This window comes from Streptomyces sp. NBC_01723, from assembly GCF_036246005.1.
In the GTDB taxonomy this organism is placed as follows: domain Bacteria; phylum Actinomycetota; class Actinomycetes; order Streptomycetales; family Streptomycetaceae; genus Streptomyces.
Genome location: NZ_CP109171.1, coordinates 4,764,821 through 4,820,174, shown reverse-complemented (window position 1 = coordinate 4,820,174; position 55,354 = coordinate 4,764,821). Strand labels below are relative to the sequence as shown.

The following is a 55,354-nucleotide window of genomic DNA, read 5'->3' as shown; positions in this document are numbered from 1 at the left end:
TTCACGGACCCGGAACTGGCGGAACTGGCACGCCAGTCGGTGCGGGGGTCGGCGGCGCCGGAGGGCGTGAAGGAGAAACTGCTGGCCGGGGTGGACGACTGGCTGGCCGGGTAGCCGGGCCCAGGCGGCCGCGCCAGGTCGCCGGGCGGGGCCCGACGGGGCCTGGAGACCTAGAGCCGCACGCCCACCGTCACCGGCTCGTTGACCAGCGTGACGCCGAACGCGTCGTGGACCCCGGCGACGACCTCGCGGGCCAGCGCCAGCAGGTCCTCCGTGGTGGCCTCGCCGCGGTTGGTCAGCGCCAGCGTGTGCTTGGTGGAGATGCGGGCGGGGCCGGTGCCGTAGCCCTTGGTGAAGCCGGCCTTGTCGATCAGCCAGGCCGCCGAGGTCTTGATGAGGCCGTCCCCCGCCGGGAAGGCGGGCGGTTCCGCCGAGTCCCCGAGCCGCTCCGCCACGCGCGAGCGGAACCGGGTGAACTCCTCGTCCGTGAGGATCGGGTTGGTGAAGAAGGACCCGGCCGACCAGGTGTCGTGGTCGTCGGGGTTCAGCACCATGCCCTTCCCCGCGCGCAGCTTCAGCACGGTGTCGCGGGCGGCGGTCAGCCGGACCCGGTCACCCGCCTCGACGCCGAGCGCGCGGGCCGTCTCGGCGTAGCGGATGGGCGCGGAGAATCCGCGCGCGTCCTCCAGCAGGAAACGGACGCGCAGCACGACGTACCGCTCGGGTTCGGCCTTGAAGCGGCTGTTGCGGTACGAGAAGTCGCAGGCCGCGTTGGAGAGGGTGACCGTCTCCCGGTTCCTGCGGTCGTACGCCGTCACCTCGGTGATCGTGGAGCTGACCTCCTGGCCGTACGCGCCGACGTTCTGGATGGGCGTCGCGCCCGCCGAGCCGGGGATGCCGGCCAGGCACTCGACGCCGGCCAGTCCGGCCTCGACGGTGCGGGCGACGGCGTCGGACCAGATCTCGCCGGCCGCCAGCTCCAGCGTCGTGCCGTCGAGGGTGAGGCCGCGGGTGGCGATGTGCAGGGCGGTGCCGTCGAAGCCCTTGTCGCCGATGACCAGGTTGGATCCGCCGCCGATGACCAGCAGGGGCGTGCCGGTGTCGTCGGCGGCGCGGACGGCGGCGATCACCTCGGCGTCGGTCGTGGCCGTGATCAGCCGGGTCGCCGGTCCTCCGAGTCGGAAGGTGGTCAGCGGGGCGAGGGGGGCGTCCTGGATTTCCTGCACGCGCCCAAGACTACGAGACGGCACCGACAGCCCCGGGCAGCGGGAACGCCCCGACCGTCCGGCCGGGGCGTTCCCTCCCTCACGGCGGGCGTCCCTCACCGCAGGCGCTGTCGTACTTCGGCCCAGCTGACCGGCAGCTCGTCGCTCGACGCCGGCCAGGAGGCGAACTTCGCGTCCCGCATCTGCGCGGAGAGCCCGCGGGAGGCCGGGGCATGGGTGCCGGAGCGGGCGAAGTCCTTGAGCGCCTCGGGCGACTCCCAGGCGGACAGCGTCCAGAACGTCCGCTTGAAGGGCTCCGCCTTCAGGGACGCGCCGTACGCACCTCGCGCGCCCCTCACCTGCCGCCACACGCCCGGCGTGCGCGCCAGGAACTTCAGCGCTCCCCACAGCGTGCGGGTCTCGAAACGGGAGGCGAAGACGTGTACCTCCGTAGTCTGCGGCGGCGGGTTCGGCACGGTCCAGGGAAGGGTGGGCATGTCGGGCTCTCCTCTCGTCCTGCGCAGGTGCGGTCAGCTGGTGGCCGCGGGGGCGGCGGACACGGTCTCCGCTGGCTCCGGGGTGGGGTTCGGGTTCGTTCCGGGTGTGTCCGTGGAGGTCCGGCCGGCCGGGCGGCCGCCCGGGATCAGCAGGGCCGCCATGCCTCCGAGGGCCACCAGCGCCGCGCCGACCGCGACCGCGGGCCGCAGTCCGTCGACGAAGATCTGCGGGGACTCGTAGCCGCCCTGGGCCGCGAAGATCGAGGACATGACCGCGATGCCGAGCGCGCCGCCCACCTCGCGCAGGGCGTTGTTGGCGCCGGAGGCGATGCCCTGCTCCTTGTTCCTGACGCTGGACATCACCAGGGCGGAGGCGGGAGCGAAGTACAGGGCCATGCCGATTCCGCTGATGATCAGACCGGGCAGTTGGACCCCGTAGGAGGCGTCGGCCGTGATGACCCAGGCGAGGTAGCCGAGGCCGGCCGCCTGGAGGAAGAGTCCCGCGGCGACGACCGGGCGCCCTCCGACGCGGTCCGAGAGGATGCCGGCGATGGGCGCGACCAGCATCGGCATGCCGGTCCAGGGCAGCATGCGCAGCCCCGCCTCGGTGGGCGAGTAGCCGAGCACGCCCTGCATGTACTGGCTGAGCAGGAAGATCGAGCCGAACATCCCGAGGAACATCAGCAGGCTCGCCGCGTTGATCCCGGCGAAGGCGCGGGAGCGGAAGAGGCGCATGGGGAGCATGGGGTTCCTGGCGCGGGTGCTGTAGAGGACGAAGCCGGCGAGCAGCGCCGCCCCCGCGAACAGGGCCATGAGCACCACGGAGCCGGTCCAGCCGTCGACGGGGCCGCGGACCAGGCCGTAGACGATGCCGAAGAGTCCGCCGCTGGCGAGCAGGGTGCCGGGGACGTCGAGCGGGGCGCCGGAGCCGTACGACTCGGCGAGGCGGGCGCGGGCGAGCGGCAGCAGGGCCAGCCCCAGCGGAACGTTCAGCCAGAAGATCCACTGCCAGGAGATGTGTTCGGTGAGGCTGCCGCCGACCAGCGGACCCGAGGCCACGGCCAGCCCGTTGACGGCGCCCCAGATGCCGTACGCCATCCCGCGGCGTTCGGCGGGGACGGCGGCCGTCAGCAGGGTCAGGGTGAGCGGCATCATGATCGCCGCGCCGACGCCCTGGACCGCGCGGGCGGCGATGAGCGAGTCGATGCCGGGTGCCATGGCCGCGGCGGCGGAGGCGGCGGTGAAGACGGTCAGGCCGACGATGAAGAGCTTGCGGCGGCCGAAGCGGTCGCCCAGTGCCGCCCCGAACATCAGGAGGACGGCGAAGGTGAGCGTGTACGCGCTCACGGTCCATTCCAGGTCGTGCAGCGCCCCGCCCAGGTCCTCGCGGATGGAGGGCAGGGCGGTGGTGACGACGAGGTTGTCGAGGGCGGCCATGAATCCCGCGACGCTGGTGATGACGAGGGCCCAGACGGCTCCCCCGCCGCGTGTGCTCCGACCTGTGCTGTGGTGTGACATCTCTCCCCCAGAGGGTGTGCACCGCTTGCGGTTTGGTTGTGGTTAGTAATTGATGACTAACTTTCCTGGCCATACGAGTGGCGTGCGAGAGCACACGCCGCCGACCCGCGCGCCCCTACGGGCCGTTCTGGCCCTGTTTGGCCCGCGCCGAGATGTAGAGGCCGTCCCAGATCCGGTGCCCCGGCGGAAAACCCATTCCCGCCAGGGTGTTGACGAGCATGCCGTACGCCATGAAGGTCGTCGTTTCGTCCACGTTGCCCCCCAGGGGCACGTGGACGGTGTCCCAGAGTTCCAGCCAGCCCCTGCGCACCATCTCGCCGAACTCGTGGTCCCCGGACGCCTCGGCCGCGGCGACCGTGACGTAGACCTGCAACTGCATCTGCAGCTTCTCGGGGTGATCGGCGATCAGCTGCGTGTAGGCCTCGGCCATGGAGTGCAGGGCCTCTTCGCCGTGCAGCCCCTCGGACGCCGTCTCGAACACCTCGCGCGTGTCCTGGAGGCAGCGTTCCGCGACGGCGAGGAAGATCGCTTTCTTGCCCGGAAAGAGTCGGAAGAGGTACGGCTGGGAGACCCCCACCCGCTTGGCGATGGCCTCCGTGGAGGTGCCGTAGTAGCCGCCCCGGGCGAACTCGGTCGTCGCCGCGCGGATGACGCTCTCGCGTCGCTCCTCTGCGCTCATCCTGACCATGGACAGAAAGTTAGTACTCAATCACTAACTGCGTCAAGGGGGGAGAGGTAAGGGGCCTCCTCAATGGAGAACGCCCCTTACCGCACTTCTCAGCTCAGACGGACGACCGCCCGGGACATGCCGAGGACCTTCTGGCCGCCGCTGGTGGCCGTGAGGTCGACGCGGACGGTGTTGTCGTCGAGCTTGGCCGCGACCTTGCCGCTGACCTCGATCACGGCACCCTGGTCGTCGTTCGGGACGACGACGGGCCGGGTGAAGCGGACGCCGTACTCCACGACCGCGCCCGGGTCGCCGACCCAGTCGGTGACCACGCGGATCGCCTCGGCCATGGTGAACATGCCGTGCGCGATGACGTCGGGCAGGCCGACGTCCTTGGCGAACTTCTCGTTCCAGTGGATCGGGTTGAAGTCGCCGGAGGCGCCCGCGTACTGGACGAGCTTGGCGCGGTCCACCGGGAAGGACTGCGCGGGCAGTTCGGTGCCGACCTCGACGTCGCCGTACGCGATCCTGGCGCCGGGAGAGGCCGGAGGCGTCATGGTGGGGTCCGTCACGGTGCTCACGCCTCCTCGGCCGCGCGGGCCACGAGCTTGGTCCAGGCGGTGACGACGTGCTCGCCGAGCTCGTCGTGGACCTCGCCGCGGATGTCCAGGACGTCGTTGCCGGCCAGCGACTTGATCCCCTCGATGGTCGAGGTGACGGTGAGCCGGTCACCGGCCCGCACCGGGCGGACGTAGGCGAACTTCTGGTCGCCGTGCACCACCCGGCTGTAGTCGAGGCCCAGCTGCGGGTCCTCGACGACCTGCCTGGCCGCCTTGAACGTGATCGAGAACACGAAGGTCGGCGGGGCGATCACGTCGGGGTGGCCGAGCGACTTCGCGGCCTCCGTGTCCGTGTACGCCGGGTTGGCGTCCCCCACGGCCTCCGCGAACTCGCGGATCTTCTCCCGGCCCACCTCGTAGGGCGCGGTCGGCGGATAGGTCCGCCCCACGAACGACTGGTCGAGCGCCATGGGCTCGCTCCTCCTGCTGTTTTGCTCTGCTCTGCTGTGCGGTGGGTGCCGCGTCTGCTGTGCGGTGGGTACCGCGCCGGGCACCACTGACCCAAACGACGCGAGGCCGCCCCCAGGTATCGGGGACGGCCTCGTGTACGAGCCTTTTTATCGCGTTTCGCGGTGCGCGGTGTGCGCGTTGCAACGCGGGCAGTGCTTCTTCATCTCCAGTCGGTCCGGGTTGTTGCGCCGGTTCTTCTTGGTGATGTAGTTCCGCTCCTTGCACTCCACGCAGGCCAGCGTGATCTTCGGGCGGACGTCGGTGGCAGCCACGTGAGTGCTCCTTGACGGACGGATTGATTTTATTAACGCAGGAAAGAGTAGCCGATTGAAGGACCGACCCCGCAATCGGCTACTGAGAGTAGCGGTGACCGGACTTGAACCGGTGACACAGCGATTATGAGCCGCTTGCTCTACCGACTGAGCTACACCGCTGTGATGCGATCGGGTCCCGCCTCGCGACGGGAACCTCTCACACCAGAGCCCCAAAACGGAATCGAACCGTTGACCTTCTCCTTACCATGGAGACGCTCTGCCGACTGAGCTATTGGGGCGAGCGATGAAGACATTACACGGTCGCCCGCCGTTCGCCCAAATCCGTTTCGTCGCCCCTGACCCGTCCCGTACCCGCCACTCCGGAGGGCCGGACGGCGCCGGTACGACTATTGCGCTCCTCCGCGCCACGGGCTGATCACCGTCCTAGGCTCGACTCACTCTGCGTGATCTTGCGTCCCCCACTGCGCAGCCCCGAGCCCAGAGGAGCGCGATGCCCGACAGCCAGCCGCAGCCGCCCCGTTCGCCCTCCCCCTCGGGCCCCGCCGACCGCGGTTCGCTCCTGCTCTCCGGGGCTCGGCTCACCGACGGCCGGGCCGTGGACGTGCGGCTCCACGGCGGGCGCATCGAGGCCGTCGGCACCGCCGGCAGCCTGACCCCCGCCCGCACGCCGGGCCCCGGCACCCGCGTCGACCTCGCCGGCTACCTGCTGCTCCCCGCCCCCGCCGACCCCCACGTCCACCCCGACACGGCCCTGACCGCCGACGTCCCGGGCCCCGTCTCCTACGAACCCGAGGACGTCCAGCGCCGGGCCACCGAGGCCGCCCTGCTCCAGCTCGGACACGGGGCGACCGCGCTGCGGGCGCACGTGCGGGTGGGCGACGTCACGGGGCTGGGCGCGCTGACCGCCGTACTGCGCGCGCGGCGTTCGCTGCGCGGTCTGGCCGAGCTGACGACGGTGGCGATGCCGAGGGTGCTGACCGGCGTGGCCGGGGCCGACGGGCTGGCGATGCTGCGGGACGCGGTCAAGATGGGCGCGGACGTGGTGGGCGGGTGCCCCGACCTGGACCCCGACCCGGCGGGGTACGTGGAGGCGGTCCTGGAGGTCGCGGCCGAACACGGCTGCCCGGTCGACCTGCACACGGACGCGGCCGATCCGGCGCGGCTGGCCCGGCTGGCGGCCATGGCGGGCGGGCTGCGCCCCGGGGTGGCCCTCGGTCCCTGCGAGGGCCTCGGCCTGCTGCCGGCCGAGGTCGCCTCCCGGGCCGCGGAACAGCTCGCGGCGGCCGGGGTGACGGTGGTCTGTCTGCCGCAGGGCGCGTGCGGCGCGGCCGACCACCCCGACGGCACGGCTCCGGTACGGCTGCTGCGGGCGGCCGGGGTACGGGTCGCCGCCGGGAGCGGCGCACTCCGGGACGTCTCCAACCCCGTCGGACGCGGTGACCCCCTGGAGGCGGCGTACCTGCTCGCCTCACGCCACGGGCTGCACCCGGAGGACGCGTACGAGGCGGTGAGCACGGGGGCACGGGCGGCGCTCGGCCTGCCCGAGGTACGGGTGGAGGCCGGTTTCCCGGCGGAGCTCCTCGCGGTACGCGGCGACCGGCTGGCGGGGGCGCTGTCCCTGGCGTACAGCCGCGTCGTGGTGCACCGGGGGCGCGTGGTGTCGCGGACCAGCGCGGTACGGGAGTACGGCGACCAGGACGGCGGCGCCGCGGACCTGGGACTGCCTCGGCAGGGGCGGGGGGAGCGTGGGGGTCCGCCGAGCTGAGCGACCGGGCCGAGGGGTGGGCAAGACGCCGTTCCCGGTTCTCCCGCGGACGCACCGGCATCCGGTGGCCGTGCCGGGGAGCGGGGCCGAAGTCGTGCGGCGGGGGCGGCTGTCGGGGCGTACGGTCGAAGACATGCGCATTGTCATCGCTGGTGGTCATGGTCAGATCGCGCTGCGGCTGGAGCGGTTGCTCGCCGCGCGCGGCGACGAGGTGGCGGGCATCATCCGCAAGGCCGCACAGGCCGACGATCTCCGCGCGGCCGGTGCCGAACCGATCGTGCTCGATCTGGAGTCGGCCTCGCTGGAGGAGGTCGCGGAGTGCCTGCGGGGCGCCGACGCGGCGGTCTTCGCCGCGGGGGCGGGGCCTGGAAGCGGGGTGGCCCGCAAGGACACGGTGGACAAGTCGGCGGCGGTCCTCTTCGCGGACGCGGCGGTCCGGGCGGGCGTACGGCGCTTCGTGGTCGTGTCCTCCATGGGCGCCGACCCCGCGCACCAGGGCGACGAGATCTTCGACGTCTACCTGCGCGCCAAGGGCGAGGCCGACGCGCACGTGCGCTCACTGGACGCGCTGGACTGGACGATCCTGCGCCCCGGCATGCTGACGGACGACGCGGGCACCGGCCTCGTACGGCTGGAGGCCCACACCGGCCGCGGCCCCGTCCCGCGCGACGACGTGGCCGCGGCCCTGGCCGAACTGGTCGACACCCCGGCGACGCACGGCCTGACCCTGGAGCTGATCAGCGGTTCGACACCGGTGTCGGTGGCGGTGAAGTCGGTGGCCGGGAACTGAGGACGGGCTCCCGGGCCGGGCGGGGCGAACGGGTCGCGGGGGCGGGCAGGAGGCGCCGGGCGGACGCGGGACGCGGTCAGAACAGGGGCAGCTGTCCGGGGAAGTCGGGGACGACATACCCGTCCAAGGACGGCTGCGCCGCCCCGAGTTGCGCCGTCCGCCGCGATCCGGGACAGGACACCAGCTCACCGCCGCCCCGCGCTCCGGGCGGGTCATGACGCGCGTACCGCCCCGCGACGACGGCGATCTCGCGACGGCACTCGGGGCACATTCTGCGACGGGAGGACGAGGCCATGGCCCCAGTCTGCCCGCATCGCACGCCCGCCGGGGGGCCACGGACGCGAGCCTCTTGGGCGAGGCACATGATGAAGGGCCCCTGATGTCCGGCGAGTGCTCAGGTGTACGGCACGGCCGGACAGCACTCGCGGAGACAGCGCAACAGTTTGATTCAATGACAATGATGGGCATGGTGGCGGAGGGCACGCACCTGGGACCGTTGGAACTGGTCAGCGGGCACTGGGGAGTCGGAGACGCCAGGCGCTCTGACGCCCACTGGGTGGAGTTCCGCCCGGACGGGCTCCACCAGCACGAGCCAGGCTCAGAGGGACGGCTGATCCCGTGGTCCAGGATCATGACCGGCATCTCGTTCAGCTGGGGCAAACACCCCTGGAGCTCAACCAGCAGGGGCATGTACACGCTGAGGGGAAGGGTCGCCGGGAGCAGCGGCGGCTGGATGCACATGACGCTGCGCCACCCGTACGAGGATCACCCACTGCGCTTCGACCAGCACACGCGCCCGTATCGGGCGGTGGACGCCCTCCGGCTGGAGAGCCTGCTCCGGCAGCTCGTCGACGAGGGGAAGCTCCACCTGCTCGGCGACCCGGAATGGGTGGGCCGTGCCGTGGCACACCTGACCGGCGGGAAGAACAGCTGGATCACGAACCGAGCGCTGCAACGGGTGGCAACGGAGGCCATGGCAACGGCCGGTCATCCCGGCGGTCCCTGACGACGCCCCTGACCTGCTCTCATCGTCGGTCCGTAAACGCCGAAAGGGTCTGTGACCAGCATTGCTGCTGGTCACAGACCCTTTCGGTCGTGTGGCGGCGCCAGGATTCGAACCTGGGAAGGCTGAGCCGGCAGATTTACAGTCTGCTCCCTTTGGCCGCTCGGGCACACCGCCGGGGGTTGCTGCCCGTCGAGCCGCTTTTCGGCGGCGCTCCGTGGCAACGACGTAAACAATACCTGATGTGGCGGGGTGCTTCGCCACCCGATTGATCGCCGCTCGGGGGTCGGCGGGTGGCTAGGCTGGTCCGGATGCGGCCGAGGGACCCTGGCGGGCTCGGCGGCCGCCGACACATGCCGGTACGGGCCCGATACGGGGCCGACACGCACCCAGATACAAGGAGCCACAGGACATGGCCGACTCCAGTTTCGACATCGTCTCGAAGGTCGAGCGGCAGGAGGTCGACAACGCCCTCAACCAGGCCGCCAAGGAGATCTCGCAGCGCTACGACTTCAAGGGCGTGGGCGCCTCGATCTCGTGGTCCGGCGAGAAGATCCTCATGGAGGCCAACTCCGAGGACCGGGTGAGCGCCGTCCTCGACGTCTTCCAGTCCAAGCTGATCAAGCGCGGCATCTCGCTGAAGGCTCTGGACGCGGGCGAGCCGCAGCTCTCCGGCAAGGAGTACAAGATCTTCGCGTCGATCGAGGAGGGCATCTCCCAGGAGAACGCGAAGAAGGTGGCCAAGCTCATCCGCGACGAGGGCCCCAAGGGCGTGAAGGCCCAGGTGCAGGGTGAGGAGCTGCGGGTCTCGTCGAAGAGCCGTGACGACCTGCAGACCGTCATCACCCTGCTGAAGGGCCAGGACTTCGACTTCGCGCTGCAGTTCGTCAACTACCGGTGAGTTGCTACAAACGGGAGGGGCGGGCGCCCGGCGGCGCCCACCCCTCCCGTCCGCGGTTCACGCGCGGTCGATCGCGTTCAGTCGCGTGAGTTGCCGAAGAGAAGCCGGTAGGCGATCAGGAGCACCAGTGCACCGCCGATGGCCGCCGCCCAGGTGGCGCCGTCGTAGAAGTCCTTGCTGATCGGGTGGTCCAGCCAGCGGGCGGATATCCAGCCGCCGATGAACGCCCCCGCGATGCCGATCACGGTCGTGCCGATCAGCCCTCCGGGGTCCCGTCCCGGCAACAGGACCTTGGCGATGGCTCCGGCCAACAGTCCCAGGATGATCCAGCTGATGACGGTCATGCCGTGACCCTGCCCTTTCTCGCTGTGCCCGCACCTTCCCAGTGCTGTGGGCTCTTTCCTTCGCGGTCGCGGTGTTCATGTCCTCTTGACGGGGAGGACGTTGCGAGCGCGTCCGGTGGTTGCGCTGATCAGTATGGTGCGACCCATGACACCTGCGGATTCTGAGCTGCGTCGCACGCTGGGTGTGGGTGACGCCGTCGTCGTCGGGCTCGGCTCGATGATCGGCGCCGGGATCTTCGCCGCCCTGGCGCCGGCGGCGCGCGCGGGCGGGTCGGGGTTGCTGATCGGCCTCGCGGTGGCGGCCGTGGTGGCCTACTGCAACGCCATGTCCTCGGCGTGGCTGGCCGCCCGCCATCCGGTTTCGGGCGGCACGTACGTCTACGGGCGCGAGCGGCTCGGGGAGTTCTGGGGGTACCTCGCGGGCTGGTCGTTCATCGTCGGGAAGACGGCCTCCTGTGCTGCCATGGCGCTCACCGTGGGCGCGTACGTCTGGCCGGAGTGGGCGCATGTGGTGGCGGTCGCGGCCGTGGTGGCGCTGACCGCGGTGAACTACGGCGGCATTCAGAAGTCCGCCTGGCTGACGCGGGTGATCGTGGCGGTCGTCCTGGCTGTCCTCGCTTCCGTGGTGGTGGTCTGCCTCGGGTCGGGGCGGTCCGATGCCGGGCGGCTGGACATCGGGTTGTCGGAGGGCCCCGGCGGGGTTCTGGAGGCGGCCGGGCTGCTGTTCTTCGCGTTCGCGGGGTACGCCCGGATCGCGACCCTCGGTGAGGAGGTGCGGGATCCTCGGCGCACCATTCCCCGCGCGATCCCGCTGGCCCTGGGGATCACGCTGGCGGTGTACGTGTGTGTCGCGGTGGCCGTCCTCTCCGTGCTGGGCCCGGTCGGGCTGGGGCAGGCGCCGGCGCCGCTGGCGGACGCGGTGCGGGCGGCCGGTGTGCCGGGGCTCGTACCGGTCGTGCGAGTGGGCGCGGCGGTGGCGGCGCTGGGCTCGCTGCTGGCGTTGATCCTGGGCGTCTCACGGACGACTCTCGCCATGGCCCGGGACCGTCATTTGCCCGAAGCGCTGGCCGCGGTGCATCCGCGTTTTCAGGTGCCGCACCGGGCAGAGTTGGCCGTGGGCGCGGTGGTCGCCGTCCTGGCGGCCACGGTGGACGTGCGGGACGCGATCGGCTTCTCCTCCTTCGGTGTGCTCGTGTACTACGCGGTGGCCAACGCGTCGGCCTGGACGCTCGACCGGTCGAGGACGTCGCGGGTGGTACCGGCGCTGGGTCTGATCGGGTGCGTGGTGCTCGCCTTCTCGCTTCCGGCGGTGTCGGTCGTCGTGGGTGTGGGTGTGCTGGCGGTGGGTGTCGTCGCGTACGGCGTGCGGGGGCAGCAGGTCTCGCGGTAGGTGACCGCGGGGGCGGGAGGGCCGTCGGGCGGGAGGCCGCGAGGCGGTTGTGCCTCGGCCTTCTCAGGACGCCTGGGCCGGGGGTGCGGCCGCCGTGGGCCCTCTTCCCGCGCGCAGGGGGAAGTCGGTCCACGGGAGCGGTTCCGGGCCCTCGTTGGCCTCCTCGTACCAGCCCGTGCCGTCGAGCCAGGTGTGCAGCCAGTCCGTGAGGCTCGGGGCGTCGACGTACCAGGCGTGGTCGGCGTCGTCGGCGTTGGGCTCGAAGAGGAGGACGGTGGCCTGTGGGGAGTGGCAGTCCACGCAGGCGTACATCGCGCAGCCCCAGTGGGATATCGGGAGGACGCCCTCGGGCCAGGGCCAGTCGGGGTCCTTCAGGCCGCTCTCGCGGTTGGCGAGGTACTGGGTGACGGCGGCCGGCTCGCCGGAGGGCGGGTTGTCGAGCAGGGGCAGCAGGCCGTACTCCGGGCCGAACCCCCCGTCCCCTATCCGCGTATACAGCTCGGCGAGCAGCGGAGGGAGGGAGAAGCCCAGGGCTGCCTCGGCCCGGGGCGGGGTCGTCCCGTCGACGGGCGCGGGCAGGGAATCCCAGCCCCAGGGGCGGGTGTTGCGTGCCTTGTCGGCCACCCGTGCCAGCAACTGCTCGTTCTCGCTCATGCATTCATCATGCAGGCCGCCACCGACAATCGAGCGGGCCTGTGGACAACCCGGAAGTTGTGGACAACGAGCGCTCCAGGCTCGTTCTACCAACCCGTCCGCCGGTCGCCCGCGGTGGCCGTGAACGGCTGGTCCGTCCGTACGATCTCGCGTCCCATCGGGAGCAGCGAGACGGGGATCAGCTTGAAGTTGGCGATGCCCAGCGGGATGCCGATGATCGTGACGCAGAGCGCGATGCCGGTGACGATGTGGCCGAGGGCCAGCCACCAGCCGGCCAGGACCAGCCACAGCACGTTGCCGACGCAGGAGGGGGCTCCTGCGCCCGGGCGCTCGACCGCCGTGTAGCCGAAGGGCCACAGGGCGTAGACGCCGATGCGGAAGGCCGCGATCCCGAACGGGATGCCGATGATCGTGATGCAGAGCAGCGCGCCCGCGAGCAGGTAGGCGAGGAACAGCCAGAAGCCGCTGAGCACGAGCCAAATGACGTTGAGGATGGTCTTCACTGCTGACGACCTGCCATCTTTTCGAGCCGGGCGATTCGCTCCGCCATCGGCGGGTGGGTGGAGAACATCTTCGACAGCCCCTGTCCTGGTCGGAACGGGTTGGCGATCATCATGTGGCTGGCGGTCTCGATACGGGGTTCCGGAGGCAGCGGAAGCTGCTTGGTACCCGTTTCGAGTTTGCGCAGGGCGCTGGCGAGGGCGAGGGGATCGCCGGTGAGCTGCGCACCGGAGGCGTCGGCCTCGTACTCCCTGGAGCGGCTGATCGCCAGCTGGATGACGGTGGCTGCGAGCGGACCGAGAAGCATGATGAGGAGCATGCCCAGCAGACCGGGTCCGTCATCGTCGTTGGAGCGTCCGATGGGGATCAGCCAGGCGAAGTTGACCAGGAACATGATCACGGAGGCGAGGGCGCCCGCGACGGACGAGATCAGGATGTCCCGGTTGTAGACATGGCTGAGTTCGTGCCCGATGACGCCGCGCAGTTCACGCTCGTCGAGCAGGCGCATGATGCCTTCGGTGCAGCACACGGCCGCGTTGCGCGGGTTGCGTCCGGTCGCGAAGGCGTTGGGTGCCTCGGTCGGTGAGATGTAGAGGCGCGGCATGGGCTGGCGGGCCTGCGTGGAGAGGTCTCGGACCATGCGGTACAGCGCCGGGGCCTCGAACTCGCTGACCGGGCGGGCCCGCATCGCGCGCAGGGCCAGCTTGTCGCTGTTCCAGTACGCGTACGCGTTGGTGCCCAGGGCGACGAGGACGGCGACGACAAGCCCCGCTCGGCCGAAGAAGCTGCCGATGACGATGATGAGCGCCGACAGTCCCCCGAGGAGTACTGCGGTCCTGAGCCCGTTGTGCCGGCGGTGCACGGTACGCCCTCCAAGTGGTGCGGCAGGGGAACCCTTCGCTTGCTGGTCTCGCTCGCTGTGGTTGCTTCCTGGTCTCCGGTGCCACTGGTGCCGTGGCATCACGTCCAGTGGACCCTTCCGTACTGGTCAACGCCAGGCGAGGGCCACCAGTTCCCCGGCGCTCACGGCGGGGCGGGTGGTCCGTACGGGTGACGGCCGCGGCGTCGGCACGCGCGTGGACGCCGGGTGCGGCACGCGCGGGTGCCGGAGCGGCTGTGCTCAGAAGAGACCGGTGTCGGTGAAGCGGAGGATCAGCTGGGGTGCTCCGGAGAGGGCGAGGGCGAGGACCGCGGTCACGGTGATCGCCGCCGTGAGGGGGACGGGCACGTGGTGGCCGACGGTCGGCTCCTCGGGCGCCCGGAACAGCTGGGCCGTCCACTGGAGGTAGTAGAACAGCGCGATCACGACGTTGACCGCCATGACGACGGCCAGCCAGCCGAGCCCGGCGTCGACGGCCGCGGAGAAGACCGTGACCTTGGCGAAGAGGCCGATGATGCCGGGCGGCAGTCCCGCAAGGCAGAGCAGGAAGAACGCCAGGAGCAGGGCGGTCAGGGGATTGGACGCGTACAGGCCGCGGTAGTCGGCGACGCGGTTCAGGGACCTCGTACGGCCCACCACGGCGGCCACCGCGAAGGCGCCGAGGTTCACGGCGGCGTACATGAGCGCGTAGGCGACCGTGGAGCCGATGGACCGCTCGGGGTCGTCGGAGTACGCGGCGGCGGCGATCGGCACCAGGAGGTAGCCGGCCTGGCCGACGGACGACCAGGCGAGCAGCCGTACCGCGCTGTACGCGCGCGTGGCCTGCTGCCGGAGGGCTCCGACGTTGCCGACGGTCATGGTGAGCGCGGCCAGCGCCGCGAGGGCCGGTCCCCAGACGTCGGCGTAGGACGGCAGGGCGATGACCGTGACGAGGATCAGGCCGGAGAAGCCGACCGCCTTGCCGATCACCGACAGGTAGGCCGCGATCGGCAGGGGCGCGCCCACGTAGGTGTCGGGCACCCAGAAGTGGAAGGGCACGGCGGCCGTCTTGAAGGCGAAGCCGACGAGGGTGAGGACGACGCCGGTCTGGGCGAGCGTGGTGAGCTGCCCGTCGACGCTCTGGATGCGGTCGGCCACCTGGGTGAGGTAAAGGGTGCCGGTGGTGGCGTACACGAAGCTGATGCCCATGAGGCTGACCGCGGTCGCGGTGACCGAGGACAGGAAGAACTTGAGGGCGGCTTCGGAGGACCGGCGGTCGCCCTGTCGCAGGCCCACCAGGGCGAAGGCGGGGAGGGAGGCGACCTCCAGGGCGACGATCAGGGTCGCGAGGTCGCGGGAGGCGGGCAGCAGCGCGGCGCCGGCCGCCGAGGAGAGCAGCAGGAACCAGAACTCGCCCTCGGGCAGCCCCCGGTCGGCGTCCTTGACGGCGGTGACCGAGAGGAGCGCGGTCAGGAGGGCCCCGCCGAGGACCAGGAACTGGATGGCGAGGGTGAAGGTGTCCGCGGTGTAGCTGCAGACGTCGGCGTCGCCGGTCTGGCAGAACGTCGAGCGGTCGCCGTTCACCAGGGGCAGCAGCATGAGGGCGGAGGCGGCGAGGCCGGCGACCGACATCCAGCCGAGCAGCGACTTGCGGGCGTCCCTGACGAAGAGGTCGGTGACGAGGACGGCGAGTCCGACGACGGCCGCGATGGTGGGCGGCGCGATGGCGAGCCAGTCGACCGACTGGACGAGGTTCTGGGCCAGCGGCTGTGGGGCGGTCCCGGCGACGGGGTGGGCCTGGAAGCTCATCGGGTGCCTCCTGAGAGGAGCTGCTGCACGGCCGGGTCGGTCAGCCCGAGGAGGGTCCTGGGCCACAGCCCGGCGACGATGGTGAGGACGACGAGCGGGGTCCACGCGGCGAACTCGTACGTGCGTACGTCGGCGAGCCTCGGGGCTTCGCGCGGCAGGGCGCCCATGCAGACGCGGCGGACCACGATCAGCATGTACGCGGCCGTCAGCAGGGTGCCGAACGCGGCGATCACCATGAACGTGAGGAAGGCGGGGCGGCTGAGGTCGTCGTGGGGGTCGAAGGCGCCGAACAGGGCCAGCATCTCGCCCCAGAACCCGGCCAGGCCCGGCAGGCCGAGCGAGGCGACCGCGGCGAAGGCGAGCAGGCCGCCGAGGCGGGGTGCCTTGCCGTACAGGGCGGCGCCGGTCTCCTCGGCGAGGGTGTCGAGGTCGGTGGTGCCGGTGCGGTCCTTGAGGGCGCCGACGACGAAGAAGAGCAGGCCGGTGATGAGGCCGTGTGCGATGTTGGCGAAGAGGGCGCCGTTCACGCCGGTCGGGGTCATGGTCGCGATGCCGAGCAGGACGAAGCCCATGTGGCCGACGGAGGAGTAGGCGATGAGGCGCTTGAGATCGCCCTTCGCACCCCTCTTGGCCAGGGCCAGGCAGGCCAGGGAGCCGTAGATGATGCCGACCACGGCGAAGGCGGCGAGGTAGGGCGCGAAGGTGCGGAACCCGTCCGGCGCGACCGGCAGCAGGATCCGGACGAACCCGTACGTACCCATCTTGAGCAGGACGCCGGCCAGCAGCACCGAGCCGACGGTCGGCGCGGCGGTGTGGGCGTCCGGCAGCCAGCTGTGCAGCGGCCACATCGGGGTCTTCACCGCCAGCCCGATCCCGATCGCCAGAACCGCGATGACCTGCACGGATGTGGTCAACGACCGGCCGTTGTCAGTGGCGAGTGCCACCATGTCGAATGTGCCCGCCGTGATTCCGATCAGGAGCAGGCCGAGCAGCATGACGACGGAGCCGAGGAGCGTGAAGAGGATGAACTTCCAGGCGGCCGCGGCCCGTCCCTCGCCGCCCCAGCGGGCGATGAGGAAGTACATCGGGATGAGGACCATCTCGAAGGCGAGGAAGAACAGGATCAGGTCGAGGGCGGCGAAGGTCGCGAGGGTGCCGGACTCCAGGACGAGCAGCAGCGCGACGAAGCCCTTCGGGCCGTGGCCCGCGGCCCGCGCCTCCGTCGGCGGCTCCTGCCGCTGCTTGAAGTACGAGTAGAGCGCGCACAGGAAGGTCAGCAGGGCGGTCAGGACCAGAAGGGGGAGGGAGATGCCGTCGATGCCGAGGTGGATGCGCACGTCGAGTGCGGGGATCCAGCTGATGTCCGTGCTGGCCTGCATCTTCGACGGATGGTCGTGGTCGAAGCCGAGCACGAGGACGATCGCGGCGATGAGGACGGCGCCGGTGACGGTGACGCCGTGCCGCAGGACGGCCTGCTCGGGCGACTTCCCCTTCAGCCCGGGCGGGGCGGGCAGCAGAGCGGCGACGGCCCCCAGGAGCGGCCCGACGACGACGAACGCCAGAAGGAACTGCATCACGGACTCGTTGATATCGATCACGCCTGCTCACGCTCCCGTGGCGACGAGGACGGCGGCGACCGCGAGGACGACGGTGCCGGCGAGCAGCGCGCTCACGTAGGTCTGCACATTGCCGGTCTGGGCTCGTCGTACGGCGGCCCCCAGCCAGCGGGGCAGGGCGCCCGCCCCGTGTACGTAGGTGTCGACGACCTCACGGTCGAGGAACCGCACGAGGCTCGCGCCGGCCTGGACGGGCCGGACGAAGAGGGTCGTGTACACATCGTCCAGGTGGAAGCCGGCGGCCGCGTGCCGGTGCAGCGGGCCCAGCAGGAGCCGTCCGGGATCCGACGGGTCGGGGGCGGAGGCGACGTTTCCGTAGGCGGGCTCGTGACTGGCGATGGCCTCGGCCTCCACCAGTGCGGCGTCGCCCTCCGGGTGGGCCGCGACCGCGCCGAGCGGGACTCGGGCCGCGAACGAGGTGGTGTGCCGCCAGGCCGCGTAGGTCACGATGCCGCCGATCAGGGCCACACCCGTGCCGAGCACGGAGGTGGTGAGGGTCGGGGTGAGGTCCTGGCCGTCGAACCAGTCGGGCAGCAGACGGAAGGCGAGCCCGCCGAGAGCGAGTGAGGGGATGGCGAGCACCCAGAGCACGGCGTTCATGACCACCGACTGCCGACCGTGGCCGGGGGCCTCGGCGCCCCGCCCGCGGAAGGCCAGCAGCCACAGGCGCGTCGCGTACGCGGCGGTGAGCAGGGCCGTGATCAGCCCCGCGACGAGGACCGTCCAGCCCGCGGCGCCGGGTGCGTGCTCGGTGTGGCCGGTCGCGACGTGCTCCGCGACGCCGAGGACGGACTCCTTGGAGAAGAAGCCGCTGAAGGGAGGGATCGCGGCGAGGGCGAGCAGCGCCACGCTCATCGTCCAGTAGGCGTCCGGGACCCGGTCGCGCAGGTTGTGCATGCGGGACATGGCGGCCAGCGAGTTGGTGCCGGCGGCGTGGATGATCACGCCGGCGGCGAGGAAGAGCAGCGCCTTGAAGGCGCCGTGCGTGAGGAGGTGGAAGACGGCGGCACCGCGGTCGCCGGCGGCGAGGGCTCCGGTCATGTAGCCGAGCTGTCCGATCGTCGAGTAGGCGAGGACGCGTTTGATGTCGTCCTGGGCGAGCGCGGCGAGCGCCGAACCGACCATCGTGACGGCGGCCATGACGGCGAGGACGACCATCGCGGCCCGTGAGGCCTCGAAGACCGGAAGGAGCCTGGCTACGAAGTAGACACCGGCGGCGACCATGGTCGCGGCGTGGATCAGCGCGGAGACGGGCGTCGGGCCCGCCATCGCGTCGGGGAGCCAGGTGTGCAGCGGGAACTGCGCCGACTTGCCCGCCACGCCGGCCAGGAGCAGCAGGGCGATCAGCGTCGGATGGTCGAGAGAGCCGTTCGCGACCGCGCCGAGGATCTTCGTGATGCGGAAGGAACCGGCCTCGGTGGCCAGCGCGAGCAGACCGATCAGGAAGGGGACGTCACCGAGCTTGGTCACCAGGAAGGCCTTGAGGGAGGCGGCGCGCGCCTCCGGGGTCTCCCAGTAGTGGCCGACCAGGAAGTACGAGCAGATGCCCATGATTTCCCAGCCGACCAGCAGCACCATCAGGTCGCCGGAGTAGACGACGAGGAACATGGCGGAGGTGAACAGGGAGACGAGCGCGGCGTACGAGGAGTAGCGCGGGTCGTCGCGCAGGTAGCCCGTCGAGTAGATCTGCACGCAGGTGGCGACGGTACCGACCAGGACGGCGACGAGGGCGGCGAAGCCGTCGATGTGCAGGGCGAGTTCGACGGGGACCGAGCCGGTGGGCGTCAGCTCCGTGGCGGCGTCCACGGCCCGGCCACCGCCCTGGCGGGAGGCGACCAGGACGGCGAGGACGAGGGCGGCCAGGGTCGGCAGGACGGCCAGCGGGCGGACGAAGCCGGGCGCCGTGCGGCCCAGGAGGAGGCCGGCGGCGGCTCCGAGGAAGGGAAGGAGGGGGACGAGTACGGCGAGGGTGGTCGTGGTCACGCGGTGGCCTCAGCCTTCTCGGCGGCCGTCCCGGTCGCGGGGGTGTCGGTGTCGGGGCTGTCCGGCTCGTGGCCCTCGGCGGTGTCGCGCAGTCTGTCGATGTCGGCGGTGCCGCGGTTGCGGTGGACGGCGAGCACGATCGCCAGGCCGATGCCGATCTCGGCGGCCGCGATGGCGATCGTGAACAGGGTCAGGGCCTGGCCGGAGTGCAGGGTCTCCTCGGCGGCCTTGCTGAGCCAGACGTCGAAGGCGACCAGGTTGAGGTTGACGGCGTTGAGCATCAGCTCGACCGACATCAGGACCAGGATCGCGTTGCGGCGGGCCAGGACGCCGTAGAGGCCCGTGCAGAACAGGAGGGCGGAGAGGACGGCGGGATAGGCGAGGTGCATCAGCGGTCACCGCCCTTGGCGGCGGCGTTCGGCGCGTCGGCCTTGGGCGCGTCGGCTTTGGGAGCGTGCATGGTGAGGCCGTCGGTCTTGGGGCCGTCGGTCTTGGGCGCATCGACCTTGGGTTCGTCGGCCTTGGGCGCGTCACTCGCGCGGTCCGCCTTGGCCTTGCGGGACAGGACGATCGCGCCGACCAGCGCGGCGAGGAGGAGGACGGAGAGGGCTTCGAAGGGGAGGACCCAGTTCTGGAAGAGACTCGCTCCGGTGACGGCGGTCGAGCCGGCCGCCGGACCGTCCAGATCGATCCAGGTGGCGCGGAAGGCGTCGACGACGACCCACACCAGGGCCGCCGCGGCGGCCACGGCCACGGTGAGGGCCGCCCAGCGGTTGCCGGAGTCGGCGTCCGGGGACCGGCCGATGGGCGCCCTGGTGAGCATCAGGCCGAACAGGATGAGGACGACGACCGCACCGACGTAGATGAGGACCTGTACCCAGGCGATGAACTCGGCGGTGAGCAAGAGGTACTCGACGGCCAGGCCGCCGAGGGCCACGACCAGCCACAGTGCGGCGTGGACCAGCTGCCGGGTGGTGACGGTGAGGACGGCGGCGCCGAATGTGACCAGGCCGACGAGGAGGAAGGCGATCTCGACGCCGGTCGGCGAGAGGAAGCCGTGTGCTTCGGCGGCCGTGGTCGTGGGGTCCGCGGCCAGGTGGCGGACGGTCGCGGCGAGGGTCATTCCCGGCCCCCCTGTTCCGGCTTCGGCTGCTCAGGGTCGGCGGCCGACTCCTGCTGGGCCGGCTCCTGCTGGGCGGACTCCTGCTGGGCCGCCAGTTTGTCGGCGGTCTTGCGGGCGGCGGCGAGTTCCTTCGGCTCCTCGGCGCCGGGGTCGAGGGCCGGCGGGGCCGGGACGGTCCACATCCAGTCGCGGAGCCGGTCGCGCTCGTGGGTGAGGTCACGGATGTCGGTCTCGGCGTACTCGAACTCCGGGGACCAGAACAGGGCGTCGAAAGGACAGACCTCGATGCAGATACCGCAGTACATGCACAGGGAGAAGTCGATGGCGAACCGGTCGAGGACGTTGCGGCTGCGGTCGCGCCCGCCGGGGGTGGCCGCCGGGACCGTCTCCTTGTGGGAGTCGATGTAGATGCACCAGTCGGGGCACTCGCGGGCGCACAGCATGCAGACCGTGCAGTTCTCCTCGAACAGGCCGATCACGCCGCGGGTGCGGGGCGGCAGTTCGGGCTGGGCGTCCGGGTACTGCTCGGTGACGGTCTTCTTCGTCATCGTGCGGAGGGTGACGGCCAGGCCCTTGGCCAGGCCCGAGCCGGGGATGGGGGCCATGGTTACTGGATCACCACCTTGACGATGCCGGTGAGGGCGATCTGGGCGAGGGAGAGGGGGACGAGGAGGGTCCAGGAGAGCTTCTGGAGCTGGTCCTCACGCAGTCGCGGGTAGGTCACGCGCAGCCAGATCACGAGGAAGGCGAGGACGGCCGTCTTCAGCAGGGTCCACACCCAGCCGAGGCCGTCCGCGCCCCAGGGCCCGTGCCAGCCACCCAGGAAGAGGACCGTGGTCAGGCCGCACAGGACGACGATCCCGGCGTACTCGGCGAGGAGGAACAGGGCGAAGCGCAGGCCGGTGTACTCGGTGTAGGCGCCGAAGATGATCTCCGAGTCGGCGACCGGCATGTCGAACGGGGGGCGTTGCAGTTCGGCCAGCCCGGCGACGAAGAAGACGATCGCGCCGACGATCTGCCAGGGCAGCCACCACCACTCGAAGGCGTTCAGGATGCCGACCAGTGAGACCGTGCCGGCCGCCATGGCCACCGAGGCGGCGGTGAGCAGCATCGGGAGTTCGTACGCGAGGAGCTGGGCGGCGGTGCGCAGGCCGCCGAGGAGGGAGAACTTGTTGGCGGAGGACCACCCGGCCATGAGCGAGCCGAGGACGCCGACGCCCATCACGGCGAGCACGAAGAAGACGCCCGCGTCGACGACCTGGCCGACCGCGCCCTCGCCGGGGCCGATGGGGATGGCCAGGAGCACCAGGAGGTACGGCAGCAGGGCGACGGCGGGGGCGAGCTGGAAGATACGGCGGTCCGCGTCGGCCGGGACCACGTCCTCCTTCTGCGCGAACTTCACGCCGTCCGCGACGAGCTGGGCCCAGCCGTGGAAGCCGCCGGCGTACATCGGGCCGAGGCGGCCCTGCATGTGGGCCATCACCTTGTGCTCGGTCTGGCCGACGATCAAGGGGAACGTGAGGAAGACGACGAACACGATCAGGAGGCGCAGGGTGACGTCGAGGGCGTCGTTCACCGCGGGCCTCCTGAGGGGTTCTCGGAGTTCTCGGAGTTCTCGGGGTTCTCGGGGTTCTCGGAGTTCTTCCGGTCCGGCTCCTGGGGCTCGTCCGGCTCGTCGGGAGTCTGCGGCTCCCTGGCGGCGTCGCCTTCGGCGCGCTTGTCCGCCGGCTCGTCGAACGCCGGGCGGTCGTGATGCCACGGCGCGTCCGGGCTGCGGGGTGCGGAGGTGGGGGCGGGAGCCTCACCGGACGACCCGGTCTTCTCCGGCTGTCCCGCGTCTGTGGCGGCCCGCTGGCTCGCCGAGCCCTGCGACGCGCTGCGGCTGCGCCGGGGCGCCGGAGCGGCCGAAGACTCGTCGGCCGGAGGCGCCTGGTCGGCCGTGGGCGTCTGGCTCGCCGAGCCCTCCGCCGCCGTGCGGGAGCGACGCGGAGTGGACGGCGCTTCGGTACCGGTGCCGGTGCCGGGCGGCGATGCCTGACTGGCGGAGCCCTCGCCCGCCGTACGGGTCCGGCGGACCGGCCGGTCACCGGCCGCGCGAGCCGGGCGCTCTCCGGCCGCACGTCCCGCGCCGCGTGCCGGGCGGGCCGGGGCGGGCGGCAGCTGGCCCTTCTGCGGGCCCCACTCGTTGGGGTCTGGGACGCCCGGCGGCAGCATCTGGCGGCGACGGGGGCCGCCGTGGTCGGACTCGCCCGGTTCCTTGGCGCCGGGCCAGGCCTTGGCCACGCGGGCGGCGAGGACGAAGTCCTTCCGCAGCGGGTGGCCCTCGAAGCCCTCCGGCAGGAGCAGGTGGTCCAGCGCGGGATGGTCCGCGAACTCGACGCCGAACATCTCGTGGGTCTCGCGCTCGTGCCAGGCCGCGCCCGCGTACACCGCGACGGCGGTGGGCAGGGCCGGTGACTCGTGCGGGACCGTCGTGCGCAGCAGCAGCCGGCGTACGGGACCGAGGGCCACGACGTGTGCCGCGACGCGGAACCCCGTGCCCGGCTCGTCGACCGCGCTCAGCCAGTCGAAGTACGTGCAGCCCAGCCGGTCACGGGCGGTCTCCAGGGCGGAGATCCAGGAGGTCGGCGGTACGTCGACGGTCAGGACGTCGTACGACTCCTCGGCCGCGGCTTCGGGGCCGAAGAGCTCCTCGGTGCCGGCGGGCAGCCAGCCGACGCCCGTCATCGCGCACCCCCTGAGCCCGATCCCGATCCCGACCCCGATTCCGACCCCGATCCCGACCCCGACCCCGATCCCGGTCCGGAACCCGTCCCCGACCCCGGCGGTCGCACCAGTCCGCTCTGCAGCGCGGCCGTCGACGGCCGGCCCGACGTGCCGTACCGCTCCCCCAGCGACTCCCGTGCGATCTTCTCCTGGAGCTTGAGGATCCCCTGGAGCAGCGCCTCGGGGCGCGGCGGGCAGCCTGGGACGTAGACGTCGACGGGGATGATCTGGTCGACGCCCTTCGTCACGGAGTAGGAGTCCCAGTACGGGCCGCCGCAGTTGGAGCAGGCGCCGAAGGAGATGACGTACTTGGGCTCGGGCATCTGCTCGTACAGGCGCTTGACGGCGGGCGCCATCTTGTCGGTCACCGTGCCCGAGACGACCATCAGGTCGGCCTGGCGGGGGCCCGGCGCGAAGGGGATGACGCCGAGCCGGATGAAGTCGTGGCGGGCCATCGACGCGGCGATGAACTCGATCGCGCAGCAGGCGAGGCCGAAGTTGAAGACCCAGAGGGAGTACCGGCGCCCCCAGTTCAGGACGACCTTCATCGGCTCGGGGGCCAGGCGCGCGAGGGTGCCCAGCCGCTTCGGCTCGGGAAGCGGTACGGGCTCCGGGAGCGGTACGGGTCCGGAGGGGTTCACGTCCACGACAGGACGCCCTTCTTGTATGCGTAGAGCAGGCCCACGGCCAGGAAGCCCAGGAAGATGAACATCTCCACGAGGGTGGTCGCTCCATAACCAGGATCGGCGAAGACCGTCGCCCAGGGGAAGAGGAAGATCGAGTCGACCGCGAAAATGACGTAGAGGAACGCGTAGACGTAGTAGCGGACCTGGGTGTGTGCCCAGCCCTCGCCGACGGGGTCCACGCCGCACTCGTACGTCAGCAGCTTCTCGGGTGTCGGGACCACGGGCCGCAGCAGCCGCCCGGCTCCGAAGGCCACGGCGACGAAGAGCACGCCCACCGCGGCGAGCAGTGCGACGACCGAGTAGGACTGGAAGTAGTCCGCGGCGAGCCCGACGGTCGGTTCCGGCACGTGCGTCCCCTCAATCCCTGTCCTCAACGCCTGCTGCTCGGCGATCTGTACGCACGGGAGTCTAGGGCCTGATAAAGAGACGGTAAGCAGCCCGTCGTACGTTGAGACGTGGGCCGGGGCCGGGGTGGGGTTTTCCTCAGTACATCCCGGCGGTCCACCTCATGGCGCGGTGCCGTGCCGCACGGCACGCTGATCCGTATGACCGAACACCTCGCGACTTCGACCCCCGCCGGGACCGCCGGTGGGGCGGACGGCGACCGCCTGCCGCCGGCTCGCCTCGCCTTCGACTGGCACACCTGGAAAGAGATCGCCCACCTGCTGGCGAATCTCCCGGCGTCGCTGCTCGGCTTCGTCTATGTCTCGACAGTGCTGTCAGTCGGGGTCGGGTTGACGGTCACGGTGATCGGGTTGCCGCTGCTGGCGGCCGGACTGCTCGGCGCGCGTGAGCTCGGCAAGCTGGAGCGGGCGCGGGCCCGGGCGCTGCTCGGAGTGCGGGTGGAGGAGCCCAGTCCGCTGCCGTTGCACGGCGGGGGCGGCTTCTTTTCCCAGCTGTGGATGGCGCTGAAGGACCCGGTGGGCTGGCGCGCCGTCCTGTACGACTTCATACGGCTCCCCTGGGGCGTGGTCACCTTCGTCATCACGCTGACGTCGTTGTTCGTGCTGTGGCCGGTGCTGCCGTTCATCGCGCGGGGCCTGGCCAACGCCGACCGGGCGATGGTGCGCGCGCTGCTGTCCCCGTCCGACGAGCTGGAACGGCGGATCGCCGAGCTGGAGTCGGACCGCGGGGTCGTGGTGGACACGGCCGCGGCGGACCTGCGGCGCATCGAGCGCGACCTGCACGACGGGGCGCAGGCCCGCCTGGTCAACCTGGCCATGGGGCTGGGTCTGGCCAAGGAGAAGCTCCTGGAGGATCCCGACGCGGCGGCGGCGATGGTCGACGAGGCGCACGGCGAGGTGAAGCTGGCCCTTCAGGAGTTGCGGGACCTGGCGCGGGGCATCCACCCGGCCGTCCTGACCGACCGCGGTCTGGACGCGGCGCTCTCCTCGGTCGCCTCCCGCTGCACCGTGCCGGTCAGGGTGACCGTCGACCTGGCGGAGCGTCCGGCGCCGGCCATCGAGGGCATCGCCTACTTCACCGTCTCGGAGCTGCTGCAGAACGTCAGCAAGCACAGTGGGGCGCGTTCCGCCTCCGTGGAGGTGTGGCGGTCGTCCGACCGGCTGCTCATACAGGTGGGGGACGACGGCCAGGGCGGCGCACGCCTCGACGCCGGTACGGGGATGAAGGGCCTCGCCGACCGGCTCTCCGCGGTCGACGGCCTCTTCGTCGTCGACTCGCCGGAGGGTGGACCGACGGCGATCACGGCCGAGCTGCCGTGGCGCGACCGCACCGCGGCGGACGCGGCTCCCGGCGCGCCCGGCGCCGGCCACACGCGGCGCACGTCCGGGACGCGGTGACGGACGGCACCGCCCCGCACGCGAGGCACACGGGCGCGCGCACCTCGCCGTCCGAGGTCTCGCGGCCCCGAGGTCTCGCGGCCCCGAGGTCTCGCGGCCCCAAGGTCTCGCGGCCCCGAGGTAGGGAAAACCCCCCTCTCCAGACGCCGACGGGCTCCATGGCCCGTGGAGGCGCGCGCGAGGAGGCTGGAGTTACGACAGCAGAGCCGTAGGACGAGGAGAAGGACGGCACCGATGGCCACGGAATACGGACAGGGTTACGGGTTCGGGAGCGGGCCCGGCTTCCCCGGGGACACCGGGGCGCGTCGCCACCGGCTGCCGGCCGGGCTGCGGGCGCCGTTCGAGGCACGCAGTTGGCGGGAGTTCGGCTACGTGCTGGTGGGTCTGCCGATCAGCATCCTGCTCTTCACCTACGCGGTCACGATGGTGTCGCTGGGAGCGGGCCTGCTGGTGACCTTCCTGGGTGTACCGGTGCTGGCGGCGGCGCTCGCCGGGTGCCGGGGCTTCGGGGTGATGGAGCGGGCGCGGGCCCGGGCGCTGCTGGGGCTCGACGTGGCCGACCCGGAGCCGCTGCGGGTGCGGAAGCGCGGTGCGATGGGCTGGATGGGGGCCGTGCTCAAGAGCGGCGCCTCCTGGCGGAGCCTGCTGTACGCGTTTCTGCAGTTCCCGTGGGCGGTGTTCTCGTTCGTGGTCGCCGTGAACTTCTGGGCGGTCGGGTGGGCGATGCTGACGTACCCGCTCTGGTTCTGGGTGTTCCCGATGTACGCGGGCCAGGACGGGCTCCAGCTCTACGGCGACGAGACGCACCGGATCTACCTGGACAATCCGTTCGAGATCGCCGTGACCGCGCTGGTCGGGCTGCTGTTCACGCTGGCGACGCCGTGGATCGTGCGGGCGTTGACGACGGTGGACCGGGTGATGGTGCACGGGCTGCTCGGACCGTCGCGGCTGGCGACGCGGGTCGTGGAGCTGGAGTCGGACCGCGGGGTCGTGGTGGACACGGCCGCGGCCGACCTGCGGCGCATCGAGCGCGACCTGCACGACGGGGCGCAGGCCCGCCTGGTCAACCTGGCCATGGATCTCGGCCTGGCGAAGGAGAAGCTGCAGGAGGACCCGCGGGCGGCGGCGATCATGGTCGAGGAGGCGCACGGCGAGGTGAAGACGGCCCTCCAGGAGCTGCGGGACCTGGCCCGGGGCATCCACCCCGCGGTACTCACCGACCGTGGTCTCGACGCGGCGCTCTCCTCGGTCGCCTCCCGCTGCACGGTGCCGGTGCGGGTGGAGGTCGACCTCACCGAGCGGCCGGCATCGGCGATCGAGGGCATCGCGTACTTCACGGTGTCGGAGCTGCTGCAGAACATCAGCAAGCACGCGCGGGCCACGGCGGCCGCCGTGGAGGTGTGGCGGGTGGAGAACCGGCTGCTCCTCCAGGTCGTGGACAACGGCGTCGGCGGGGCGGACGTGACGGCCGGCTCCGGCCTCGCAGGACTGGCGGAGCGGCTCGACGCGGTCGACGGGATCCTGGTGGTGGACTCGCCGGCCGGGGGGCCGACGCGGGTGACGGCCGAGCTGCCCTGGCGGAACGAGCCGATATCAAGCTGAGGCGCGGCGGCGCGCCCACCCGGCTCTCCCCCACACCACTCCGGGCGGCCCAGGCGGCCCGGGGTGACCCGTTCGCCCCGGGGCGAAATCCGGCCATCGTGGAGTCGAAGCCGGACTGTAGGGCCGGGACTTGCCGTCCTCTTCCCGTTGCCCCGGGGCATTCGGCCTCCGATGCTGGAATGCTGGACCTGTCGTACGAACGGTTCGTGGACGCGGTGTGGGCCGCGGGGACCGTGAGGCGGACGGGCTGTGGGGGGCCGAAAAATCGTGGAGGACAGGGTGCGGGTGGTCATCGCCGAGGATTCAGTGCTGCTCCGGGAGGGGCTGACCCGGTTGCTGACCGACCGCGGGCACGAGGTCGTGGCCGGTGTCGGCGACGGTGAGGCACTGATCAAGACCATCACCGAGCTGGACGCCCAGGGCGAGCTGCCGGACGTCGTGGTCGCGGACGTGCGGATGCCTCCGACGCACACGGACGAGGGAGTGCGCGCGTCGGTGCGGCTGCGCAAGGCGCATCCCGGCCTCGGGGTGCTGGTGCTGTCGCAGTACGTGGAGGAGCGGTACGCCACGGAGCTGCTGGCCGGTTCCAGCCGGGGCGTCGGCTATCTGCTCAAGGACCGGGTGGCCGAGGTGCGGGAGTTCGTGGACGCCGTGGTGCGCGTGGCGGACGGGGGGACCGCGCTGGACCCGGAGGTGGTCGCGCAGTTGCTCGGGCGCAGCCGCAAGCAGGACGTGCTGGCGGGGCTGACCCCGCGGGAGCGGGAGGTGCTGGGGCTGATGGCAGAGGGCCGGACGAACTCGGCGATCGCCCGGCAGCTCGTCGTGAGCGACGGGGCGGTCGAGAAGCACGTCAGCAACATCTTCATGAAGCTGGGTCTGTCCCCGAGCGACGGTGATCACCGACGGGTCCTGGCCGTGCTCACCTACCTCAATTCGTGACTCCCGGTTCCTGACCCCCAGGGACCACACACCGGGCACTGCGGGCCCCGCCCACTCGTCCGGCTCATCCGGACGAATGAGAAACCGGAGTGTGGGCGGGGGGCGTCCTCATCGGTGTCGGGGGGCGGGAAATTCCCGGAATTACGGGGCTGTGGGCCATCTCGAAGTCGTGTCCATCATGCGAATCTCCACCGGAAGTCAGCATCCGCGGACGTAGGGTTGATCCTGGGACGGTCGTGGGAGACCTGTCCCCGGACAGCCGTCTCGAGGGAGGTCCAGTTCAGTGACCAGCCAGGTCAGCAGCCCAGCGGAGCAGGCCGACGGAACCGACGAGACCGTCGTGGGAGCGCAGCGCAAACCGGTCGGGACGAAGGACGTCCGCCGGCTGGACCGGGTGATCATCAGGTTCGCCGGGGACTCGGGCGACGGGATGCAGCTCACCGGCGACCGTTTCACCTCGGAGACCGCGTCGTTCGGGAACGACCTGTCGACGCTGCCGAACTTCCCGGCCGAGATCCGGGCGCCCGCCGGCACTCTGCCCGGCGTCTCGTCCTTCCAGCTGCACTTCGCCGACCACGACATCCTCACCCCGGGCGACGCCCCCAACGTGCTGGTCGCGATGAACCCGGCCGCGCTGAAGGCGAACGTCGGCGACCTGCCGCGCGGCGCGGAGATCATCATCAACACGGACGAGTTCACCCGGCGGGCGATGCAGAAGGTCGGCTACGACACATCGCCGCTGGAGGACGGTTCCCTCGACGGCTACCACGTGCATCCGGTGCCGCTGACCACGCTGACCGTCGAGGCCCTCAAGGAGTTCGACCTCAGCCGCAAGGAGGCCGAGCGCAGCAAGAACATGTTCGCGCTCGGGCTGCTGAGCTGGATGTACCACCGGCCCACCGAGGGCACGGAGAAGTTCCTGAACACGAAGTTCGCGAAGAAGCCGGACATCGCCGCGGCCAACATCGCGGCGTACCGCGCGGGCTGGAACTTCGGGGAGACCACGGAGGACTTCGCGGTCTCCTACGAGGTGGCGCCGGCGGCGACGGCGTTCCCGCCGGGGGTGTACCGCAACATCTCCGGGAACCTCGCGCTGTCCTACGGTCTGATCGCGGCCTCCCGCCAGGCGGACCTGCCGCTCTTCCTGGGCTCGTACCCGATCACCCCGGCCTCGGACATCCTGCACGAGCTGAGCCGGCACAAGAACTTCGGGGTGCGGACCTTCCAGGCCGAGGACGAGATCGCGGGCATCGGCGCCGCGCTCGGCGCCGCGTTCGGCGGCTCGCTGGCGGTGACCACCACCTCCGGTCCCGGCGTGGCGCTCAAGAGCGAGACGATCGGACTCGCGGTCTCCCTCGAACTGCCGCTGCTGGTCGTGGACATCCAGCGCGGCGGTCCGTCCACCGGTCTGCCGACCAAGACGGAGCAGGCCGACCTGTTGCAGGCGATGTACGGGCGCAACGGCGAGGCGCCGGTCCCGATCGTCGCACCGCGCACCCCGGCGGACTGTTTCAATGCGGCGCTGGAGGCGGCGCGGATCGCGCTGGTGTACCGCACCCCGGTCTTCCTGCTGTCCGACGGCTACCTGGCCAACGGCAGCGAGCCCTGGCGGGTCCCGGAGACGGACGAGCTGCCGGACCTGGCGGTGCAGTTCGCACAGGGCCCCAACCACACGCTGGGCGACGGCACCGAGGTCTTCTGGCCGTACAAGCGCGACCCGCAGACCCTGGCCCGGCCCTGGGCGGTGCCCGGCACCCCCGGGCTGGAGCACCGGATCGGCGGCATCGAGAAGCAGGACGGTTCCGGGAACATCTCGTACGACCCGGCCAACCACGACTTCATGGTCCGCACCCGGCAGGCCAAGATCGACGGCATCGACGTCCCCGAGCTGGCGGTCGACGACCCGGGCGGGGCGCGGACCCTGGTGCTGGGCTGGGGCTCGACGTACGGCCCCATCACCGCCGCCGTGCGCCGGCTGCGCACGGCCGGGGTGCCGATCGCGCAGGCCCACCTCCGCCACCTCAACCCCTTCCCGCCCAACCTGGGCGAGGTGCTGAAGCGGTACGACAAGGTGGTGGTCCCCGAGATGAACCTCGGTCAGCTCGCCACCCTCATCCGGGCGAAGTACCTGGTCGACGCCCAGTCGTACAACCAGGTCAACGGCATGCCGTTCAAGGCGGAGCAGCTCGCCGCGGTGTTGAAGGAGGCCATCGATGACTGACGCCAACGCGCTGCTCCACCTCGTCCCCAGGGCCGAGGGCAAGCAGTCCATGAAGGACTTCAAGTCCGACCAGGAAGTGCGCTGGTGCCCCGGCTGCGGCGACTACGCCGTCCTCGCCGCCGTGCAGGGCTTCATGCCCCAGCTCGGCCTGGCGAGGGAGAACATCGTCTTCGTCTCCGGCATCGGCTGCTCCTCCCGCTTCCCGTACTACATGAACACGTACGGGATGCACTCCATCCACGGCCGCGCCCCCGCCATCGCGACCGGGCTCGCCGCCTCCCGCCGCGACCTCTCCGTCTGGGTCGTCACCGGTGACGGCGACGCCCTCTCCATCGGCGGCAACCACCTCATCCACGCGCTGCGGCGCAACGTCAACCTCAAGATCCTGCTGTTCAACAACCGGATCTACGGGCTGACCAAGGGCCAGTACTCCCCCACCTCCGAGGTCGGGAAGATCACCAAGTCGACCCCGATGGGGTCGCTGGACGCGCCCTTCAACCCGGTCTCGCTGGCCATCGGCGCGGAGGCGTCCTTCGTCGCCCGGACCGTCGACTCGGACCGCAAGCACCTCACCGAGGTGCTGCGCCAGGCCGCCGAGCACCCGGGCACGGCGCTGATCGAGATCTACCAGAACTGCAACATCTTCAACGACGGCGCCTTCGACGCGCTCAAGGACCGGGAGCGGGCCGAGGAGGCGGTGATCCGGCTGGAGCACGGGCAGCCGATCCGTTTCGGCACCGACGGTGCCAAGGGCGTGGTGCGTGATCCGGGGACCGGCGACCTGAAGGTCGTCGCCGTCACCGCGGGCAACGAGGCGGACGTCCTGGTCCACGACGCCCACGCCGCCTCGCCGACCACGGCCTTCGCCCTCTCCCGGCTGGCCGACCCGGACACCCTGCACCACACGCCCATCGGTGTGCTGCGCTCGGTGGAGCGGCCGGTCTACGACACGCTCATGTCCGACCAGCTCGACGCCGCCGTCGAGCGGGACGGCAAGGGCGACCTCGCCGCGCTGCTCGCGGGCAACGACACCTGGACGGTCGTCGGCTGAGAGCGGCCACTGGCGAGAACCGACGAGAACAAAGGGGCCCGGGCGGAGAACGCCCGGGCCCCTTACGCTTACCCAAACGTAAGTACCTTACTTCAAAGTGGGCACTGTCCAGAAGTTAGCGCAGCTCCTATGGTTGGTGACATCGCACCCCACAAGGAGTACTGAACCCATGAGCATCGTCGTCACCGGAGCCACCGGACACCTCGGCCGCCACGTCGTACGGCAGCTACTGGAAAAGGTGCCGGCCGACCAGGTCACCGCGGTCGTCCGGGACCGCGACAAGGCCGCCGACCTCGCCGCCGACGGCGTACGGCTCGCGGTCGCCGACTACAACGCGCCCGAGACCTTCGACGGCCTGTTCGCCTCCGGCGACCGGGTGCTGCTGATCTCCGGCAACGAGTTCGACAAGGGCCGCGTCCAGCAGCACACGGTGGTGATCGACGCGGCGAAGAAGGCCGGTGTCGCCCTGCTCGCCTACACCAGCGCACCCAGCAGCCTCAAGGCCGCGCTCGCGGACGACCACCGCGCCACCGAGGACGTCCTCGTCGGCTCGGGCGTGCCCTACGTGCTGCTGCGCAACGGCTGGTACCACGAGAACTACACCGAGCAGCTCGCCCCGGTCCTGGAGCACGGCGCCGTCGTGCAGGCGGCCGGAGAGGGCCGGATCTCCTCCGCCTCCCGCGCCGACTACGCGGCCGCCGCCGTCGCCGTACTGACCGGCGAGGGCCACGAGAACAAGGCGTACGAGCTGGGCGGCGACGAGGCGTGGGGCTACGCCGAGTACGCCGCCGAGCTGAGCCGGCAGACCGGGAAGGAGATCGCCTACACCCCCGTCTCCGCCGAGGTCTACACCGGCATCCTGACCGGCGCCGGGCTGCCCGCGCCGCTGGCCGCCATCCTCGCGGGCGTGGAGGACTCCATCGAGAAGGGTGAGCTGGTCGTCACCAGCGGCGACCTGTCCCGGCTGACCGGCCGCCCCACCACCCCGCTCGCCGAGGCGGTCGCCGCCGCGGTCAGGAGCTGACGCCCGCGCGGGCCCGCCCCCGCCGCCTCCTCCACGGGACGCGCCCCTCCTGTCATGACCGTATGGCGATACGGGCATGACAGGCGGCCGGGTGCGGCGCTACCTTTCGTCGTGGCATGCGTCCGTCCCCGGCATGCCGTGTGCGAGAAGGAGGTGCCCGTGGCCGGGTCGTCCAGGAGTGAGCAGCGCATAGGTCTGCTGAACGGCTTCGCGGCTTACGGGCTGTGGGGGCTCGTCCCGCTGTTCTGGCCGTTGCTCAAGCCCGCCGGGGCCGGGGAGATCCTCGCCCACCGCATGGCGTGGTCCCTCGTCTTCGTCGCCGTCGCGCTGTTCTTCGTACGGCGCTGGGCCTGGGCCGGTGAGCTGCTGCGGCAGCCGCGCAGGCTCGGCCTGGTCACCGTGGCCGCCGCGGTCATCACCGTCAACTGGGGCGTCTACATCTGGGCCGTGAACAGCGGCCATGTCGTCGAGGCCTCGCTCGGGTACTTCATCAACCCGCTGGTCACCATCGCGATGGGCGTGCTGCTGCTCAAGGAGCGGCTGCGGCCCGCGCAGTGGGCGGCGGTCGGCACCGGCTTCGCCGCCGTCCTGGTCCTCGCCGTCGGCTACGGCCAGCCGCCGTGGATCTCCCTCTGCCTCGCCTTCTCCTTCGCCACGTACGGCCTGGTGAAGAAGAAGGTCAACCTCGGCGGCGTGGAGTCGCTGGCCGCCGAGACGGCGATCCAGTTCCTGCCCGCGCTCGGCTACGTGGTGTGGCTGTCGGCGCAGGGCGAGTCGACCTTCACCACCGAGGGCGTCGGGCACTCGGCGCTGCTGGCCGCGACCGGCCTGGTCACCGCGATCCCGCTGGTCTGCTTCGGCGCGGCCGCGATCCGCGTGCCGCTGTCCACGCTGGGGCTGCTGCAGTACCTGGCGCCCGTCTTCCAGTTCGCCCTCGGGGTCCTCTACTTCCACGAGGCCATGCCGCCCGAGCGCTGGGCCGGTTTCGCCCTGGTCTGGCTGGCACTGACGCTGCTCACCTGGGACGCGCTGCGCACGGCCCGCCGTACCGCGCGGGCGCTCAGGGAGCAGTTGGACCGGACGGGCGCGGGCGTACCGCCGGTCAAGGAGAGCGACGCGGCGCGGGACTCCGGCGATTCCGTTGCCCGCTCGGTCACGTAACCCATATGACTGGTCCATGACCTCGACACCACGACCCGCTCCCCTGCACTTCAAGATCGTCATCGACGCCGCCGCCCCGCACGCGCAGGCGGACTTCTGGGCCGCCGCCCTGCACTACGAGGTGGAGGACAACAGCGCGCTCATCGGGAAGCTGCTGGGCCTCGGGGCAGTACCGGAGGAGCTGACCCTGGAGTCCCACGGGCGCCGCGCCTGGCGGGACCTGGTGGCCGTACGGCACCCCGACGACCCCTACGACGAGGAGAGCGGGACGGGCCTGGGGCGGCGGCTGCTGTTCCAGCGCGTACCGGAGGCCAAGACCGGCAAGAACCGCGTCCACCTCGACGTGCACTCCCGGGAAGGGGGACGCGAGGCGGAGATCGGACGGCTGGAGGCGCTGGGGGCGAGCGTGCTGCGGCGGGTGCGGGAGCAGGGCGGGGAGTGGGTGGTGATGGCGGACCCCGAGGGGAACGAGTTCTGCGTTCACTAGGGGCCGTCCGAGTGCGCGCCGCCTCAATGCACGAGGGCCGCGTACCGGCGGGGGTGGAACTTCCGATATCCGCGACGCCATGGCCGAATAGCGGTCTTGACGGGCGGTCAGTCCCGGCCACACCATCCAGGCACCCCATCCACTGTGGAGTTCCCTCCCCAGGGACTCCCTAGGAATTCGGAGCCCCCCACATGAAGCTCCCCTTCTCCGGACGTGCGCTGACGGCCGGTGCCGTCGCCGTCGTCACACTGGCGGCCGGCGGTGCCGTGGCCGGCGTGGCCTCCGCCGCCGAGCCCTCCGGCCCCGCCTCGGGTCCGGCGGCCGTCGCCGCCGCGCCCGACCTGCCGATAGCCAACGTCAAGGCGCACCTCACCCAGTTCCAGTCGATAGCCGCGGCGAACGGCGGTAACCGCGCCCACGGCCGCCCCGGCTACAAGGCCTCGCTCGACTACGTGAAGGCCAAGCTGGACGCCGCCGGATTCACCACCAGCATCCAGCAGTTCACCTCCTCCGGCCGCACCGGGTACAACCTGATAGCCGACTGGCCCGGCGGTGACGCGAATCAGGTTGTCATGGCCGGGTCACACTTGGACAGCGTCGCCTCCGGTCCCGGCATCAACGACAACGCCTCCGGTTCCGCGGCCGTCCTGGAGACCGCGCTCACCGTGGCCCGGTCCGGCTACCAGCCCACCAAGCACCTGCGCTTCGCCTGGTGGGGAGCGGAGGAGCTGGGGCTGGTCGGATCCCGCTACTACGTCAACCGCCTCTCCTCCGCCGACCGCGCGAAGATCAGCGGCTACCTGAACTTCGACATGATCGGCTCGCCCAACCCCGGCTACTTCGTCTACGACGACGACCCCACCATCGAGAAGACCTTCAAGGACTACTTCGCGGGGATCGGCGTCTCCACCGAGATCGAGACCGAGGGCGACGGCCGCTCCGACCACGCGCCCTTCAAGAACGTGGGCGTCCCCGTCGGCGGCCTCTTCAGCGGCGCCGACTACCGCAAGACGTCCGCCCAGGCGGCCAAGTGGGGCGGCACCGCGGGCCAGCCCTTCGACCGCTGCTACCACTCGTCCTGCGACACGACCGCCAACATCAACGACACGGCCCTGAACCGCAACGGCGACGCCATCGCGTACGCGATCTGGGAACTGTCGCAGTAGGACAGCCCTCCGGGGCGGGGCCGCCCGGTCAGCCGGCCTGGGCCCGGGCGCGATCGGCGAGGCGGCCCATGCGGGTGCGGGCGGACTCCAGTTGTTCGGCGTCCTCGGCGGCCGGGCCCCCCTCGGCGGCGAGCTCGTCCCACAGGGCGACCAGGTCCCGCCCCAGCTCCATGCCCCGTTCGGGGTCGCGTACGGCACGCCAGGCGGTTGCCGCGCTCTGGACGTTGCCGTACGCGGCCTCGGCGTCAGCCGCGCGGCGGTGTATCCGGGCCAGGTCCAGGGAGAGGCGGAGGGCACGGTCGGGATCGCCGGACAAGTAGGCGATGTACGCGGTGAGTTCACGGAGCCGGAGTACCTCGGGGTGCTCCGGCCCCAGTGTCTGCGAGGCCTCCGCCACGGCCTGCTCCGCCAGCAGCGCCGCCTCCTGCGTACGCCCTTCCTTGACGGCCTCGTTGACCCGCGCGGTCGGCTGCGCGAGCAGCGCGGGGACGGTCGAGTCACCGGGCGCGGTGAGCGGTCCGTCCCCGAGCACGGCCTCGGCCACGGCGTCGAACCCGCGGGCGGGGGTGGGCTTGGGGTCGGGGTCGAAGAACGGACCCGGGTCGGCGAGGGGCTTGGCATCGGCGACCGGCTCGGCTCCGGCGAGCGGCTGAGCGTCGGCGACCGGCTGCGCGTCGGCGACCGGCTCGTGCCCGGCGAACGGGCGGGGGCCGCCGGCGGGGCGGGCCGCGGGCTCGGACACGTACGGCTCGCTCACGGGCACCTCGCTCACGGGCGCCTCGGCCTCCGACGCGGCCCCGGGCACCGGCACAGCCCCCGACGGCACACCCCCTGACGCGTACCCGGCGCCGGCGAACGGCCCCGCAGCCTCCGACGGAGCCGCCCCCGTCGCACCCCCGGCACCCTCCATCCGCGGCGGCGGTCCGAACTCCCCCGTCGGCGGCGCCACCGTGCCCGGCGCCGTACCGCGGAAGGCTCCCGGCAGGGCGCCGGAGGTGAACGCCGGCGAGGAGTCGCCGGACGGCGTCCGATCGGCGTCGGGCACCGCCGGGAGCGGGAACGTCGGGGCGCTGTCCCGTACGGCCTCCAGCGACCGGAGGACGTGTGTGGGCCGGTCCCACCCGGCCGCCGCGTCCTCCTCGGGAGCCGTCGGCACCGGGTCGGCGGCGAGGTGGCTGGAGCCGTCCGGGTCGACGCGGAGCGGGACGGAGTAGCCGATGCGCCGGTCGTGGATCGTGGCGAGGACGGGGTGGCCGACGGCGAGGGCGAGGCGGTGGAGGCGGTTCAGGACGGCGTTCTGGATCTCCTCGCCGGGCGCCGCGACGACCGTCGAACCGTCGATCGTGGCGGTCCGCGCGCCGGAACCGGCCTCCGGCACGCACACGTCGATCAGCGTCGCCGCGGGGTCCGGCGACCGCTCGGCGCGCTCGTGTTCCCGCTGCTTGTCGCGACCGAGTCGAGACATCGTTCCCCCACTCATCGGCGGCTTCCGTCGGCGGTCCCGTGTTCCCTGCCGTCCAGAGCCTGTCATGCCAGTCCTGCACCTACCGTCGAGTCTCTCCGCTCGCTCGCGATTCTCACGTCACCGGGGTGTCACAGGCTCGTTCCAGGAGGTCACGCGCGTATCGGCGGGTCGGTGCGGGGCCGGTGGGCGGGGTGCGTGAGCCGTGGGGAGAGCGGGCAGGCGGTCAGGCATGCGACAGGGACCGGAGATATGGATCCGCGGACCGGTGGCGGCGCCCGAGCCGCCCGACCGGGGGCCGACCGCCCCCGAAATGCCACGCGACCCCGCCCTCGCCGAGGCGCCGGGCTTCTCCTGGATCGGCGTCCACGGCGGTGCCGGGGTGACGACGCTCGCCGGGGTGTTCGGCGGGCAGGACTGCGGGCGGGGCTGGCCCGGCCCCGGCGACCCGTCGTCGGTGCTGCTGGTGGCCCGCACGCACGCGGCCGGCCTCACGGCCGTCGGCCGGGCCGTGGAGGAGTTCCGGCTCGGACGGGTGCCCACGGGGGTCGGGCTCGACTCCGTCGTCCTCGTCGCGGACGCGCCCGGGCGGCTCCCCCGGCCGCTCGCCCAGCGGGTGCGGCTGCTCGAGTCGGCCGTGGACGTCCACCGCGTCCCGTGGGTCCCCGCCTGGCGCCTGGACGGGACGCACGAGGGCCCGCCCCGCGGGACGGAGTCGCTGGTCCGCCGCACGCGGCGGGTGCGCTGAGCCCGGTCGGCACCCCCTGGACGCCGCTGGAAAGATGCACACGCATGGACAAGTGAATGCAGACGCATATAATGCATGTGCTGGTATTCACTCATCGCCGATCACTCCAGGGGACACCATGACGCGCCGCTTTCTCTTCCTGCTGGGCAGCAGCCGCCCCGACGGCAACACCGAGCTGCTCGCCCGCCGGGCCGCCGAACAGCTCCCCGCGGACGTCGAGCAGCGCTGGATCGACCTGGCCCGGAACCCGTTGCCCGAGTTCGAGGACCTGCGGCACGACAGCGACCACACGCGCCCCACCGAGGGCAACGCCGGTCTGCTGCTCGACGCCACGCTCGCCGCGACCGACCTCGTGATCGCGTCGCCGCTGTACTGGTACTCGGTGTCCACGCCGGTCAAGCGCTACCTCGACCACTGGTCGGGCTGGCTGCGCACGCCCGGCCTCGACTTCAAGGCGACCCTGGCCGGCCGCACCCTGTGGGGCGTCACCGCGCTGGCGCACCAGGAGCAGGAGGTCGCCGACCCGCTGGTCGGCACCCTCGGCAACTCCGCGGCCTACATGGGCATGCGCTTCGGCGGAGTACTGCTCGGCAACGGCAGCCGGCCCGGTGACGTGCTGCGGGACACGGACGCGCTGTCCCGCGCCAAGACGTTCTTCGCGCGGGAGGCGCCGCTCGCCCGGTTCCCGTACGAGGAGCCGGTGGCCGTGCCCGCCCGGTGAGGTCCTCGGGCGCGCGGCGTGGCGCCCTACGGGGTGATGTCCTACGCCGTGATGTCCTTCGACGTGAACCGCGCCCACGCCGCCGAGCCGAAGACCGCCGCGTAGAGGGCCTGGAGGCCCAGGTTCTTCACCAGGTCGTCCCAGTAGACCGGTTCGCGCATCAGGTCGGCGAAGGACAGCCAGTGGTGCGAGAAGAAGTACGGCTGGAGCGCGTGCAGCTGGGGGATCTGGTCGAGGATCTGGACCGTGATCAGCAGCCCGACGGTGGTCGCCATCGCCGCGATGCCGCTGCCCGTCAGCGTCGAGACGAACAGGCCGAGGGCCGCGACGCCGACCAGTGAGGCGGCCACCACCAGGGCGATCAGCAGGGCGCGCCCCAGGCCCTCGGCGTAGCCGATCCGGGTGCCGGAGATGGTGATCAGGTCGCCCAGCGGGAAGAGCAGCGCCCCGACCGCGAGCGCCGAGACCGCGACCACCAGGGTGGCGGCGAGGCAGAAGGCGATCACCGTCGCGTACTTGGTGAGCAGCAGCCGGGTGCGCCCGGCCGGGGCGACCAGGAGGTAGCGCAGCGTGCCCGCGCCGGACTCGCCGGCGATCGCGTCGCCCGCGACGACGCCGACGGCCATCGGCAGGAAGAACGGGAGGGTCGCGGCGAGCGCGGTGAAGACCAGGAACAGGCCGTTGTTGCTGATCTGCGAGATGAAGGCCGGGCCCTCGCCGCCACCCCCACCGCCGCCACCGAGCGACGACGACCCGTCGCTCGTCTCGATCTTCACCGCGATGCCCACCAGGACCGGCACGGCGGCCAGGACGCCCAGCAGGGCGAGGGTGCGCCAGCGCCGGAAGGTGATCAGCAGTTCGCTGCGCAGCAGTCCGAGGGACCACAGCGGATTCGGTGTGCGCACCGCACCCACGCCCGCGCCCGGCGTCTCCGCCCGCGCCGGCGGCACGTTCCCCGTCTCAGCCCGCGACATCGAATCCCTCTCCGGTCAGGGCCACGAACGCGTCCTCCAGGGAGGCCCGTTCCAGTGCGAAGCCGCGGACCCGGACGTGGGCCGCGACCAGGGCCGCGTTGACCTCGGCCAGGTCGCGGTCCGGGGGCTCGGCCGTCACCCGGTCCTCGGCGACGACCACGTCCCCGGCGCCCTGCTCCTTCAGCACCCGGGCCGCCTCGCCCGCGTCCGGCGTGTTCACCACCAGCCGGCCGCGCGCCCCGGCCGACAGGTCGGCCACCGCGCCCTGGGTGATCAGGCGTCCCTGGGCCATCACGGCGGCGTGCGTGCAGACCTGCTCGATCTCGTCCAGCAGGTGGGAGGAGAGGAAGACGGTGGTGCCATCGGAGGCCAGTTCGCGGACCAGCGCGCGGATCTCGCGCATGCCCTGGGGGTCGAGCCCGTTGGTCGGCTCGTCCAGGACCAGCAGGCGGCGCGGCTGGAGCAGCGCGGCGGCGAGGCCGAGCCGCTGCTTCATGCCGAGCGAGTACGCCTTCGCCTTCTTGCCGGACGCGGCCGCGAGGCCCACCCGGTCCAGCGCCGCCGCGACGCGCTCGCGCCGGGTGCGCGGGTCGGCGGTCGGGTCGGCGGCGTCGTAGCGCAGGAGGTTGTCGCGGCCGGAGAGGAAGCCGTACAGGGCCGGGCCCTCGATGAGGGCGCCGACCCTGGGCAGTACGGTGCGGGCCGCGCGCGGCATGGGCCGGCCGAGGACCCGGGCGCTGCCCGAGGTCGGTTCGATCAGGCCCATCAGCATGCGGATGGTGGTGGTCTTGCCGGAACCGTTGGGGCCGAGGAAGCCGAAGACGCTGCCCGCCGGGACGGTCAGGTCGAGACCGTCCACGGCGAGCTGTCCGCCGCGGTAGCGCTTGGTGAGCCCGCGGGTGGAGATGACGGCGTCGTCCGCCCGCTCCGGCTCCGTGACGGACGGTTCGGCCATCGGCTTCCTCTCCTGTGCCCCTGCTCCGTTACTTCGCGGCGTTCGCGGCCTTCACCAGCGCGTCCTTGGTGACCGCACCGGCGTAGACCTTGCCGTCCTCGGTGATCAGGGCGTTGACCAGGCGGGTCTTGAAGACCGTGCCCGAGCCGAAGTCGCCCTTGACCTGGTCGCCGAGGGACCCGAGGAAGCCGCCGAGGTCGCCGCCGCCCGCGGCACCCGTGGGCAGGCCCTGGCCGCCGGTGTCGAACGCGGCGATCGAGTTCCAGCCCTCGCCGATGACCTTCAGGCCGTCCAGTTCCTTGGCGAGGTCGCCCTCGGCCTTGCGCCCGTGCTCCGGGGCCTTGGTGGCCTTCTCGTCGGCCTCGGTCACCTTCGCGCCCTTGGGCGGGGTGAAGTCGAACGTCGACGCGTCCGGCTTCGCGAAGCTGACCTTGGTGAAGCCCGCGTCCACGACGGCGGCGCCGCCGCTCGCCGGGGTCAGCGTGAACTTCAGCGGGGTGCCGGTCTCGGCGTCCACGGCGACGGTGATCGCACCGACCGTGGAACCCTTCTGCCTGGGCTCGACGACGAGCCGGTACGCGTCGCGGCCGGCCACCTGGGCGGTGCCGCCGACCTTCACGGACGTGGTGTCGTCGATCGACTTGAGCGCCTGGTCGGCGAAGTCCTTCGGGGTGGCCGGCACGTCCTTCTCCGGCCGCTCCGCGCCGTCGGACGTGGAGTGGTAGACCTCGTTGGACTTGCTGTCGTAGCCCCAGACGTCCTTGCCGTCGTGGATGAGGCTGTACTCGGCGGCGTCCTCCAGCAGGGACACCTTCTGCCGGTCGGGGCCGTCGGCCGCGACGCGCAGGGTGTGGGAGCCGGAGACCAGCTGGGTGAGCTTGGCCGAGGGGTCGGCGGACGAGCCTCCGTCCTTCCCGTCCCCGCCCGGACCGCCGGACATTCCGGACATCAGGCCGCTCTCCAGGCCGCCGAGGTCCGGCAGGCCCAGGTCGGTGCTGATCCGGACCGTGCCGGAGAGCTGCTGGACGTCCGACTCGGCGATCTTCTGGACGAGTTCCTCCGCCGTGACCTTCGGCAGGTCGGGGTCCCCGGAGTCGGCGAGAGCGGGGACCAGCCCGATCGTCGCGGCCGCCACTCCCATCACCGCGACCGGGACGACGTACCGCGCGGCCTTGCGCCGTCGGGCGCTCAGCTCCTCGCCCGCCCCGGGGGTCGTGTTGTCGTCGGAATCGATCGGTGCCATCTGTGCCCTACCTCCGTCGTCGGCGGCGGCTGCTCGCGACCTCGCACTCGTTCACCCGTGAGCCGCCATTCTCACCCGAATCGGTGAGGATTGGTGTTTCCGTGGTGTCCATCTGACCAAATCACCGGAGCGCAATCGTCAGACCGCGGACTCAACTCCACGTACTCCTGCGGGATGACACCGGAGGGCGGTTCCTCCCCCGCCCCGTAGGGGACGGGTACGCCGCCCGCCGACGGAGGGCACCCGCCCGTGGCGCGGCGCACGGGCGGGGCGGGGGGTTCAGCCGGCCCGGTGCACCACGGCGTCGCACAGTTCCACCAGCGCGGCCTTCGCCTCGCACTCCCGCAGCGGGGCCAGGGCCGCGCGGGCTTCCTTGGCGTAGCGGACGGTGTCCCGCCGGGCGTGCTCCAGCGCGGGGTGGGCACGCAGCAGGCGCAGTGCCTCGGCGTGCCGGGCGTCGTCGCTCAGGTCGGAGGCGAGCAGCTCGCTCAGCGCGACGTCCTCGGCGAGGCCCAGCCGGGCCGCGCGCTCGCGCAGCCGGAGCACCGGCAGGGTGGGGATGCCCTCGCGCAGGTCCGTGCCGGGCGTCTTGCCCGACTCGTGGGAGTCGGAGGCGATGTCCAGGACGTCGTCCGCGAGCTGGAAGGCGACGCCGAGCCGCTCGCCGTACTGGGTGAGCACGTCCACGACCGTCTCGTCGGCGCCCGACATCATCGCGCCGAACCGGCAGGAGACGGCCACCAGCGAGCCGGTCTTGCCGCCCAGCACGTCCAGGTAGTGGTCGACGGGGTCCCGGCCGTCCTGCGGGCCCGCCGTCTCCAGGATCTGGCCGGTGACCAGCCGCTCGAACGCGAGGGCCTGCACGCGGACCGCCTCGGGCCCGAGGTCGGCGAGGATCTGGGAGGCACGGGCGAACAGGAAGTCGCCGGTCAGGACCGCGACCGAGTTGTCCCAGCGGACATTGGCGCTGGCGACCCCGCGCCGCACGGCGGCCTCGTCCATCACGTCGTCGTGGTACAGCGTGGCCAGGTGGGTCAGCTCCACCACCACGGCCGAGGGCACGATCCCGGGGGCATAGGGGTCACCGAACTGGGCCGAGAGCATCACAAGGAGCGGCCGGAACCGCTTGCCGCCGGCCCGCACCAGATGCTGGGCGGCCTCCGTGATGAAGGGCACCTCGCTTTTGGTTGCCTCAAGCAACCCTTCCTCGACCGCGACCAATCCGGCCTGGACATCGGCTTCCAGAGCCTGGTCCCGCACGCTCAGCCCGAACGGCCCGACGACGGTCACGAGGGGTCTCCTGTCTGCTGGTGTCTACTGGCGATTACCTGGTTTGTCGATAGGTCGCTGCCACCACTCGAGTCAGCGTATCCGGTCACCTTTCGATCACCGCTAGCGCCCACCGTTACAGGCCGGGCGGTATCGGATCATGAGCGGTATGTTTTTGATCGGTCGATATGACCACATATTGACCGATACCAATATCGCCTCCCCGGTCCCGAACGGATGCCCGCGCGGCACGCGAAAACACCGGACGGGCGAAGCACTCTGCATCCAGGGCCGGTTGGAGCACAGTTGGGACTAATGCCCGTTTTGCCGCGCTTGTTGAGGCCCGTGAGTTGGCTCACTCCGGAGCACCCTCGGGCAACCCCGCCGCAACCTGCGCCCTCCCTTTGTCCCGCAAGCCAGTTGAGGCTTGGCAACCGCAAAGGATCAAGAGCCCCAAACGCCTCAGACCAAGGTCAACAGGGCGTTGGGTGATTCCTGCACTTGTTTCGGACATGTGCTCTCGCATACGTTCCCGGCCTGTCGGGCGGACGCCGAATCCTGCCATCGCCCGTACACACAGTCATCCACTCAACTCACTCGCCGGCAGGAGCGGGGGACCCAGGTAAGTCGCCGCACCGGTCACCACCGGAGCGGCTCGGGGTGAAGCCGTACCCGTCAGGGCGCGGCCGGGCACCTCCCCGCCCGAACCCGACAGCTCACCTCGCAGGCGTCAGGAGAGGGATACAGATGTCTGCCAACGGTCAGAACCGTCACGCCCGGACCACCCGCATCGCCCGCAGGCTCGCCGTGGCCGGCACCGGTGTCGCGGTGCTCGCCCTGCCGCTCATCGGCGCCACCGGCGCGTCCGCGGCCACCCCGGCCGCCACCAAGACGGCCGCCACGGCGGCGACCACGTACCCGGACAACCTCGACGGCTGGATCCGCGAGTCGCTCGACGTCATGGCGCAGCACGGCATCCCCGGCTCGTACGAGGGCATTCACCGCAACATCATGCGGGAGTCGTCCGGCAACCCGCTCGCCATCAACAACTGGGACATCAACGCCATCAACGGCACCCCGTCCAAGGGCCTGCTCCAGGTGATCGACCCGACCTTCCAGGCGTACCACGTCGAGGGCACCTCCTGGGACCCGTACGACCCGGTCGCCAACATCACCGCCGCCTGCAACTACGCGGCCGACCGGTACGGCTCGATGGACAACGTCTTCGGCGCGTACTGAGCCGCACCGGGACGTTCAGAAGACCCGTTCGAGGACGACGGCCACGCCGTCGTCCTCGTTCGTCGTCGTGACCTCGTCGGCCACCGCCTTGAGTTCGGGGTGGGCACCGGCCATGGCGACGCCGTGCGCCGCCCAGTCGAACATGGGGATGTCGTTGGGCATGTCGCCGAAGGCGATCGTGTGCCGCCGGCCCACCCCCAGGTGCTCGGCGGCCAGCGCCAGGCCGGTCGCCTTGGTGATGCCGCACGGCTGCAGCTCCACCGTGCCGGGCCCCGACATGGTGACCGTCGCGAGGGAGCCGACCACCGCGCGCGCCGTCGACGCCAACTCGTCGTCGCTCAGGTCGGGGTGGCGCAGCAGCACCTTGCTGATCGGGGTGCGCCACAGCTGGTCGCGCCGCTCCACCCGCACCGCGGGCAGCGTGGGGTGGGGCATCAGGTACCCGGGCTCGATGAGGGTCAGGCCGTCGACGCCGTCCTGGTCGACCGCGGCGTGCACCTGGCCCACCTCGGCCTCGATCTTGCCGAGCGCGGTCTCCGCCAGCTCCCGGTCCAGGGTCACCGACCACAGCATCCGGTGCGCGCCGGCGTCGTACACCTGCGCGCCCTGCCCGCACACCGCGAGCCCCGTGCACCCGAGGCGGTCGAGCAGGGGCCGCACCCGGGGTGCCGGGCGCCCCGTCACCACCAGGTGCCGCGCACCCGCCCGGGCCACCCGCGCCAGCGCGGCCAGCGACCGTTCGGAGACGGTGTCGTCGCCGCGGAGCAGCGTGCCGTCGAGATCGGTGGCGACGAGTGAGTATGCGGTGCGGTCCATGATCAGAGAATACGGACGCGACACCCATCCGACTCACCCGCGACCGGTTCCGAACGAGGACGCAGCGAGTGCGTTCGAACGCGCACGACGACGCACGAACATGTCCGAAACCTGGCACATCATCGGCTAAAGCCGGTTAAAGGCCTGTGCACCGGTTGGCAACAACATGGTCTGCTACCTACCCCTCGAGTCAGCCCCCGGGGTACCTTCCTGTTGTCCAGGGGGGACTTGATCGGGGGGTCGGGTTGAACAGCGGACGCGTACGTGTGCTCGGGCCACAGGAGCTGGGCGAGGGGGAACGGGAGCACTGGCGGGACATACGCGCCAAGTCGACGGCGCCGCGCAACCCTTTCATGGAACCGGAGTTCACCGACGCCGTGGGCCGGGTACGGCCGCGGGCGCGGGTGGCGGTGCTGTACGACGGCGGTGAGGCGGCCGGATTCCTGCCGCACGAACGCGGACCGCTGGGCCAGGGCCGGGCGATCGGGCTGGGGGTGTCGGACTGCCAGGGCGCGGTGCTGCGCCAGGGCCTCGCCCCGGATCCCCGCGGACTGCTGCGGGCCTGCTCCCTGTCGAGTCTCGCCTTCGACAACCTGGAGGCCGAACAGGGGCTGTTCGTGCCGTACGCCGCCGAGGAGCACACCACCTACGTCATCGACGTGGAGAAGGGCTACGAGGCGTACGAGAACGTCCTGCGCACCCAGTCGCCGAAGTTCCTGAAGACCACGCTCGCCAAGGAGCGCAGGCTGGGCCGCCAGGCCGGCGCCGTGCGCTTCGTCTTCGACGAGCGTGAGCCGGCCGCGCTGCGCACGCTCATGGAGTGGAAGTCCGCGCAGTACCGCAGGACGGGACGCCGGGACCGGTTCGCGCAGGAGTGGATCAGCCGGCTCGTCGGCAGGCTCACCCAGACGCGCGCGCCGGAGTGCACGGGCACCCTGTCCGTGCTCTACGCGGGCGGCCGGCCGGTCGCCGCCCACTTCGGGCTGCGTTCGGCGACGGTCCTGGCGTGCTGGTTCCCGGCCTACGACCCGGACTTCGCCAAGTACTCGCCGGGGCTCGTCCTGCACCTGCGGATGGCGGAGGCCGCGGCCGCCGAGGGCATCGGGCTGCTGGACATGGGGCGGGGCCCGGCGGAGTACAAGGACTCGCTGAAGACCGGGGAACTGCCGGTGTACGAGGGGGCGGCGACGCGCCCGGGGGCGGGCGCCGCCCTGCACTGGCTCGGCCGCGAACCGGCCCGCCGCGCGCACGGCTTCGTGCGCGACCGGCCGCGGCTGGCGTCGCTCGCGGTACGGACGTTGAGGGGCGCGGCCCGGCTGCGCAGGTCCTGACGAGGTCAACCACGAGGGGGTGGGCGCATGGCCGGTGGGCGGCGTGCGCGGCAGGAGACGTTGCGGGAGACACGGCGGGAGATCGACGACTTCCTGCGCATCGGGGCGGTGCAGGTGGCCGAGCTGGATCTCGGCGACGGCACCGGCGCGGCGGGGGAAGAGGGGGAGGCGGCGGTACTGCGGCCGGGCCCGGGGAGCCCGCCGGTGACGTCCGGCGCGGTGTTCGTGCTGGTCAGACGCGCGGGCCTGCCCGTGGGCACGCTCCTAGGGCAGGTCCCCGAGGGCGCGGACCCCACACGGGTGCTGGCCGGGCTCGCGCGGGAGCTGCCCCGGGGAGCGCCGCCCGAGCCACGGCCCGCGCCGCCGTCCGTCAGTGTCGTGGTCGCCACCCGGGAACGCGCGGACCAGCTCGCCCGCGCCCTCGACTCGCTGCTCGCCCAGGACCACCCGGACTTCGAGATCGTCGTGGTCGACAACGCGCCCGTGACCGGTGAGACCCGGGAGCTGATCGAGCGGAAGTACGGCGAGCGGGTGCGGTACGTGTGCGAGCCGGTCCCCGGACTCGCCGTCGCGCACAACCGGGGCCTCGCGATGGTCCGGGGCGAGGTGGTCGCCTTCACCGACGACGACGTGGTCGCCGACCCGCGCTGGCTCACCGAACTGACCGCGCCGTTCGCCGCCGACCCGCGTCTCGGCTGTACCACCGGCCTGATCCTGCCCGCGCGGCTGAGCACCCCCGCCCAGGTGCTCCTGGAGGGCCACGGCGGCTTCTCGAAGGGCTTCGTCCCGCGCACGTACGACCCGGAGCAACCGCCCGCCGACGAGCCCCTGTTCCCGTTCACCGCGGGCCGGTTCGGCTCGGGCGCCAACATGGCCTTCCGTACGGCGGTGCTGCGGACGGTCGGCGGCTTCGACCCGGCGACCGGCGCGGGCACCCCCGCGCGGGGCGGCGACGACCTCTACGGGTTCGTCCGCGTCCTCGCCCAGGGGCAGCGGCTGCACTACACGCCCCGGGCGCTGGTCTGGCACCACCACCGGGAGACCTGGCGCGACCTGGAGACCCAGGCGTACGGCTACGGCGCCGGCCTCACCGCGTACCTCACGGCGATCCTGGTGAACCGGCCGGCGCTGCTGCCGGCCCTCCTCGCCCGGGTGCCGGGCGGACTCGCGCACGCCCGGCGCCTGACCGCCGTACGCGCCACCGCCACCGGCGAGGACGCGGAGGCGGTGGGGGCGCCGGGCGGTCACGACTCCCGTACGCATCCCTGGCCGCGGCGCCTGGCGCGGTTGCAGCGCCGGGGCATGCTGTACGGCCCCGTCGGCTATCTGCGCGCCCGGCGCGCGCTGCGTGCGGCCGGGGGTGAGGCGCGGTGAGCGGGGCCGGGGCACCGGGAGCGGGCGGTGCGCGCGAGGGCGTCCGGGCGCCGGGTGGCGGACACATACCCGTGTTCCTGTACCACGCGGTGATGGAGGACCCGCCGTCGTGGATCGCCGAGTTCACCGTCACGCCGAAGGAGTTCGCCGCGCAGCTGGACGCGATCGTCGACAGCGGCATGAGGCCCGTCACGATCAGTGCGCTCGCCGACCATCTCGCCGGGCGGGCGCCGCTGCCGCCCCGGCCGGTGCTGCTCACCTTCGACGACGGCTTCGCCGACCTGCCCGGGCCCACCGCCGAGGCGCTGGCCGAGCGGGCGCTGCCCGCCACCGCGTACCTCACCACCGGGGCCATCGTGCCGGGCGGCCGCAGTCTGCTGCCGCCCGCCCCGATGATGACGCTGGACGCGGTGGCCGGGCTGGAACGTTCCGGCATGGAGATCGGCAGCCACACCGTCACGCACGCGCAGCTCGACACCCTGTCCGGCACGGCCCTGGCGCACGAACTCCGCGAGTCCAAGGCGGTCCTGGAGGACGCCCTCGGGCATCCGGTCCGCCACCTCGCCTACCCGCACGGCTACAACAGCGCGAAGGTGCGGGCGTCGTCGGCCCGGGCCGGGTACGAGACGGCGACCGCCGTGCGGCACGCGCTCAGCTCGGACCGCGACGAGCGGTACCGCATCGCCCGGCTGATCGTGCGGCGGAGCCACACGGTCGCCGACGTCGAGTCCTGGCTGGCGGGCGGCGGCGCCCGCGTCGCCCCCTACCGCGACGGCCCGAAGACCGTCGCGTGGCGCTGGTACCGGCGGGGGCGGGCGATGGTGCGGGGCCCCGAGTTCGCGGGGTAGGGCCTGTCCGGCGGGGTGGCGGTCAGCCGTGCGGCTGGTTGAGGTGCGGGTCGGCGGCCACCTCCCGCAGGCTGTCCCACGCCTGGCCGTTCGCCACGGCCAGGTTGCAGTGCGGTCCCGGGTCGCGGTAGTTCCACTGGAGGGCCGCCTTGACGCCTTCCAGGTCCTTGAGCACCCGGGGCACCTGCGCGTACCACTCCGCCTGCCGGTCCGGGCGCTTCGGGTCGGAGGCGCTGCCGAACTCCGAGAGCATCAGGGGCTTGTCGTCGGAGATGTGGGCGCGGATCCAGTCGTGGGTGGCGTACTGCGTCTGCGCGAAGCTGAGCCAGCCGGTCTTGTGGCAGAGGTAGTAGTTGTACTGGTTGTAGCCGATCCAGTCGACGTAGTCGTCGCCCGGGTACATCCGCTCGAACAGGTCGCCGTGGTTCAGGTATCCGGTGATGATCCAGGTCCACACCACGTTGTCGACGCCCAGTTCGCGGAAGCGGTCGTGGATGTGGCGGTAGGCGCGGACGTAGTCGGCGGGGGTGCCGTTGTCCGGGGTGCGGGTGTCCATCTCCAGGTCGAAGGAGAGGAACACCTTCTTGCCCGTGCGCTGCCCGTACTCCTTGACGCGCCGCGCCTGGACGTCGATCACCGACTCGTCCAGGTCGCCGGCGGCGATCTGCCTCCAGGTGGGCTGCCGGCCCTTGGTGCCGCCCCACCACTTGCTCTCCCAGGACAGCAGCAGCATGCGGTCCTCGCCGACGCGCTGTTCCTGCTCGGTGAGGAGCTGGCCCTCCAGCCGGGTCTCCGTGACGGCGGACATGTCGTGGTACGTGTACACGATGTCGAGCCCACGGCCGACGTTCTTCTCGTACTCCCGGACCTTCGCGGCCAGGTCGGACTTGTCGTGCGGCACGAAGGCGCCGAACCAGGCGCCGCAGGGCGGTTCGAGGAGGGCGGTGGGGCGGCATCTCGGGTCGTCGGCCGGGTCGGCGGGTCCCGAGGCGTCGCGCAGGGCGAGCACCGCGACCAGGACCGCGCAGATGGCGGTGATGGACGTGATCAGCAGGCGGCGCCTGCCCGGGGTCGCGGGGCGTGCGGGGCGCGTCGGGTGCGTTGGTCGGCGGTGCTGTCCGGTCGTCGAGTCCGCGTTGGTGCGGCGAGCGGGACGGGCGAACCTCACAGAGTGGAACCCTTCCGTGTCGGTGGCGCGGCGCCCGGCGCCGTCCTGGGCGCCGGCAGGGCACGCAGGCTCGGGCAGAAGGCGGCGAGGGTGGTCAGCAGGGTGAGCGCCAGCAGGACGCGGTCGCCGCTGAGGGCGTGCGTGGCGATCAGCGCCGTGGCGACGAGGATCGCGGCGCTGACGCTCAGCAGGACGGCCAGCACCAGCTGTTCCAGCAGGTCGGAGTGGCGCTCGAAGGCGTCTTCCCGGTGCTCGGCGGGGGCCTCGGCACGGCGGGCCCGGAGGGCGGGCCCGCAGATTCTGACCAGGGCGGCGCCGGGGCCGACGGCCAGGAAGACGGCGACGGCCGCGCCGCGCAGCGGGGAGCCGCCGGGCAGGGCGAGCGCGGCGAGCGCCAGCCAGCCGGCGAAGGGGGGCAGCATGCGGATCACGAGGTCCTGCGGTGTCATGGTGGGTGCCCTCCTCAGCTCGCCGGTTTCAGGACGTAGAGCACGCCCGCGCTGTTCTGCGCCACGCGCTCGAAGCGCGGCGAGTCCGCGACGGACTCCCGGACGCGTCTCAACTGGGCCTTGTTCAGCTGGCCGTTCATCTCGGAGTTGGCCACCTGCCCCTGGGTGAGCAGGAAGTAGGCGCGGGCCGGTGCTTCCACGCCGGCCATGTCGCGGGCGAGGACGGCCGACGGGTCGCGCACGATGTCGTCGACGTGGGTCCGGGTGTCCTCGAGGAACCAGTAGTGGTCGACCCGCCAGTACTGCTCGTAGGCGAGCGGGTAGTTGCGGTTGGCGGCGACGACGAGGGAGTCGTCGGGCGCCTGGTCGAAGAGCTGCCGCACGAGCGCCACCTCGCCGGGCGGGAAGTAGTTGACGCGGTCCTTGCCCGAGTAGCTCGGTACGAAGGCGAGGGTCCCGGCGAGCAGCACGAGCGGTGACAGCCAGGCCGCGTACCGCAGGGGCGGCAGCGAGGGCAGGGGGGACCGGCGGCGTGGGGCGGGGGCGGGCGGTGCTCCACGCTCCGTCTCCCGCGTGTCGGCGGCCGGCGCGGGGACCCTGGGCAGCAGCGCGGCGGCGGCGAAGAAGGCCGCGCCGGGCAGCATGAACATCAGCACCCGGAAGATCATCTCGCTGCCGTAACTGCTCGCCACGAACATCGGCAACGGGGCTGCCGCGACCAGCAGCAGCGGCAGCGCCCGCTGCCGCAGCGTCCTTTGGCGCAGTACGCCGGCCAGCGCCAGCAGCAGTACGGAACCCGAGAGCAGCCGGGCCGCCCAGGAGGTGGCGACCGCGCCGGTGCCGGTGGGCGTGGACCCGTACCCGGTCTCGACGTTGGCGCCGATGTCGCCGACGGAACGGATCAGGTCCGGCATGGCCGCGGACAGGAAGGGCAGCGCGGCGGTGAGACACCAGGCCAGGAAGATCACGACCGTGGTGACCAGCGGGACCCAGTCGCGGTGGCGTCGGGTGAAGGCCAGCGCGAGGAGCGTGACGACGAGCATGCCGGGCGTCAGCTGGTGCGAGACGACGATGGCGATGACCAGCACGCTGAGCAGCACGGTCCACACCGCCTGCCGCTGCCGGTCGCTCCGGCCGCCGGGACGGCCGTAGCGGCGCAGGACGACCGCGAGGACGCCCAGGTGCAGGGCGAAGGCGACGGACTGCGGCGAGAAGTAGTCCTGGCCCACCCAGTTGCCGACGCAGAACAGCCACACGGCGGTCCAGATCAGGCGCCGGTCCTCGGTGAAAGTCCGGTAGATGAGCAGCAGCGGCAGGAGCAGCAGCACGCTGGAGACCAGCGGCCACCACGCCATGTACATCGCCGCGTTGTCCACGCCCAGCAGCCGCACCAGCGCGGCCTGCGCCGCGAAGAAGCCGGGCCACTGGTCGTACACCGCCATGTCGCCGAGCTGGTCCGCGCTCTGGAGTCCGCCGGACGTCAGCAGGTGGTCGATGACCGCGTCGTGCTTCCACGCCCACGCGTACAGCGGGGTCGGGTAGAGCACGGCCTGGGTGGCCCGCTCGATCACCAGCAGTCCGAGGACGTACGCCGCCGGCCAGGCGGCCCGGCGGTGCGGGTCGCGGACCGTGAACCAGAAGCCCGCGGTGAGCACGGCGAGGCCGGCCCAGAAGGTGGGGTGCAGCGCGCTGACGAGGCCGTAGTCGTCCAGGGCGGACACGTCGGTGTGCCGCACCGCGTAGACCCACAGGGCGAGCGCCGCGAGCAGCGGAACTGCGGGCCGGGCGGCGGGGGTGGGGGCGGGGGCGGACGGGTCCGGCCGGGCGGAGGCCTCGTGCGAACGCGTGGTGGCCGCCTCCTGCGAGGTGCGGGAGTCGTGCTCGGGGTGTTCGGGGGTCTCCCCGGTCTCGGGCACGGGCTCTGGTGCGGATCTCTCCCGTGGAGTTGCTGGCGGACGCACGACGGTTCCCCCCTGGCGAATCGGCTCTGTGCTTGATCAGTCCCGGAACGTGTCTGTCGGTCTGGTGTGGCTGGTGTGGCTGGTGTGGCTGGTGTGGTTGCTGCTGTCGCTGATGTGTTGGGTGTGATTGGTGGTGTGATTGGTGGTGTGTTCGGTGGGTCTTGTGTGGTGCGGAGACTCGGCCGGGCGGCGCACCGACAGGAGCAGGGCGGCGAGGACGAGCAGCAGGAGGAGCGGCGGCGCCACCGGCGCGAGTTCCTGCCGCCAGAGCCAGCTCCCGACCGCGGCGAGATAGAGGACACCCCAGCGCCCCTGCCAGGGCAGCCGGTTGCCCGCCTTCGTGAGCAGCCTCCACAGCGGCAGGAGGCACAGCAACTGGAGGACGAGCGGTGCCCAGCGCAGGACCGGGTCCGGTCCGTCGAGGCCCAGCGCCTCCGCGAGGAATCCGGCGGCCCTCGCGTACAACTCCCCGCCCACCGCCTCCGGTTCCCGGCCGAGGGCGACGGGCGCCGCGTGCAGCGCGAGTACGGCGGAGCCCAGCGCGGCGCCGGGGAGCCAAGGGTCGGGGCGTACGGACAGGGTCACCGCCGCGACGAACACCACGAGCAGCAGGGCGCCCGCGACCAGCGCCGGGAGGGGCAGCCCGCGCAGCAGCTCCCGGCCGGTGAGTTCGGCGCCGGTCCCGGACGTGCCGTCCAGCCAGGGCAGTCCGCGCGACGCCGCCCAGAAGACGACGGTGGCGGCGGCGAACAGCAGCCACAGGGCGGGCCTGAGGCAGCGCTCGGGGATCGGGCCCGGGTCGTCGTCGTGGGGACCGGGGGCGTCGGCGTTCGCGGCGTGGACGTGGGCGTCCGGTCCGTGGACGTGCGTGTCCGGGTCGTGGACGTGGGCGTCCGGGTCGGGGTGGCGTGGCCGGCGGATCACGGCGAGGGTGTCCGCCTCCAGGGCCTCCCGTTCGTACCCGGGGCGCCCTATGAACAGGGCGACGGTGTCCTCCCCGGACGCGTCCTCGGACCGTCCGTGCTCGGACGCCGCCCGCCGGGCCCAGGTCGTGCCGTACCCGGCGGTGGGGTTCAGCCGGGCCGGGCCGTGGCCGTGGGAGGCACCGGGCCGTGGCTTCGGTCCGAGCGGGCCGGTGTCCACCGTGGCAGCCGGGTCGCCGGAACGACCGGCCCCTTCGATGCCCCGCAGGGCGGAGCGCAGGCCGGGTGCGCAGCCCAGGGCGACCACCGTCATGCTCACCAGCACCGCCCAGCCGGCACCGGAGATCCCGGCCGGCGTGAACAGCATCGCCGCGCTGCCCAGGACGAGGACGCACATGGCGCCCTGCACCGCGGCGAGCACGCCGGTGCGCCCCTGGACGCGGAGTACGCCGATGTACAGCTCGACCACGATCCTCGGCAGCGCCCCGAGGGCGAGCAGCCGCAGCACCGTGGAGCCGTGCTCGGCGTAGTCCTCGTCGAAGGGCGCGAGGATCTGCGGGGCGAAGACGACCAGGAAGAGCACCACCGGCACCAGCAGCACCGTCATGCGGCGCAGCGCTCCCCGGATGCCGTCGGCGAGGCGGCGCGGGTCGTGCGAGGCGTGCGCGGTGAGCGAGGAGGCCATGTTGATGGCCATGAACTCCATCGTGCCGCCGACGGTGTAGGCCACGTAGAAGTAGCCGTTCTGCGCGGCGCTGAAGTTGACCGCGACCATCACCGGCAGCAGATTGATCATCGCCAGGCTGAACAGCGCACCCAGCGAGTCCCCGGCCAGGAAGCGCCCCATCTCGCGGGTCTTCGGCGGCTCCACGTCGCGGTCGGCCTCGGCCTGGCGCGGGATCAGCCTGCGGAAGATCAGCCAGCCCAGCGGCAGGGTGGAGAAGGCGATGGCCACGGCCCAGGACACGAAGATGCCGAGCACCGGCAGCGAGGCGGCGAAGAGGGCGAGCAGGATCAGCTTCCCGACCGAGAACACCGCGTTCCCCGCGGGCACCCACTCCGCCTTGCGCAAGCCGGTCAGCACACCGTCCTGGAGGGTGAGCAGCGCCCAGGCCACGCACGCCAGGACGAACAGGGTCCCCATCGCGGCGGTGCCCAGCGGCGCGTACGAGGCACCCCACAGGTCGAGAGTGAGCAGGAAGACCACCGCGGCGACGGCGACGACCACCGAACTCGCCGCGTACGCACGCCACACCAGCGGTCCGGTGGCGCGGCCCGCGCGCGGCACGAAGCGGACCACGGCGCCGATCATCGTCGTCGCCGTGATGCTGGCGAGCAGCCGCATGGCGGCGATGGCGGCGGAGCCCTGTCCGACGGCCTCCTCCGAGTAGTAGCGGGCGGCCACGAGCCAGAAGCCGAGGCCGAGCACGGCCGAGACGCCGGTGCTGAGCATCAGGAAGTAGGCGTTCTTGAAGAGCGAGTCGCCCCCGTGCCCGCTCTCGGGCAGCGCGGTGCCGCCGTCCGCCGGCTCGACGGCCGTCTCGTGCACCCGGGTCTCAGCCACCGGACGGAATCAACCCCTCCGGTGCCTTGGCCGGTCGTACGCCGGACTCCTCGAGCGCCGCGATCACGGCGCGGGCCCGCAGCGGTTCGACGGGCAGCGCGTGCCGCGCGAACCAGCGTGCCCCCTCGGGCGCGGGCGACGGGTCGGTGAAGGCGGCGCCCGCGTAGTCGTCGAGCGGCGGGTCGTAGAGGTAGCCGACGATGATGCCGCGCCGGGCCAGCGCCCGGACCGCCGCGTCCCGGTCGGCCACGAGCAGCGGCACGCGGAACAGGGGCTGTGTCCTGCCGGGGGTCCGGCTCCGCGTTCCCTCCCACCCGGCCGGTCCCGCCCAGGGCGTCGACAGCAGCAGCTCCGTCCCCACCCGGCAGTCCGCCAGTACCTGGTCCAGCCGGTCGAGCCCGCGCCCGATCCGGCCGAGCCGGAACCGGCCGCCGCGCAGCCGGTAGTCGTGCATGTCGACGCGGACCCAGGGGTCGTGGGCGTCGAGGCCGGGTGCCGAGGCGGCGGCGCGGGCCAGCTCCTCCGGACGCAGCGGCATCCGGATCTCCTCGCGCTCCATCCGCCCCAGCAGCCGCAGCGTGGCCCAGGCGGCCGTGCGCAGCCCCAGCCCGCGCACGGCGGCCTCCGCGTACGGCCGTGCGGCGTAGGCGACTTCGGCCCTCGTACGGCGCGGCATCAGCAGGTCTTCGCAGGCCTTCGCCAGCGTCTCCCGCAGCCCCGGGTCGGCGACCGCGAGGATGCCCCCGGCCTTGGCGCCGACGTGCTTGGACAGGCTGAAGACGGAGGCGTCGCCCCAGGCGCCGACCGGCCGGCCGCCCACTTCGCTGCCGATGGCGTGCGCCGCGTCCTCGAACAGCGGGATGCCCAGGGCGTCGCAGCGGGCGCGCAACCGGGGCGCCTGGTCCGGGTTGCCGTACAGGTTGGTCGTCAGTACGGCGGACAGCGAGCCCCAGACGTCGTCGGGCACGGCGTCGACGTCGATGGACGCGTCCGACGGGTCCAGCGGCGCCTGTACGGGGCGCAGCCCGGCCGCGAGCACGACGAAGAAGATGACATCGTCGTTGACCGGTGACATCAGGACCCGGCCGCCGGGCGGGCACCAGTGACGCAGTGCCGCGTACAGCCCGAATCGGCATGACGGTACATACACGCATTCCCGGTCGAGCCGGCCGCGCATGGTCTCTTCCAGCCGTCTGCCCGGCCGTGAACCATCCCGCCCCGAACCCGGACCGGCCTCCCCAATGGCCATCCGTTCCCCCCAGATGTGCCGTCGACGGCCCCCTCCCCGAGACCTCCCGGCACCCGCCCAGAGTCTCCCTGTTCGCACCGCTCCGTCAAGATTGCGTGTCGGCCTGTGGACAACTTCCCGCACACGAACGGACGCGGAGCGCCACATCCACAACCGTGCGCGCGGGCGTGCGCCGCCGGCGAAGG

General features: G+C 72.0%; 54 protein-coding genes, 3 tRNA genes and 1 riboswitch (1 of these 58 only partly in view). Of the genes, 21 read left to right on the top strand and 36 right to left on the bottom strand.

Annotated elements, in window-relative coordinates; genetic code table 11:
* Positions 1-114, top strand: the 3' portion of a protein-coding gene (locus tag OIE75_RS22405) for an adenosine deaminase (RefSeq protein ID WP_307014538.1). 918 nt of this gene lie to the left of the window's left edge; the window shows 114 of its 1,032 coding nt (coding positions 919-1,032); the start codon falls outside the window, past its left edge; it ends in the stop codon at positions 112-114.
* A 56-nt stretch (positions 115-170) separates the two neighbouring features.
* Here the strand turns inward: OIE75_RS22405 and OIE75_RS22400 are convergent, their stop codons facing one another.
* The 9 genes from OIE75_RS22400 to OIE75_RS22360 form a co-directional block, all read right to left on the bottom strand.
* The gene (locus OIE75_RS22400) at positions 171-1,226 is read right to left on the bottom strand and encodes a UDP-N-acetylmuramate dehydrogenase (protein ID WP_307014536.1); all 1,056 of its coding nucleotides are present in this window, start codon (positions 1,224-1,226) and stop codon (positions 171-173) included.
* Positions 1,227-1,321: 95 nt separating this feature from the next.
* On the bottom strand, positions 1,322-1,702 hold the full coding sequence (locus OIE75_RS22395; RefSeq protein WP_329471959.1) for a DUF3291 domain-containing protein: 381 nt from the start codon (positions 1,700-1,702) through the stop codon (positions 1,322-1,324).
* 33 nt (positions 1,703-1,735) lie between these two features.
* Positions 1,736-3,220, bottom strand: a complete 1,485-nt coding sequence (locus OIE75_RS22390) for an MFS transporter (RefSeq protein ID WP_329471958.1) — start codon at positions 3,218-3,220, stop codon at positions 1,736-1,738.
* A 115-nt stretch (positions 3,221-3,335) separates the two neighbouring features.
* A complete protein-coding gene (locus OIE75_RS22385; RefSeq protein ID WP_307014533.1) occupies positions 3,336-3,908 on the bottom strand; it encodes a TetR/AcrR family transcriptional regulator in 573 nt (190 codons plus the stop codon).
* Positions 3,909-3,997: 89 nt separating this feature from the next.
* A complete protein-coding gene (locus OIE75_RS22380; RefSeq protein ID WP_307018074.1) occupies positions 3,998-4,444 on the bottom strand; it encodes a MaoC family dehydratase in 447 nt (148 codons plus the stop codon).
* Positions 4,445-4,464: 20 nt separating this feature from the next.
* A complete protein-coding gene (locus tag OIE75_RS22375; RefSeq protein WP_307014532.1) occupies positions 4,465-4,917 on the bottom strand; it encodes a MaoC family dehydratase N-terminal domain-containing protein in 453 nt (150 codons plus the stop codon).
* A 147-nt stretch (positions 4,918-5,064) separates the two neighbouring features.
* Positions 5,065-5,229 carry a 50S ribosomal protein L33 gene (rpmG, locus tag OIE75_RS22370; protein ID WP_003948671.1) on the bottom strand — a complete coding sequence of 55 codons (165 nt, stop codon included), beginning with the start codon at positions 5,227-5,229 and terminating at the stop codon, positions 5,065-5,067.
* An 89-nt stretch (positions 5,230-5,318) separates the two neighbouring features.
* A tRNA-Met gene (locus OIE75_RS22365) sits at positions 5,319-5,391 on the bottom strand.
* Positions 5,392-5,437: 46 nt separating this feature from the next.
* A tRNA-Thr gene (locus OIE75_RS22360) sits at positions 5,438-5,510 on the bottom strand.
* Between the two features lie 212 nt (positions 5,511-5,722).
* On the opposite strand from OIE75_RS22360, the gene OIE75_RS22355 reads away from it, so the two are divergent.
* Together OIE75_RS22355 and OIE75_RS22350 are read left to right on the top strand one after the other, a co-directional pair.
* Positions 5,723-6,997, top strand: coding sequence for an amidohydrolase family protein (locus OIE75_RS22355; RefSeq protein WP_329471957.1), 1,275 nt, complete (start codon positions 5,723-5,725; stop codon positions 6,995-6,997).
* 133 nt (positions 6,998-7,130) lie between these two features.
* Positions 7,131-7,787 carry an SDR family oxidoreductase gene (locus tag OIE75_RS22350; protein ID WP_329471956.1) on the top strand — a complete coding sequence of 219 codons (657 nt, stop codon included), beginning with the start codon at positions 7,131-7,133 and terminating at the stop codon, positions 7,785-7,787.
* Positions 7,788-7,863: 76 nt separating this feature from the next.
* On the opposite strand, the gene OIE75_RS22345 is transcribed toward OIE75_RS22350, so the two are convergent.
* Entirely contained in the window at positions 7,864-8,082 is a 219-nt protein-coding gene (locus OIE75_RS22345) for a hypothetical protein (protein ID WP_125495718.1), read from the bottom strand.
* 393 nt (positions 8,083-8,475) lie between these two features.
* Here OIE75_RS22345 and OIE75_RS22340 point away from each other — a divergent pair, with 393 nt between their 5' ends.
* Positions 8,476-8,793 (top strand): hypothetical protein, encoded by a 318-nt coding sequence (locus OIE75_RS22340; RefSeq protein ID WP_329471955.1) that lies wholly within the window; start codon positions 8,476-8,478, stop codon positions 8,791-8,793.
* Positions 8,794-8,885: 92 nt separating this feature from the next.
* Here OIE75_RS22340 and OIE75_RS22335 read toward each other — a convergent pair.
* Positions 8,886-8,967, bottom strand: a tRNA-Tyr gene (locus OIE75_RS22335).
* A 235-nt stretch (positions 8,968-9,202) separates the two neighbouring features.
* Here OIE75_RS22335 and OIE75_RS22330 point away from each other — a divergent pair.
* Positions 9,203-9,691 (top strand): YajQ family cyclic di-GMP-binding protein, encoded by a 489-nt coding sequence (locus OIE75_RS22330; RefSeq protein WP_125495720.1) that lies wholly within the window; start codon positions 9,203-9,205, stop codon positions 9,689-9,691.
* A gap of 77 nt (positions 9,692-9,768) precedes the next feature.
* Here the strand turns inward: OIE75_RS22330 and OIE75_RS22325 are convergent, their stop codons facing one another.
* On the bottom strand, positions 9,769-10,035 hold the full coding sequence (locus OIE75_RS22325) for a GlsB/YeaQ/YmgE family stress response membrane protein (RefSeq protein WP_307014506.1): 267 nt from the start codon (positions 10,033-10,035) through the stop codon (positions 9,769-9,771).
* Positions 10,036-10,180: 145 nt separating this feature from the next.
* Between OIE75_RS22325 and OIE75_RS22320 the strand changes: the two genes are divergently transcribed.
* The gene (locus OIE75_RS22320) at positions 10,181-11,425 is read left to right on the top strand and encodes an APC family permease (protein WP_329471954.1); all 1,245 of its coding nucleotides are present in this window, start codon (positions 10,181-10,183) and stop codon (positions 11,423-11,425) included.
* A 63-nt stretch (positions 11,426-11,488) separates the two neighbouring features.
* Here the strand turns inward: OIE75_RS22320 and OIE75_RS22315 are convergent, their stop codons facing one another.
* From OIE75_RS22315 to OIE75_RS22255, 13 genes are all read right to left on the bottom strand, one after another.
* On the bottom strand, positions 11,489-12,079 hold the full coding sequence (locus OIE75_RS22315; RefSeq protein WP_329471953.1) for an SMI1/KNR4 family protein: 591 nt from the start codon (positions 12,077-12,079) through the stop codon (positions 11,489-11,491).
* An 86-nt stretch (positions 12,080-12,165) separates the two neighbouring features.
* A complete protein-coding gene (locus OIE75_RS22310) occupies positions 12,166-12,582 on the bottom strand; it encodes a YccF domain-containing protein (RefSeq protein ID WP_122615719.1) in 417 nt (138 codons plus the stop codon).
* Positions 12,579-13,442, bottom strand: coding sequence for a zinc metalloprotease HtpX (gene htpX, locus OIE75_RS22305; protein WP_234957987.1), 864 nt, complete (start codon positions 13,440-13,442; stop codon positions 12,579-12,581). The genes OIE75_RS22310 and htpX overlap by 4 nt, the downstream gene beginning before the upstream one ends.
* A 258-nt stretch (positions 13,443-13,700) precedes the next feature.
* Positions 13,701-15,248, bottom strand: coding sequence for an NADH-quinone oxidoreductase subunit N (locus OIE75_RS22300; protein WP_329471952.1), 1,548 nt, complete (start codon positions 15,246-15,248; stop codon positions 13,701-13,703).
* Positions 15,245-16,846, bottom strand: a complete 1,602-nt coding sequence (locus tag OIE75_RS22295) for a complex I subunit 4 family protein (protein WP_329471951.1) — start codon at positions 16,844-16,846, stop codon at positions 15,245-15,247. Before OIE75_RS22295 ends, OIE75_RS22300 begins: the two co-directional genes overlap by 4 nt.
* A 6-nt stretch (positions 16,847-16,852) precedes the next feature.
* Positions 16,853-18,847: an NADH-quinone oxidoreductase subunit 5 family protein gene (locus tag OIE75_RS22290; RefSeq protein ID WP_329471950.1), complete on the bottom strand. Its 1,995-nt coding sequence runs from the start codon at positions 18,845-18,847 to the stop codon at positions 16,853-16,855.
* Positions 18,844-19,236 carry an NADH-quinone oxidoreductase subunit NuoK gene (gene nuoK / locus OIE75_RS22285; protein ID WP_329471949.1) on the bottom strand — a complete coding sequence of 131 codons (393 nt, stop codon included), beginning with the start codon at positions 19,234-19,236 and terminating at the stop codon, positions 18,844-18,846. Before nuoK ends, OIE75_RS22290 begins: the two co-directional genes overlap by 4 nt.
* On the bottom strand, positions 19,236-19,970 hold the full coding sequence (locus tag OIE75_RS22280; RefSeq protein WP_329471948.1) for an NADH-quinone oxidoreductase subunit J family protein: 735 nt from the start codon (positions 19,968-19,970) through the stop codon (positions 19,236-19,238). The genes nuoK and OIE75_RS22280 overlap by 1 nt, the downstream gene beginning before the upstream one ends.
* Positions 19,967-20,575 (bottom strand): NuoI/complex I 23 kDa subunit family protein, encoded by a 609-nt coding sequence (locus OIE75_RS22275; RefSeq protein ID WP_329471947.1) that lies wholly within the window; start codon positions 20,573-20,575, stop codon positions 19,967-19,969. Before OIE75_RS22275 ends, OIE75_RS22280 begins: the two co-directional genes overlap by 4 nt.
* A 2-nt stretch (positions 20,576-20,577) precedes the next feature.
* Positions 20,578-21,546, bottom strand: coding sequence for a complex I subunit 1/NuoH family protein (locus OIE75_RS22270; protein ID WP_329471946.1), 969 nt, complete (start codon positions 21,544-21,546; stop codon positions 20,578-20,580).
* Positions 21,543-22,697: an NADH-quinone oxidoreductase subunit C gene (locus OIE75_RS22265; RefSeq protein ID WP_329471944.1), complete on the bottom strand. Its 1,155-nt coding sequence runs from the start codon at positions 22,695-22,697 to the stop codon at positions 21,543-21,545. The genes OIE75_RS22270 and OIE75_RS22265 overlap by 4 nt, the downstream gene beginning before the upstream one ends.
* Positions 22,694-23,383 carry an NADH-quinone oxidoreductase subunit B gene (locus OIE75_RS22260; RefSeq protein ID WP_329471943.1) on the bottom strand — a complete coding sequence of 230 codons (690 nt, stop codon included), beginning with the start codon at positions 23,381-23,383 and terminating at the stop codon, positions 22,694-22,696. Before OIE75_RS22260 ends, OIE75_RS22265 begins: the two co-directional genes overlap by 4 nt.
* Positions 23,374-23,769, bottom strand: coding sequence for an NADH-quinone oxidoreductase subunit A (locus OIE75_RS22255; RefSeq protein ID WP_206328601.1), 396 nt, complete (start codon positions 23,767-23,769; stop codon positions 23,374-23,376). The genes OIE75_RS22260 and OIE75_RS22255 overlap by 10 nt, the downstream gene beginning before the upstream one ends.
* Positions 23,770-23,967: 198 nt before the next feature.
* Here OIE75_RS22255 and OIE75_RS22250 point away from each other — a divergent pair, with 198 nt between their 5' ends.
* From OIE75_RS22250 to OIE75_RS22210, 9 genes are all read left to right on the top strand, one after another.
* Positions 23,968-25,224: a sensor histidine kinase gene (locus OIE75_RS22250; RefSeq protein ID WP_329471942.1), complete on the top strand. Its 1,257-nt coding sequence runs from the start codon at positions 23,968-23,970 to the stop codon at positions 25,222-25,224.
* Positions 25,225-25,458: 234 nt separating this feature from the next.
* Positions 25,459-26,826 carry a sensor histidine kinase gene (locus OIE75_RS22245; protein ID WP_307014490.1) on the top strand — a complete coding sequence of 456 codons (1,368 nt, stop codon included), beginning with the start codon at positions 25,459-25,461 and terminating at the stop codon, positions 26,824-26,826.
* 279 nt (positions 26,827-27,105) lie between these two features.
* Positions 27,106-27,765: a response regulator transcription factor gene (locus OIE75_RS22240; protein ID WP_277343293.1), complete on the top strand. Its 660-nt coding sequence runs from the start codon at positions 27,106-27,108 to the stop codon at positions 27,763-27,765.
* 283 nt (positions 27,766-28,048) lie between these two features.
* Entirely contained in the window at positions 28,049-29,986 is a 1,938-nt protein-coding gene (locus OIE75_RS22235) for a 2-oxoacid:acceptor oxidoreductase subunit alpha (protein WP_329471941.1), read from the top strand.
* On the top strand, positions 29,979-31,037 hold the full coding sequence (locus OIE75_RS22230) for a 2-oxoacid:ferredoxin oxidoreductase subunit beta (RefSeq protein WP_329471940.1): 1,059 nt from the start codon (positions 29,979-29,981) through the stop codon (positions 31,035-31,037). Before OIE75_RS22235 ends, OIE75_RS22230 begins: the two co-directional genes overlap by 8 nt.
* A 169-nt stretch (positions 31,038-31,206) precedes the next feature.
* The gene (locus OIE75_RS22225) at positions 31,207-32,061 is read left to right on the top strand and encodes an SDR family oxidoreductase (protein ID WP_329471939.1); all 855 of its coding nucleotides are present in this window, start codon (positions 31,207-31,209) and stop codon (positions 32,059-32,061) included.
* A gap of 159 nt (positions 32,062-32,220) precedes the next feature.
* A complete protein-coding gene (gene rarD / locus OIE75_RS22220; RefSeq protein ID WP_307014484.1) occupies positions 32,221-33,222 on the top strand; it encodes an EamA family transporter RarD in 1,002 nt (333 codons plus the stop codon).
* A gap of 16 nt (positions 33,223-33,238) precedes the next feature.
* Complete coding sequence (locus tag OIE75_RS22215; RefSeq protein ID WP_329471938.1) at positions 33,239-33,709, top strand: VOC family protein; 471 nt, start codon at positions 33,239-33,241, stop codon at positions 33,707-33,709.
* 191 nt (positions 33,710-33,900) lie between these two features.
* Positions 33,901-34,875, top strand: coding sequence for a M28 family metallopeptidase (locus tag OIE75_RS22210; RefSeq protein WP_307014482.1), 975 nt, complete (start codon positions 33,901-33,903; stop codon positions 34,873-34,875).
* A gap of 28 nt (positions 34,876-34,903) precedes the next feature.
* Here OIE75_RS22210 and OIE75_RS22205 read toward each other — a convergent pair whose 3' ends face one another.
* Positions 34,904-36,340 (bottom strand): tetratricopeptide repeat protein, encoded by a 1,437-nt coding sequence (locus OIE75_RS22205; RefSeq protein ID WP_329471937.1) that lies wholly within the window; start codon positions 36,338-36,340, stop codon positions 34,904-34,906.
* 229 nt (positions 36,341-36,569) lie between these two features.
* Here OIE75_RS22205 and OIE75_RS22200 point away from each other — a divergent pair, with 229 nt between their 5' ends.
* Together OIE75_RS22200 and OIE75_RS22195 are read left to right on the top strand one after the other, a co-directional pair.
* Entirely contained in the window at positions 36,570-37,085 is a 516-nt protein-coding gene (locus OIE75_RS22200) for a DUF6668 family protein (protein ID WP_307014480.1), read from the top strand.
* A 118-nt stretch (positions 37,086-37,203) separates the two neighbouring features.
* Complete coding sequence (locus tag OIE75_RS22195) at positions 37,204-37,806, top strand: flavodoxin family protein (RefSeq protein ID WP_307014479.1); 603 nt, start codon at positions 37,204-37,206, stop codon at positions 37,804-37,806.
* Between the two features lie 41 nt (positions 37,807-37,847).
* Here the strand turns inward: OIE75_RS22195 and OIE75_RS22190 are convergent, their stop codons facing one another.
* From OIE75_RS22190 to OIE75_RS22175, 4 genes are all read right to left on the bottom strand, one after another.
* The gene (locus tag OIE75_RS22190; protein WP_329471936.1) at positions 37,848-38,780 is read right to left on the bottom strand and encodes an ABC transporter permease; all 933 of its coding nucleotides are present in this window, start codon (positions 38,778-38,780) and stop codon (positions 37,848-37,850) included.
* Positions 38,767-39,735: an ABC transporter ATP-binding protein gene (locus OIE75_RS22185; RefSeq protein ID WP_329471935.1), complete on the bottom strand. Its 969-nt coding sequence runs from the start codon at positions 39,733-39,735 to the stop codon at positions 38,767-38,769. Before OIE75_RS22185 ends, OIE75_RS22190 begins: the two co-directional genes overlap by 14 nt.
* Positions 39,736-39,763: 28 nt before the next feature.
* Positions 39,764-40,978: a LolA family protein gene (locus tag OIE75_RS22180; protein ID WP_329471933.1), complete on the bottom strand. Its 1,215-nt coding sequence runs from the start codon at positions 40,976-40,978 to the stop codon at positions 39,764-39,766.
* 279 nt (positions 40,979-41,257) lie between these two features.
* Positions 41,258-42,268: a polyprenyl synthetase family protein gene (locus tag OIE75_RS22175; protein ID WP_307014474.1), complete on the bottom strand. Its 1,011-nt coding sequence runs from the start codon at positions 42,266-42,268 to the stop codon at positions 41,258-41,260.
* Positions 42,269-42,835: 567 nt separating this feature from the next.
* A riboswitch (cyclic di-AMP (ydaO/yuaA leader) is annotated at positions 42,836-42,991 on the top strand.
* Between the two features lie 3 nt (positions 42,992-42,994).
* Between OIE75_RS22175 and OIE75_RS22170 the strand changes: the two genes are divergently transcribed.
* Positions 42,995-43,486 (top strand): transglycosylase SLT domain-containing protein, encoded by a 492-nt coding sequence (locus OIE75_RS22170; protein WP_122615695.1) that lies wholly within the window; start codon positions 42,995-42,997, stop codon positions 43,484-43,486.
* A 15-nt stretch (positions 43,487-43,501) separates the two neighbouring features.
* On the opposite strand, the gene OIE75_RS22165 is transcribed toward OIE75_RS22170, so the two are convergent.
* Entirely contained in the window at positions 43,502-44,302 is an 801-nt protein-coding gene (locus OIE75_RS22165) for an HAD family hydrolase (protein WP_329471932.1), read from the bottom strand.
* A gap of 266 nt (positions 44,303-44,568) precedes the next feature.
* Here OIE75_RS22165 and OIE75_RS22160 point away from each other — a divergent pair, with 266 nt between their 5' ends.
* The 3 genes from OIE75_RS22160 (at position 44,569) to OIE75_RS22150 (ending at position 47,855) form a co-directional block, all read left to right on the top strand.
* Entirely contained in the window at positions 44,569-45,633 is a 1,065-nt protein-coding gene (locus OIE75_RS22160; RefSeq protein ID WP_329471931.1) for a GNAT family N-acetyltransferase, read from the top strand.
* Positions 45,634-45,660: 27 nt separating this feature from the next.
* Positions 45,661-47,007, top strand: a complete 1,347-nt coding sequence (locus tag OIE75_RS22155; RefSeq protein ID WP_329471930.1) for a glycosyltransferase — start codon at positions 45,661-45,663, stop codon at positions 47,005-47,007.
* A 92-nt stretch (positions 47,008-47,099) separates the two neighbouring features.
* Positions 47,100-47,855 (top strand): polysaccharide deacetylase family protein, encoded by a 756-nt coding sequence (locus OIE75_RS22150; protein ID WP_329474033.1) that lies wholly within the window; start codon positions 47,100-47,102, stop codon positions 47,853-47,855.
* A 22-nt stretch (positions 47,856-47,877) separates the two neighbouring features.
* Here OIE75_RS22150 and OIE75_RS22145 read toward each other — a convergent pair whose 3' ends face one another.
* The 5 genes from OIE75_RS22145 to OIE75_RS22125 form a co-directional block, all read right to left on the bottom strand.
* On the bottom strand, positions 47,878-49,023 hold the full coding sequence (locus tag OIE75_RS22145; RefSeq protein WP_329471929.1) for a glycoside hydrolase family 26 protein: 1,146 nt from the start codon (positions 49,021-49,023) through the stop codon (positions 47,878-47,880).
* Complete coding sequence (locus OIE75_RS22140; RefSeq protein ID WP_329471928.1) at positions 49,020-49,472, bottom strand: hypothetical protein; 453 nt, start codon at positions 49,470-49,472, stop codon at positions 49,020-49,022. Before OIE75_RS22140 ends, OIE75_RS22145 begins: the two co-directional genes overlap by 4 nt.
* Before the next feature lie 14 nt (positions 49,473-49,486).
* Positions 49,487-51,388: a glycosyltransferase gene (locus tag OIE75_RS22135; protein WP_329471927.1), complete on the bottom strand. Its 1,902-nt coding sequence runs from the start codon at positions 51,386-51,388 to the stop codon at positions 49,487-49,489.
* A gap of 81 nt (positions 51,389-51,469) precedes the next feature.
* Entirely contained in the window at positions 51,470-53,920 is a 2,451-nt protein-coding gene (locus OIE75_RS22130; RefSeq protein WP_329471926.1) for a lipopolysaccharide biosynthesis protein, read from the bottom strand.
* Complete coding sequence (locus OIE75_RS22125; RefSeq protein WP_329471925.1) at positions 53,913-55,097, bottom strand: DegT/DnrJ/EryC1/StrS family aminotransferase; 1,185 nt, start codon at positions 55,095-55,097, stop codon at positions 53,913-53,915. The genes OIE75_RS22130 and OIE75_RS22125 overlap by 8 nt, the downstream gene beginning before the upstream one ends.
* Positions 55,098-55,354 lie beyond the last annotated feature (257 nt).

Bases quoted from the DNA above. Each gene is read 5' to 3' on its own strand.
- OIE75_RS22150 (WP_329474033.1), top strand. From the start codon at position 47,100: ATGGAGGACCCGCCGTCGTGGATCGCCGAGTTCACCGTCACGCCGAAG.
- OIE75_RS22265 (WP_329471944.1), bottom strand. From the start codon at position 22,697: ATGACGGGCGTCGGCTGGCTGCCCGCCGGCACCGAGGAGCTCTTCGGC.
- OIE75_RS22315 (WP_329471953.1), bottom strand. From the start codon at position 12,079: ATGAGCGAGAACGAGCAGTTGCTGGCACGGGTGGCCGACAAGGCACGC.
- OIE75_RS22170 (WP_122615695.1), top strand. From the start codon at position 42,995: ATGTCTGCCAACGGTCAGAACCGTCACGCCCGGACCACCCGCATCGCC.
- OIE75_RS22195 (WP_307014479.1), top strand. From the start codon at position 37,204: ATGACGCGCCGCTTTCTCTTCCTGCTGGGCAGCAGCCGCCCCGACGGC.
- OIE75_RS22325 (WP_307014506.1), bottom strand. From the start codon at position 10,035: ATGACCGTCATCAGCTGGATCATCCTGGGACTGTTGGCCGGAGCCATC.
- OIE75_RS22190 (WP_329471936.1), bottom strand. From the start codon at position 38,780: ATGTCGCGGGCTGAGACGGGGAACGTGCCGCCGGCGCGGGCGGAGACG.
- OIE75_RS22215 (WP_329471938.1), top strand. From the start codon at position 33,239: ATGACCTCGACACCACGACCCGCTCCCCTGCACTTCAAGATCGTCATC.
- OIE75_RS22300 (WP_329471952.1), bottom strand. From the start codon at position 15,248: ATGAGCTTCCAGGCCCACCCCGTCGCCGGGACCGCCCCACAGCCGCTG.
- OIE75_RS22180 (WP_329471933.1), bottom strand. From the start codon at position 40,978: ATGGCACCGATCGATTCCGACGACAACACGACCCCCGGGGCGGGCGAG.
- OIE75_RS22250 (WP_329471942.1), top strand. From the start codon at position 23,968: ATGACCGAACACCTCGCGACTTCGACCCCCGCCGGGACCGCCGGTGGG.
- OIE75_RS22205 (WP_329471937.1), bottom strand. From the start codon at position 36,340: ATGTCTCGACTCGGTCGCGACAAGCAGCGGGAACACGAGCGCGCCGAG.
- OIE75_RS22375 (WP_307014532.1), bottom strand. From the start codon at position 4,917: ATGGCGCTCGACCAGTCGTTCGTGGGGCGGACCTATCCGCCGACCGCG.
- OIE75_RS22390 (WP_329471958.1), bottom strand. From the start codon at position 3,220: ATGTCACACCACAGCACAGGTCGGAGCACACGCGGCGGGGGAGCCGTC.
- OIE75_RS22230 (WP_329471940.1), top strand. From the start codon at position 29,979: ATGACTGACGCCAACGCGCTGCTCCACCTCGTCCCCAGGGCCGAGGGC.
- OIE75_RS22385 (WP_307014533.1), bottom strand. From the start codon at position 3,908: ATGGTCAGGATGAGCGCAGAGGAGCGACGCGAGAGCGTCATCCGCGCG.
- nuoK (WP_329471949.1), bottom strand. From the start codon at position 19,236: ATGCACCTCGCCTATCCCGCCGTCCTCTCCGCCCTCCTGTTCTGCACG.
- OIE75_RS22165 (WP_329471932.1), bottom strand. From the start codon at position 44,302: ATGGACCGCACCGCATACTCACTCGTCGCCACCGATCTCGACGGCACG.
- OIE75_RS22225 (WP_329471939.1), top strand. From the start codon at position 31,207: ATGAGCATCGTCGTCACCGGAGCCACCGGACACCTCGGCCGCCACGTC.
- OIE75_RS22380 (WP_307018074.1), bottom strand. From the start codon at position 4,444: ATGACGCCTCCGGCCTCTCCCGGCGCCAGGATCGCGTACGGCGACGTC.
- OIE75_RS22155 (WP_329471930.1), top strand. From the start codon at position 45,661: ATGGCCGGTGGGCGGCGTGCGCGGCAGGAGACGTTGCGGGAGACACGG.
- OIE75_RS22340 (WP_329471955.1), top strand. From the start codon at position 8,476: ATGTACACGCTGAGGGGAAGGGTCGCCGGGAGCAGCGGCGGCTGGATG.
- OIE75_RS22200 (WP_307014480.1), top strand. From the start codon at position 36,570: ATGCGACAGGGACCGGAGATATGGATCCGCGGACCGGTGGCGGCGCCC.
- OIE75_RS22210 (WP_307014482.1), top strand. From the start codon at position 33,901: ATGAAGCTCCCCTTCTCCGGACGTGCGCTGACGGCCGGTGCCGTCGCC.
- OIE75_RS22350 (WP_329471956.1), top strand. From the start codon at position 7,131: ATGCGCATTGTCATCGCTGGTGGTCATGGTCAGATCGCGCTGCGGCTG.
- OIE75_RS22185 (WP_329471935.1), bottom strand. From the start codon at position 39,735: ATGGCCGAACCGTCCGTCACGGAGCCGGAGCGGGCGGACGACGCCGTC.
- OIE75_RS22345 (WP_125495718.1), bottom strand. From the start codon at position 8,082: ATGGCCTCGTCCTCCCGTCGCAGAATGTGCCCCGAGTGCCGTCGCGAG.
- OIE75_RS22355 (WP_329471957.1), top strand. From the start codon at position 5,723: ATGCCCGACAGCCAGCCGCAGCCGCCCCGTTCGCCCTCCCCCTCGGGC.
- OIE75_RS22330 (WP_125495720.1), top strand. From the start codon at position 9,203: ATGGCCGACTCCAGTTTCGACATCGTCTCGAAGGTCGAGCGGCAGGAG.
- OIE75_RS22280 (WP_329471948.1), bottom strand. From the start codon at position 19,970: ATGACCCTCGCCGCGACCGTCCGCCACCTGGCCGCGGACCCCACGACC.
- OIE75_RS22245 (WP_307014490.1), top strand. From the start codon at position 25,459: ATGGCCACGGAATACGGACAGGGTTACGGGTTCGGGAGCGGGCCCGGC.
- OIE75_RS22275 (WP_329471947.1), bottom strand. From the start codon at position 20,575: ATGGCCCCCATCCCCGGCTCGGGCCTGGCCAAGGGCCTGGCCGTCACC.
- OIE75_RS22125 (WP_329471925.1), bottom strand. From the start codon at position 55,097: ATGCGCGGCCGGCTCGACCGGGAATGCGTGTATGTACCGTCATGCCGA.
- OIE75_RS22395 (WP_329471959.1), bottom strand. From the start codon at position 1,702: ATGCCCACCCTTCCCTGGACCGTGCCGAACCCGCCGCCGCAGACTACG.
- OIE75_RS22320 (WP_329471954.1), top strand. From the start codon at position 10,181: ATGACACCTGCGGATTCTGAGCTGCGTCGCACGCTGGGTGTGGGTGAC.
- OIE75_RS22140 (WP_329471928.1), bottom strand. From the start codon at position 49,472: ATGACACCGCAGGACCTCGTGATCCGCATGCTGCCCCCCTTCGCCGGC.